At 66.6% G+C, this 57019-nt stretch carries 54 protein-coding genes and 1 tRNA gene (2 of these 55 cut by a window edge); 31 read left to right on the top strand and 24 right to left on the bottom strand.

Going from position 1 to position 57019, the window contains the following annotated elements; translation table 11 throughout:
* From HWX09_RS27235 to lpxC, 14 genes are all read left to right on the top strand, one after another.
* Positions 1 to 1552, top strand: partial view of a penicillin-binding protein 2 gene (locus tag HWX09_RS27235; protein ID WP_027783450.1) — the 3' portion only. 296 nt of this gene lie to the left of the window's left edge; only the last 1552 of its 1848 coding nucleotides appear in the window; the start codon falls outside the window, past its left edge; it ends in the stop codon at positions 1550 to 1552.
* A complete protein-coding gene (locus HWX09_RS27230) occupies positions 1549 to 3096 on the top strand; it encodes a UDP-N-acetylmuramoyl-L-alanyl-D-glutamate--2,6-diaminopimelate ligase (protein ID WP_027783451.1) in 1548 nt (515 codons plus the stop codon). Before HWX09_RS27235 ends, HWX09_RS27230 begins: the two co-directional genes overlap by 4 nt.
* Positions 3093 to 4499 (top strand): UDP-N-acetylmuramoyl-tripeptide--D-alanyl-D-alanine ligase, encoded by a 1407-nt coding sequence (murF, locus tag HWX09_RS27225; protein ID WP_027783452.1) that lies wholly within the window; start codon positions 3093 to 3095, stop codon positions 4497 to 4499. Before HWX09_RS27230 ends, murF begins: the two co-directional genes overlap by 4 nt.
* 16 nt (positions 4500 to 4515) lie before the next feature.
* The gene (gene mraY / locus HWX09_RS27220; RefSeq protein WP_006477019.1) at positions 4516 to 5685 is read left to right on the top strand and encodes a phospho-N-acetylmuramoyl-pentapeptide-transferase; all 1170 of its coding nucleotides are present in this window, start codon (positions 4516 to 4518) and stop codon (positions 5683 to 5685) included.
* A 28-nt stretch (positions 5686 to 5713) separates the two neighbouring features.
* Positions 5714 to 7225, top strand: coding sequence for a UDP-N-acetylmuramoyl-L-alanine--D-glutamate ligase (gene murD / locus HWX09_RS27215; protein ID WP_027783453.1), 1512 nt, complete (start codon positions 5714 to 5716; stop codon positions 7223 to 7225).
* Positions 7222 to 8505 carry a putative lipid II flippase FtsW gene (ftsW, locus tag HWX09_RS27210; RefSeq protein WP_027783454.1) on the top strand — a complete coding sequence of 428 codons (1284 nt, stop codon included), beginning with the start codon at positions 7222 to 7224 and terminating at the stop codon, positions 8503 to 8505. Before murD ends, ftsW begins: the two co-directional genes overlap by 4 nt.
* On the top strand, positions 8502 to 9605 hold the full coding sequence (gene murG / locus HWX09_RS27205; RefSeq protein ID WP_027783455.1) for an undecaprenyldiphospho-muramoylpentapeptide beta-N-acetylglucosaminyltransferase: 1104 nt from the start codon (positions 8502 to 8504) through the stop codon (positions 9603 to 9605). The genes ftsW and murG overlap by 4 nt, the downstream gene beginning before the upstream one ends.
* Positions 9602 to 10999: a UDP-N-acetylmuramate--L-alanine ligase gene (gene murC / locus HWX09_RS27200; RefSeq protein WP_027783456.1), complete on the top strand. Its 1398-nt coding sequence runs from the start codon at positions 9602 to 9604 to the stop codon at positions 10997 to 10999. The genes murG and murC overlap by 4 nt, the downstream gene beginning before the upstream one ends.
* An 84-nt stretch (positions 11000 to 11083) precedes the next feature.
* A complete protein-coding gene (locus HWX09_RS27195; protein WP_027783457.1) occupies positions 11084 to 12025 on the top strand; it encodes a D-alanine--D-alanine ligase in 942 nt (313 codons plus the stop codon).
* 19 nt (positions 12026 to 12044) lie between these two features.
* Positions 12045 to 12797 carry a cell division protein FtsQ/DivIB gene (locus HWX09_RS27190; protein ID WP_006477014.1) on the top strand — a complete coding sequence of 251 codons (753 nt, stop codon included), beginning with the start codon at positions 12045 to 12047 and terminating at the stop codon, positions 12795 to 12797.
* 26 nt (positions 12798 to 12823) lie between these two features.
* Positions 12824 to 14056 (top strand): cell division protein FtsA, encoded by a 1233-nt coding sequence (ftsA, locus tag HWX09_RS27185; RefSeq protein WP_006487138.1) that lies wholly within the window; start codon positions 12824 to 12826, stop codon positions 14054 to 14056.
* A gap of 192 nt (positions 14057 to 14248) precedes the next feature.
* Positions 14249 to 15445, top strand: coding sequence for a cell division protein FtsZ (gene ftsZ, locus HWX09_RS27180; RefSeq protein ID WP_006477012.1), 1197 nt, complete (start codon positions 14249 to 14251; stop codon positions 15443 to 15445).
* A gap of 188 nt (positions 15446 to 15633) precedes the next feature.
* A complete protein-coding gene (locus tag HWX09_RS27175) occupies positions 15634 to 16140 on the top strand; it encodes a peroxiredoxin (RefSeq protein ID WP_027783458.1) in 507 nt (168 codons plus the stop codon).
* Between the two features lie 241 nt (positions 16141 to 16381).
* Complete coding sequence (gene lpxC, locus HWX09_RS27170; RefSeq protein WP_006487145.1) at positions 16382 to 17299, top strand: UDP-3-O-acyl-N-acetylglucosamine deacetylase; 918 nt, start codon at positions 16382 to 16384, stop codon at positions 17297 to 17299.
* Between the two features lie 79 nt (positions 17300 to 17378).
* Here the strand turns inward: lpxC and HWX09_RS27165 are convergent, their stop codons facing one another.
* Positions 17379 to 17855: a DUF721 domain-containing protein gene (locus HWX09_RS27165; protein WP_027783459.1), complete on the bottom strand. Its 477-nt coding sequence runs from the start codon at positions 17853 to 17855 to the stop codon at positions 17379 to 17381.
* A gap of 256 nt (positions 17856 to 18111) precedes the next feature.
* On the opposite strand from HWX09_RS27165, the gene secA reads away from it, so the two are divergent.
* The 4 genes from secA to HWX09_RS27145 all read left to right on the top strand — a co-directional run bounded on the left by secA (position 18112) and on the right by HWX09_RS27145 (position 23625).
* Positions 18112 to 20910, top strand: coding sequence for a preprotein translocase subunit SecA (gene secA / locus HWX09_RS27160; protein WP_027783460.1), 2799 nt, complete (start codon positions 18112 to 18114; stop codon positions 20908 to 20910).
* Between the two features lie 144 nt (positions 20911 to 21054).
* Positions 21055 to 22296 (top strand): bifunctional glutamate N-acetyltransferase/amino-acid acetyltransferase ArgJ, encoded by a 1242-nt coding sequence (gene argJ / locus HWX09_RS27155; protein ID WP_027783461.1) that lies wholly within the window; start codon positions 21055 to 21057, stop codon positions 22294 to 22296.
* A 19-nt stretch (positions 22297 to 22315) separates the two neighbouring features.
* Complete coding sequence (locus tag HWX09_RS27150) at positions 22316 to 23185, top strand: ATP-binding protein (protein WP_027783462.1); 870 nt, start codon at positions 22316 to 22318, stop codon at positions 23183 to 23185.
* A complete protein-coding gene (locus HWX09_RS27145; protein ID WP_027783463.1) occupies positions 23182 to 23625 on the top strand; it encodes an NUDIX domain-containing protein in 444 nt (147 codons plus the stop codon). Before HWX09_RS27150 ends, HWX09_RS27145 begins: the two co-directional genes overlap by 4 nt.
* Before the next feature lie 57 nt (positions 23626 to 23682).
* Here HWX09_RS27145 and HWX09_RS27140 read toward each other — a convergent pair whose 3' ends face one another.
* The 9 genes from HWX09_RS27140 to HWX09_RS27100 all read right to left on the bottom strand — a co-directional run bounded on the left by HWX09_RS27140 (position 23683) and on the right by HWX09_RS27100 (position 31604).
* On the bottom strand, positions 23683 to 23883 hold the full coding sequence (locus HWX09_RS27140; RefSeq protein WP_027783464.1) for a DNA gyrase inhibitor YacG: 201 nt from the start codon (positions 23881 to 23883) through the stop codon (positions 23683 to 23685).
* Between the two features lie 28 nt (positions 23884 to 23911).
* Positions 23912 to 24667, bottom strand: coding sequence for a cell division protein ZapD (zapD, locus tag HWX09_RS27135; protein WP_027783465.1), 756 nt, complete (start codon positions 24665 to 24667; stop codon positions 23912 to 23914).
* 109 nt (positions 24668 to 24776) lie between these two features.
* Positions 24777 to 25385 carry a dephospho-CoA kinase gene (coaE, locus tag HWX09_RS27130; protein ID WP_027783466.1) on the bottom strand — a complete coding sequence of 203 codons (609 nt, stop codon included), beginning with the start codon at positions 25383 to 25385 and terminating at the stop codon, positions 24777 to 24779.
* Position 25386: 1 nt separating this feature from the next.
* Positions 25387 to 26298 carry an A24 family peptidase gene (locus HWX09_RS27125; protein ID WP_027783467.1) on the bottom strand — a complete coding sequence of 304 codons (912 nt, stop codon included), beginning with the start codon at positions 26296 to 26298 and terminating at the stop codon, positions 25387 to 25389.
* 45 nt (positions 26299 to 26343) lie between these two features.
* Positions 26344 to 27549, bottom strand: a complete 1206-nt coding sequence (locus HWX09_RS27120; protein ID WP_034185393.1) for a type II secretion system F family protein — start codon at positions 27547 to 27549, stop codon at positions 26344 to 26346.
* 2 nt (positions 27550 to 27551) lie between these two features.
* Positions 27552 to 28829: an ATPase, T2SS/T4P/T4SS family gene (locus tag HWX09_RS27115; RefSeq protein WP_034185394.1), complete on the bottom strand. Its 1278-nt coding sequence runs from the start codon at positions 28827 to 28829 to the stop codon at positions 27552 to 27554.
* 122 nt (positions 28830 to 28951) lie between these two features.
* Positions 28952 to 30244, bottom strand: a complete 1293-nt coding sequence (locus HWX09_RS27110) for an HlyC/CorC family transporter (RefSeq protein ID WP_027783470.1) — start codon at positions 30242 to 30244, stop codon at positions 28952 to 28954.
* Between the two features lie 139 nt (positions 30245 to 30383).
* Positions 30384 to 30460 (bottom strand) — tRNA-Pro (locus tag HWX09_RS27105).
* A gap of 148 nt (positions 30461 to 30608) precedes the next feature.
* Positions 30609 to 31604, bottom strand: a complete 996-nt coding sequence (locus tag HWX09_RS27100; RefSeq protein ID WP_027783471.1) for a polyprenyl synthetase family protein — start codon at positions 31602 to 31604, stop codon at positions 30609 to 30611.
* 210 nt (positions 31605 to 31814) lie between these two features.
* On the opposite strand from HWX09_RS27100, the gene rplU reads away from it, so the two are divergent.
* The 4 genes from rplU to proB all read left to right on the top strand — a co-directional run bounded on the left by rplU (position 31815) and on the right by proB (position 34922).
* On the top strand, positions 31815 to 32126 hold the full coding sequence (gene rplU, locus HWX09_RS27095; protein WP_027783472.1) for a 50S ribosomal protein L21: 312 nt from the start codon (positions 31815 to 31817) through the stop codon (positions 32124 to 32126).
* Between the two features lie 24 nt (positions 32127 to 32150).
* Complete coding sequence (gene rpmA, locus HWX09_RS27090; protein WP_027783473.1) at positions 32151 to 32414, top strand: 50S ribosomal protein L27; 264 nt, start codon at positions 32151 to 32153, stop codon at positions 32412 to 32414.
* A 187-nt stretch (positions 32415 to 32601) separates the two neighbouring features.
* A complete protein-coding gene (gene obgE, locus HWX09_RS27085; protein ID WP_027783474.1) occupies positions 32602 to 33714 on the top strand; it encodes a GTPase ObgE in 1113 nt (370 codons plus the stop codon).
* Positions 33715 to 33803: 89 nt separating this feature from the next.
* Positions 33804 to 34922, top strand: a complete 1119-nt coding sequence (gene proB / locus HWX09_RS27080) for a glutamate 5-kinase (RefSeq protein WP_027783475.1) — start codon at positions 33804 to 33806, stop codon at positions 34920 to 34922.
* Positions 34923 to 35017: 95 nt separating this feature from the next.
* Here proB and HWX09_RS27075 read toward each other — a convergent pair whose 3' ends face one another.
* Positions 35018 to 35626, bottom strand: coding sequence for a CNP1-like family protein (locus HWX09_RS27075; protein WP_034185395.1), 609 nt, complete (start codon positions 35624 to 35626; stop codon positions 35018 to 35020).
* 13 nt (positions 35627 to 35639) lie between these two features.
* Complete coding sequence (locus tag HWX09_RS27070) at positions 35640 to 36284, bottom strand: RNA pyrophosphohydrolase (RefSeq protein ID WP_027783477.1); 645 nt, start codon at positions 36282 to 36284, stop codon at positions 35640 to 35642.
* A 218-nt stretch (positions 36285 to 36502) separates the two neighbouring features.
* Here HWX09_RS27070 and HWX09_RS27065 point away from each other — a divergent pair, with 218 nt between their 5' ends.
* Both HWX09_RS27065 and HWX09_RS27060 read left to right on the top strand, forming a co-directional pair.
* Complete coding sequence (locus tag HWX09_RS27065; RefSeq protein ID WP_027783478.1) at positions 36503 to 38239, top strand: proline--tRNA ligase; 1737 nt, start codon at positions 36503 to 36505, stop codon at positions 38237 to 38239.
* 21 nt (positions 38240 to 38260) lie between these two features.
* Positions 38261 to 38863: a MarC family protein gene (locus HWX09_RS27060; protein WP_027783479.1), complete on the top strand. Its 603-nt coding sequence runs from the start codon at positions 38261 to 38263 to the stop codon at positions 38861 to 38863.
* A gap of 81 nt (positions 38864 to 38944) precedes the next feature.
* Here HWX09_RS27060 and HWX09_RS27055 read toward each other — a convergent pair whose 3' ends face one another.
* Both HWX09_RS27055 and ffh read right to left on the bottom strand, forming a co-directional pair.
* Entirely contained in the window at positions 38945 to 39496 is a 552-nt protein-coding gene (locus tag HWX09_RS27055; protein WP_006489240.1) for a hypoxanthine-guanine phosphoribosyltransferase, read from the bottom strand.
* Positions 39497 to 39590: 94 nt separating this feature from the next.
* Positions 39591 to 40958 (bottom strand): signal recognition particle protein, encoded by a 1368-nt coding sequence (ffh, locus tag HWX09_RS27050; RefSeq protein ID WP_027783480.1) that lies wholly within the window; start codon positions 40956 to 40958, stop codon positions 39591 to 39593.
* A gap of 89 nt (positions 40959 to 41047) precedes the next feature.
* Here ffh and ccsA point away from each other — a divergent pair, with 89 nt between their 5' ends.
* The 7 genes from ccsA (at position 41048) to HWX09_RS27015 (ending at position 48982) form a co-directional block, all read left to right on the top strand.
* Positions 41048 to 41941 (top strand): cytochrome c biogenesis protein CcsA, encoded by an 894-nt coding sequence (gene ccsA / locus HWX09_RS27045; RefSeq protein ID WP_027783481.1) that lies wholly within the window; start codon positions 41048 to 41050, stop codon positions 41939 to 41941.
* Positions 41942 to 41954: 13 nt separating this feature from the next.
* The gene (locus HWX09_RS27040; protein ID WP_027783482.1) at positions 41955 to 42275 is read left to right on the top strand and encodes a PP0621 family protein; all 321 of its coding nucleotides are present in this window, start codon (positions 41955 to 41957) and stop codon (positions 42273 to 42275) included.
* Positions 42272 to 42862 carry a 1,6-anhydro-N-acetylmuramyl-L-alanine amidase AmpD gene (ampD, locus tag HWX09_RS27035; protein WP_027783483.1) on the top strand — a complete coding sequence of 197 codons (591 nt, stop codon included), beginning with the start codon at positions 42272 to 42274 and terminating at the stop codon, positions 42860 to 42862. Before HWX09_RS27040 ends, ampD begins: the two co-directional genes overlap by 4 nt.
* Positions 42863 to 43314: 452 nt before the next feature.
* Positions 43315 to 46320, top strand: a complete 3006-nt coding sequence (locus HWX09_RS27030; RefSeq protein WP_027783484.1) for a ribonucleoside-diphosphate reductase subunit alpha — start codon at positions 43315 to 43317, stop codon at positions 46318 to 46320.
* Between the two features lie 365 nt (positions 46321 to 46685).
* Entirely contained in the window at positions 46686 to 47897 is a 1212-nt protein-coding gene (locus HWX09_RS27025; RefSeq protein ID WP_027783485.1) for a ribonucleotide-diphosphate reductase subunit beta, read from the top strand.
* An 82-nt stretch (positions 47898 to 47979) separates the two neighbouring features.
* Positions 47980 to 48306, top strand: a complete 327-nt coding sequence (locus HWX09_RS27020; protein ID WP_011544525.1) for a hypothetical protein — start codon at positions 47980 to 47982, stop codon at positions 48304 to 48306.
* Between the two features lie 28 nt (positions 48307 to 48334).
* On the top strand, positions 48335 to 48982 hold the full coding sequence (locus HWX09_RS27015) for a histone H1-like DNA-binding protein (protein ID WP_027783486.1): 648 nt from the start codon (positions 48335 to 48337) through the stop codon (positions 48980 to 48982).
* A 241-nt stretch (positions 48983 to 49223) separates the two neighbouring features.
* On the opposite strand, the gene HWX09_RS27010 is transcribed toward HWX09_RS27015, so the two are convergent.
* The 10 genes from HWX09_RS27010 to HWX09_RS26965 form a co-directional block, all read right to left on the bottom strand.
* On the bottom strand, positions 49224 to 49697 hold the full coding sequence (locus tag HWX09_RS27010) for a glycine zipper 2TM domain-containing protein (RefSeq protein ID WP_027783487.1): 474 nt from the start codon (positions 49695 to 49697) through the stop codon (positions 49224 to 49226).
* 19 nt (positions 49698 to 49716) lie between these two features.
* Positions 49717 to 50655, bottom strand: a complete 939-nt coding sequence (locus HWX09_RS27005) for a carbohydrate kinase family protein (RefSeq protein WP_006490717.1) — start codon at positions 50653 to 50655, stop codon at positions 49717 to 49719.
* An 85-nt stretch (positions 50656 to 50740) separates the two neighbouring features.
* Positions 50741 to 51244, bottom strand: a complete 504-nt coding sequence (tpx, locus tag HWX09_RS27000; protein WP_027783488.1) for a thiol peroxidase — start codon at positions 51242 to 51244, stop codon at positions 50741 to 50743.
* Between the two features lie 69 nt (positions 51245 to 51313).
* Entirely contained in the window at positions 51314 to 52753 is a 1440-nt protein-coding gene (locus HWX09_RS26995; protein ID WP_027783489.1) for a zinc-ribbon and DUF3426 domain-containing protein, read from the bottom strand.
* A gap of 45 nt (positions 52754 to 52798) precedes the next feature.
* On the bottom strand, positions 52799 to 53701 hold the full coding sequence (gene prmA / locus HWX09_RS26990; RefSeq protein ID WP_027783490.1) for a 50S ribosomal protein L11 methyltransferase: 903 nt from the start codon (positions 53699 to 53701) through the stop codon (positions 52799 to 52801).
* Between the two features lie 2 nt (positions 53702 to 53703).
* Positions 53704 to 55071, bottom strand: a complete 1368-nt coding sequence (gene accC, locus HWX09_RS26985) for an acetyl-CoA carboxylase biotin carboxylase subunit (protein WP_027783491.1) — start codon at positions 55069 to 55071, stop codon at positions 53704 to 53706.
* 85 nt (positions 55072 to 55156) lie between these two features.
* On the bottom strand, positions 55157 to 55627 hold the full coding sequence (gene accB, locus HWX09_RS26980; RefSeq protein ID WP_027783492.1) for an acetyl-CoA carboxylase biotin carboxyl carrier protein: 471 nt from the start codon (positions 55625 to 55627) through the stop codon (positions 55157 to 55159).
* Between the two features lie 66 nt (positions 55628 to 55693).
* On the bottom strand, positions 55694 to 56146 hold the full coding sequence (aroQ, locus tag HWX09_RS26975) for a type II 3-dehydroquinate dehydratase (protein WP_027783493.1): 453 nt from the start codon (positions 56144 to 56146) through the stop codon (positions 55694 to 55696).
* A 194-nt stretch (positions 56147 to 56340) separates the two neighbouring features.
* Positions 56341 to 56892: a TlpA disulfide reductase family protein gene (locus HWX09_RS26970; protein WP_027783494.1), complete on the bottom strand. Its 552-nt coding sequence runs from the start codon at positions 56890 to 56892 to the stop codon at positions 56341 to 56343.
* Between the two features lie 7 nt (positions 56893 to 56899).
* Positions 56900 to 57019, bottom strand: the final stretch of a protein-coding gene (locus HWX09_RS26965; RefSeq protein WP_027783495.1) for a UDP-N-acetylmuramate--alanine ligase. It continues 525 nt past the right edge of the window; only the last 120 of its 645 coding nucleotides appear in the window; the start codon falls outside the window, past its right edge; its stop codon occupies positions 56900 to 56902.

Genomic DNA, 57019 nt, shown 5'->3' with positions numbered 1-57019 from the left:
CGCGGTGCCGGACGATCTCGACGCCGACAAGATCAACCAGCTCGGCAAGCTCCTCGGCATGACGCCGAAGGAACTGCGCGTGAAGCTGTCGGAAGACAAGGGTTTCGTCTACGTGAAGCGTCAGGTGCCGATCGACGTCGCCGACAAGGTCGCCGCGCTCGACATTCCCGGCATCTATCAGCGCAACGAATACAAGCGCTTCTATCCGGAAGGCGAGATCACCGCTCACCTGATCGGCTTCACGAACGTCGAGGACGAAGGGCAGGAAGGCGTCGAACTGGGCGACCAGAAGATGCTGTCCGGCACGTCGGGCATGCGCCGCGTGATCAAGGACCGGATGGGGCACATCATCGAGGACGTCGCCGAGCAGATTCCGCCGCACAACGGCACCGACGTCGACCTGTCGATCGACAGCAAGATCCAGTACATCGCGTACGCGAACCTGAAGGCCGCCGTCGAGAAGTTCAAGGCGAAGGCCGGCGCGGCGATGGTCGTCGACGTGCGTACCGGCGAAGTGCTCGCGCTCGTCAACTACCCGACGTACAACCCGAACGACCGCTCGCGCATGACCGGCGAGCAGTTGCGCAACCGGATCATGACCGACGTGTTCGAGCCGGGCTCGATCATGAAGCCGTTCACCGTGTCGCTCGCGCTCGATCTGCACCGCGTGACGCCGAACACGCTCGTCGAGACGGGCAACGGGCACTTCGTGCTCGACGGCGCGCCGATCACCGACGACGCGGGTTTCGGCACGCTGACGGTCGGCGGCGTGATCCAGAAGTCGAGCAACATCGGCGCGACGAAGATCGCGATGACGATGCGGCCCGAGGAAATGTGGAATATGTATACGAGCATCGGCCTCGGCCAGGCGCCGAAGGTCGGGTTCCCGGGCGCGGTGGCCGGCCGGCTGCGTCCGTGGAAGAGCTGGCGCCGCATCGAGCAGGCGACGATGTCGTACGGCTACGGCCTGTCGGTGTCGCTGTTCCAGCTCGCACGGGCGTACACGGCGATCGCGCACGACGGCGAACTGATGCCCGTGACCATTTTCAAGACCGACCCCAATCAGCCGATCGCGGGCACGCAAGTGTTCAACCCGACCACCGCGCGCGAAGTGCGTGCGATGCTCGAGACGGTGGTCGCGCCGGGCGGCACGTCGCCGGATGCGGCCGTGCCGGGCTACCGCGTCGGCGGCAAGAGCGGTACCGCGTACAAGCACGAAGGTCACGGCTACACGCGCAAGTACCGCGCGTCGTTCGTCGGGATGGCGCCGATGCCGAATCCGCGCATCGTCGTCGCGGTGTCGGTCGACGAGCCGACCGCCGGCAGCCACTTCGGCGGCCAGGTGTCCGGCCCCGTATTCTCGGCGATCGCCGGCGACACGATGCGTGCGCTGAACGTCCCGCCGAACATGCCGATCAAGCAGCTCGTCGTGTCCGACGATTCGCCGGAATCGGCTGCCGCAAAGGGCCCGCAAAAGCTGGCCGCGGGGAGCGGCGCGAAGCATATGATCGTGTCCAGCACGACGCGTAATTCACCAGGAGTTGTTCGATGAGCGCCGCCCGCAGTTCCCATCCGGCGCATCAGCAGATCGCAGCCGCGCTCGCGTGGCTGCGCCAGCATGTGGCCCCCGCGGCGCAACTGCATGCCGACACGCGCAGCCTCAAGGCCGGCGACGTGTTCGTCGCGTATGCGGTCGACGGGGCGGATAACCGTGCTTTCATGGCCGACGCCGTCGCGCGCGGTGCGGCCGCCGTGCTGTATCAGCCGGAAGGGCTGACCGACGCACCGGCCGCGCCGGCCGTGCCCGTCGCGCTCGCGGTGCCGGCGCTCGACCAGCTCGCCGGCGAGATCGCCAGCGGCTGGTGCGGCGATCCGAGCGACAGCCTGCTCGCGATCGGTGTCACGGGCACGAACGGCAAGACGTCGTGCACGCAGTGGATCGCCACCGCGCTGACGGCGCTGCACCAACCGTGCGCGGTGATCGGCACGCTCGGCAGCGGGATGCCCGGCCAGCTCGTGCCGACCGGCTTCACGACGCCCGACGCGCCGCAACTTCAGCGCAGCCTCGCGCAATTGCGCGACGCGGGCGCGCAGGCCGTGGCGATGGAAGTGTCGTCGCACGCGCTGCACCAGGGGCGCGTGAACGGGACGGCGTTCGACATCGCGGTGTTTACGAATCTCACGCAGGATCACCTCGACTATCACGGCACGTTCGATGCGTACGAGGCCGCGAAGGCGAAGCTGTTCGCGTGGCGCGGCCTGCGCGCGGCGGTGATCAACCGCGACGACGCAGCAGGCCGCCGTCTGCTGGAGAAGCTGGCCGGCCGCGTGCGCACGATCGCGTACGGGATCGGCGACGCACCGGCGCCCGACGCCGATCGCGAGCTGGTCGCGCTCGACGTGCGCGCGACCGCGACGGCTACCGCATTCCGTCTGCGTTCGTCGTGGGGCGACGCGGATGTCGAGGTCGGCACGCTCGGCACGTTCAACGTCAGCAACCTGCTCGCCGTGCTCGGCTCGCTGCTCGCGGCCGACGTGCCGTTTGCGGCGGCCCTCGCCGAGATCGAGCGGCTCGAGTCGGTCAACGGCCGGATGCAGCGGCTCGGCGGCAGGCTACAGAACGACGAGCCGCTCGTCGTGATCGACTACGCGCATACGCCCGACGCGCTCGAAAAGACGCTCGACGCGCTGCGCCCGATCGCCGCGGCGCGCGGCGGCCGGCTCGTCTGCATGTTCGGCTGCGGCGGCGATCGCGATGCGACGAAGCGTCCGCTGATGGGCGCGATCGCGGAGCGGCTCGCCGACGAAGTCGTCGTCACGAGCGACAACCCGCGCAGCGAGGATCCGCAGCACATCATCGACCAGATCGTCGCGGGCATGACCGCATCCGATCGCGCACGTCGTATCGAGGATCGCGCGAGCGCGATCCTGCAGGCGGTGCGCGGCGCCGCGCGCGAGGACGTCGTCGTGCTGGCCGGCAAGGGCCACGAGGCCACGCAGGAAATCATGGGCAAGAAGCGGGCGTTCTCCGACCAGGATCACGCGCGGCTCGCGCTCGCAGCGCGCGCGACGCACGGCAAGGGAGGCGCGGAATGACGATGCTCAGTCTCGGCGAAGCCGCCCGCCTGATTCCCGGGGCCACCGTCCGCGGCGACGCGGGCATCACCTTCGACCGCGTGTCGACCGACAGCCGCACGGCCGGCCCGGGCGACCTGTTCGTCGCGCTGAAGGGCGAGCGCTTCGACGCGCACGACTTCCTCGGCGACGTCGCCGCGCGCGGGGCTGCCGCGGCGCTCGTCGCGCATGCGCCGGCAGGCGTCGCGATGCCGATGATCGAAGGCGGCGAAACGCGCGCCGCGCTCGGCGCGCTCGCGCACGGCTGGCGGATGCGATTCCCGCTGCCGCTCGTCGCGGTGACGGGCAGCAACGGCAAGACGACCGTCAAGGAAATGATCGCGTCCATCTTCGCGGCGGCGGTCGGTGCCGACGCGCGGCTCGCGACGGCCGGTAACCTGAACAACGATGTCGGCCTGCCGCTGACGCTGCTGCGCCTGTCGGCCGCGCATCGTCTGGCGGTGATCGAGATCGGCATGAACCACCCGGGCGAAACCGAAGTCCTCGCGCGCCTCACCGCGCCGACGGTCGCGCTCGTCAACAACGCGCAGCGCGAGCACCAGGAATTCATGGCGACGGTCGAGGCCGTCGCGCTCGAACACGCGGCGGTGATCCACGCGCTGCCGCCGGACGGCGTCGCGGTGTTCCCGGCCGACGACGCGTACGCGGGCATCTGGCGGGTCGCGTCGACCGGCAACCGGATCCTCGATTTCGCGCTGCACGACGCCGAACGTCAGAACGACGCGCAGGTCGTCGGGCGCGTGCACGGCGGCGAACTCGCGATCGACACGCCGGTCGGCGCCGTCACGGTGCGGCTGCGTGCACTCGGCGAGCACAACGCGCGTAACGCGCTGGCCGCGACGGCTGCGGCGCTCGGCGCCGGCGTCGCGCTGTCCGCGATCCGGCAGGGTCTCGAATCGTTCGAGCCGGTCAAGGGCCGGTTGCAGGTGAAGCAGGCGAGCGTCGGCAGCCTCGCGGGCGCGACGGTCGTCGACGATACGTACAACGCGAACCCCGATTCGATGCGTGCCGCGATCGACGTGCTCGCCGCGCATCCGGCGCCGCGCGTGCTGGTGATCGGCGACATGGGCGAAGTGGGCGACGAAGGGCCGGCCTTCCACCGCGAAATCGGTGCGTACGCGCGCGAACGCGGAATCGACGCGCTGTTCGCGCTCGGCGACGCGTCGCGCGACGCGTGCACCGCATACGGCGACACGGCGCGCCATTTCGACGACGTCGGCGCGCTCGTGTCGGCGCTGCTCGCGGCCGGTTACGGCGCGCAGGCGACGGTGCTCGTGAAGGGCTCGCGGTACATGAAGATGGAGCGCGTGATCGACGCGCTGACGAACCAACCCGCGGCGGGCACCGTGCCCGCCGCACACTGAGTAGAAGGAAGGAAGCATGCTGCTGGCGCTGGCGCAATGGCTGCAAGGTGACGCAAGCTTTTTGCGCTTGTTCACGTACCTCACGTTCCGTGCGGTGATGGCCACCATCACCGCGCTCGGGATCGGGCTCGTGTGCGGACCGTGGGTGATCCGCAAGCTGACGCAAATGAAGGTCGGGCAGGCCGTGCGCAAGGACGGCCCGCAGACCCACCTCGTCAAGTCCGGCACGCCGACGATGGGCGGCGTGCTGATCCTGATCGGCATCGCGGTCGCGACGCTGCTGTGGGGCGACCTGACGAACCGTTTCATCTGGATCGTGATGCTCGTCACGTTCGGTTTCGGCGTGATCGGCTGGGTCGACGATTACCGCAAGGTCGTCCACAAGGACCCGCGCGGGATGTCGTCGCGCGAGAAGTATTTCTGGCAGTCGGTGATCGGGCTGTTCGCGGCCGTCTATCTCGCGTTCAGCGTGTCCGAGGCGAACAACGTGCGCGTGTTCGACCTGTTCATGGCGTGGGTGAGGAGCGGCCTGTCGATGGGGCTGCCGGCGCGCGCCGACCTGATGCTGCCGTTCCTGAAGTCGATCAGCTACCCGCTCGGCGTCTGGGGCTTCATCGTGCTGACCTACTTCGTGATCGTCGGGGCGAGCAACGCGGTGAACCTGACCGACGGCCTCGACGGCCTCGTGATCATGCCGGTCGTGCTGGTCGGCGCGTCGCTCGGTGTGTTCGCGTACGTGATGGGCAGCGCGGTCTATTCGAAATATCTGCTGTTCCCGCACATCCCGGGCGCCGGCGAGCTGCTGATCTTCTGTTCCGCGATGGGCGGGGCAGGGCTCGCGTTCCTCTGGTACAACACGCACCCCGCGCAGGTATTCATGGGCGACGTCGGCGCGCTGGCGCTCGGCGGCGCGCTCGGCACGGTCGCGGTGATCGTGCGCCAGGAAATCGTGCTGTTCATCATGGGCGGCATCTTCGTCGCGGAAACGCTGTCGGTGATGCTGCAGGTTTCGTGGTTCAAGTACACGAAAAAGCGTTACGGCGAAGGGCGGCGGCTGCTGAAGATGGCGCCGCTGCATCACCATTTCGAATTGTCCGGCTGGAAGGAAACGCAGGTGGTGGTGCGTTTCTGGATCATCACGCTGATGCTGTGCCTGTTCGGTCTGACCACCCTCAAGCTGCGGTAAAGGAAAGGTAACAAGGATGTCTGGCGAGATGTTTGGAGATCGGCAACGGCCGATGGTGCTCGTACTGGGGCTCGGGGAATCGGGTCTCGCGATCGCGCGATGGTGCGCGAGGCACGGGTGCCGGCTGCGCATTGCCGATACCCGCGAGGCGCCGCCGAACCTTGCCGCGCTGCAGGCCGAAGGCATCGACGCGGAATTCGTCGGCGGCGCGTTCACGCCCGCGCTGCTCGACGGCGGCATCGAGATCGTCGGGCTGAGCCCCGGGCTGTCGCCGCTGGAGCCGGCACTCGCGGCGCTGGTCGCGGCCGCGAACGAGCGCGGCGTCGCGGTGTGGGGCGAGCTGGAATTCTTCGCGCAGGCGCTGCGCGCGCTCGGCACGAGCGGCTACCAGCCGAAGGTGCTCGCGATTACCGGCACCAACGGCAAGACCACGACGACGAGCCTCGCGGGCCTGCTGTGCCAGCGCTCGGGCAAGAAGGTCGCCGTCGCGGGCAACATCAGCCCGGCGATGCTCGACCGGCTCGCGAGCGCGATCGACGAAACCGCGCTGCCCGACGTATGGGTGCTCGAACTGTCGAGCTTCCAGCTCGAGACCGCGCGCACGTTTGCGCCCGATGCCGCGGCGATCCTCAACATCACGCAGGACCACCTCGACTGGCACGGCAGCTTCGACGCATACGCGCAGGCAAAGGGCCGGATCTTCGGCGCGACGACGACGCGCGTGCTGAACCGCGACGACGCGGCCGTGATGAAGTTCGCGCCGGCAGCCGGCGCGGCCGACGCGCCGCGCACGGTCACGTTCGGCCTAAACGAACCGACGCAGGACGGCGACTACGGGCTGTCGCGCGACAACGGTATCGCATGGCTGGTGGAAGCCGTCGATCGCGACGCGCCGGATGAAGCGATGCCGACTCGCCGGCGTAAGCGCGACGCCGCGCATACGCCCGATATCGCGCAGAAGCGCCTGATGCCGGCCGACGCGCTGCGCATCCGCGGGCTGCACAACGCGGCGAACGCGCTGGCCGCGTTCGCGCTCGCGCGTGCGATCGACTTGGCCGCAGCGCCGCTGCTGCACGCGCTGCGCGAATACCGCGGCGAAGCGCATCGCGTCGAAGTGATCGCGACGATCGACGACGTGGATTACGTCGACGACAGCAAGGGCACGAACGTCGGCGCGACGGTGGCCGCGCTCGACGGGCTCGCTCAGAAGATCGTGCTGATCGCCGGCGGCGACGGCAAGGGGCAGGATTTCGCGCCGCTGGTCGCGCCGGTCGCGCGCTGGTGCCGCGCGGTGATGCTGATCGGCCGCGACGCGCCGGCGATCCGCGACACGCTCGCCGAAACGGGCGTGCCGCTCGCCGACCACGCGACGCTCGAAAGCGCGGTGCACGCGGCGGCCGAGCTGGCCGAGCCGGGCGATGCGGTGCTGCTGTCGCCCGCGTGCGCGAGCCTCGACATGTTCCGGAACTACGCCCATCGCGCGGATGTGTTCCGCGCGGCGGTCGACGAAATCGCCATCGACAAAGGAGCGACGCCATGAGCTGGTCCGATCGCCTCGTCTCCCGTTTCAACGACCGGCGCGATGCCGGCGGCAACGCCGCGGGCGGCCGCGTCGCTTCGGCCACGCGCGCCGCGACGGGCGGCCTCGCGAGCGTCGTCAACGGCGTGCGCCCGAGCCGTTCGCGGATGCTCGATTTCGACTATTCGCTGCTGTGGGTCGCGATCGCGCTGCTCGGGCTCGGCGTCGTGATGGTGTATTCGGCGTCGATCGCGATGCCCGATTCGCCGAAATACGCGTCGTATCACGATTACGCGTTCCTGATGCGCCACTGCGTGTCGCTCGCCGTCGCATTCGTCGCGGCGGTGATCGCGTTCCGCGTGCCCGTGTCGACCTGGGACAAATACGCGCCGCATCTTTTCCTGATCGCGCTGGTCGGCCTCGTGATCGTGCTGATCCCGCACGTCGGCAAGGGCGTGAACGGTGCGCGCCGCTGGATTCCGCTCGGCATCACGAACATGCAGCCGTCGGAAATCATGAAGCTCGCGGTGACGATCTACGCCGCGAACTACACGGTGCGCAAGCAGGAATACATGCAGAGCTTCGCGAAGGGCTTCCTGCCGATGGCGTTCGCGGTCGGCCTGGTCGGCGCGTTGCTGCTGCTCGAGCCCGACATGGGCGCGTTCATGGTGGTCGCCGCGATCGCGATGGGCGTGCTGTTCCTCGGCGGCGTGAACGGCAAGCTGTTCGGCGGCCTCGTCGCGACGGCGGTCGGCACCTTCACGATGCTCGTGTGGCTGTCGCCGTGGCGTCGCGAGCGGATCTTCGCGTATCTCGATCCGTGGGACGAGCGCTACGCGCAGGGCAAGGCTTACCAGCTCACGCACTCGCTGATCGCGTTCGGCCGCGGCGAGTGGTTCGGCGTCGGCCTCGGCGGCAGCGTCGAGAAGCTGAACTACCTGCCGGAAGCGCATACCGACTTCATCCTCGCGGTGATCGGCGAGGAACTCGGCTTCGTCGGCGTGCTGGTCGTGATCCTGCTGTTCTACTGGATCGTGCGCCGCGCGTTCGAGATCGGCCGCCAGGCGCTCGCGCTCGATCGCACGTTCGCGGGCCTGATGGCGAAGGGCATCGGCATCTGGTTCGGCGCGCAGACGTTCATCAACATGGGCGTGAACCTCGGGCTGCTGCCGACCAAGGGCTTGACGCTGCCGCTCGTGAGCTACGGCGGCTCCGGCATCCTGCTGAACTGCGTCGCGCTCGCGGTGCTGCTGCGGGTCGATTACGAAAACCGGGTGCTGATGCGCGGAGGGAAGGTATGACCGCGTCGCAACGCACGCTGATGGTGATGGCAGGCGGCACCGGGGGCCACGTGTTCCCCGGGCTCGCGGTCGCGCACCGGATGGAAGCGGCGGGCTGGCGTGTCGTATGGCTCGGCAATCCGGCCGGGATGGAAGCGACGCTCGTGCCGAAGCACGGCATTCCGATGGAGTACGTGCGGTTCGGCGGCCTGCGCGGCAAGGGCCTGAAGACCAAGCTGACGCTGCCGGTCAACCTGCTGCGTGCATGCTGGCAGAGCCTCGGCGCGCTGCGCCGCGTGCGACCGGACGTCGTGCTCGGGATGGGTGGCTACATCACGTTCCCGGCGGGCGTGATGACCGCGTTGTCGGGGCGCCCGCTCGTGCTGCATGAACAGAATTCGATCGCGGGCCTGACGAACAAGGTGCTCGCGAAACTCGCGAAGCGCGTGCTCGTCGCGTTCCCCGGCGCGCTGCCGCATGCGGAATGGACGGGTAACCCGATTCGCGCGGAACTTGCGCACACCGAACCGCCCCAAGCACGCTATGCGTCGCGCAGCGGCGCGCTGAACGTACTGGTCGTCGGCGGCAGCCTCGGGGCGGCCGCGCTGAACGAAGTCGTGCCGCGCGCGCTGGCGCTGCTGACGCCGGGCGAGCGCCCGCGCGTCGTGCACCAGGCCGGCGTGAAGCACATCGAGGCACTGAAGGCGAATTACGAAGCGGCCGGTTTCGCGGCCGGCGAAGACGTGCGGCTCGTGCCGTTCATCGACGACATGGCGGCCGCGTATGCGGCGGCGGATCTGGTGATCTGCCGGTCGGGCGCGATGACGGTGTCGGAGATCGCGGCGGTGGGCGTGGCGGCGCTGTTCGTGCCGTTCCCGTACGCGGTCGACGATCACCAGACGACCAACGCCGCGTTCCTCGCCGATGCGGGCGCGGCCGTGCTGGTGCAACAACGCGACCTGTCGGCGGAACTGCTCGCCGACTGGCTGCGCGGCCAGTCGCGGGCATCGCTCGCGGCCATGGCGGAACGTTCGCGCTCGCTCGCGAAGCCCGAGGCCACCGACGAAGTCGCGCGCGTCTGCGCGAAGGCGGCCGGCGCGAACCTGGAACAACTGCAATGAAACACATCGTCAAACACATTCATTTCGTCGGGATCGGCGGCGCGGGCATGAGCGGCATCGCCGAAGTGCTCGTCAACCTCGGCTACACGGTCAGCGGCTCGGACCTGTCGCGCAATGCGGTGACCGATCGCCTCGCGGCGCTGGGTGCGCGGATCGCGATCGGCCACGACGCGGCGAACATCGAGGGCGCGAACGCGGTCGTCGTGTCGACGGCCGTGCGTTCGGACAACCCGGAAGTGCTGGCCGCGCGTCACGGCGGCGTGCCGATCGTGCAGCGCGCGGTGATGCTGGCGGAACTGATGCGGCTGAAGCAGGGCATCGCGATCGCCGGCACGCACGGCAAGACCACGACGACGAGCCTCGTCGCGAGCGTGCTCGCGGCGGGCGGCCTGGACCCGACCTTCGTGATCGGCGGCCGGCTGATCAGCGCCGGTGCGAACGCACGGCTCGGCACGGGCGATTTCATCGTCGCCGAGGCCGACGAGTCGGATGCGTCGTTCCTGAACCTGTATCCGGTGATCGAAGTCATCACGAACATCGACGCCGACCACATGGACACCTACGGCCACGATTTCGCGCGGCTCAAGCAGGCGTTCATCGAATTCACGCAGCGCCTGCCGTTCTACGGCAGCGCGGTCGTGTGCGTCGACGATCCGAACGTGCGGCAGATCATCCCGTTCATCTCGAAGCCGGTCGTGCGCTACGGCCTGTCGCCGGACGCGCAGGTGCGCGCGGAAGACATCGACGCGCGCGACGGCCGGATGCATTTCACGGTGATCCGCGAAGGGCGTGCGCCGCTCGCGGTCGTGCTGAACATGCCGGGCCTGCACAACGTGCAGAACGCGCTCGCGGCGATCGCGATCGCGACCGACCTCGGCGTGTCGGACGACGCGATCCAGCAGGCGCTGGCGGAATTCAACGGCGTCGGCCGACGCTTCCAGCGTTACGGCGAAGTGCCGAGCGCGGACGGCGGCCAGTACACGCTGATCGACGATTACGGTCATCACCCGGTCGAGATGGCGGCGACGATCGCGGCCGCGCGCGGCGCGTTCCCGGGCCGCCGCCTCGTGCTGGCGTTCCAGCCGCACCGCTACACGCGCACGCGCGACTGCTTCGACGATTTCGTCAACGTGCTGTCGACGGTCGATGCGCTGGTGCTGACGGAAGTCTATGCGGCCGGCGAGGCCGCGATCCCGACGGCCAGCGGCGATGCGCTGTCGCGTGCGCTGCGCGCGGCGGGCAAGGTCGACCCGGTGTTCGTCGCGACGGTCGACGACGTGCCGGATGCATTGGCGAAGGTCGCGCAGAGCGGCGACGTGGTGATCACGATGGGCGCGGGTTCGATCGGCGGCGTGCCGGCGAAGCTCGTGCAACACATTCAACAGAAGGCATGACATGAAACTACCCTCACGCTCACTTCGTTCGCTGCCCCCCGCGGGGGCGGTCAGCCTCCTTGGGGCGGCCCGGCGGAGGCTGACATGAGCGGGATCGATCCGAAACGTTTCGGCAAGGTGGCGGTGTTGTTCGGCGGCGAATCCGCCGAGCGCGAGGTGTCGCTCACCTCGGGCCGCCTCGTGCTGCAGGGCCTGCGTGACGCGGGCATCGACGCGCATCCGTTCGACCCGGCCGAGCGGCCGCTGTCGGCGCTGAAGGACGAAGGCTTCGTGCGCGCGTTCAATGCGCTGCACGGCGGCTACGGCGAGAACGGCCAGATTCAGGGCGCGCTCGATTTCTACGGCATTCGCTACACGGGCAGCGGCGTGCTCGGCTCGGCGCTCGGCCTCGACAAGTTCCGCACGAAGCTCGTGTGGCAGCAGACGGGCGTGCCGACGCCGCCGTTCGAGACGGTGATGCGCGGCGACGACCTGGCCGCGCGCGCGACCGACATTGTCGCGAAGCTCGGCCTGCCGCTGTTCGTGAAGCCGGCGAGCGAAGGCTCGAGCGTCGCGGTGCTGAAGGTGAAGACGGCCGACGCGCTGCCGGCCGCGCTCGAGGAAGCCGCGACGCACGACAAGATCGTGATCGTCGAGAAGAGCATCGAAGGCGGCGGCGAATACACCGCGTGCATCGCCGGCGATCTCGACCTGCCGCTGATCAAGATCGTGCCGGCCGGCGAGTTCTACGACTACCACGCGAAGTACGTCGCCGACGATACGCAGTACCTGATCCCGTGCGGCTTGCCGGCGCAACAGGAAGCGGAACTGAAGCGCATCGCGCGCCGCGCGTTCGACGTGCTCGGCTGCACCGACTGGGGCCGCGCGGATTTCATGCTCGACGCGGCCGGCAATGCGTATTTCCTGGAAGTGAACACGGCCCCCGGGATGACCGACCACTCGCTGCCGCCGAAGGCCGCGCGCGCGGTCGGCATCGGCTATTCGGAGCTGGTCGTGAAGGTGCTGTCGCTCACCCTCAACGACTGACGCAGGAACGGAACGACGTATGTGGAACAACGTTCGCCAACTCAACCTTGCCGCCAGCGCGCTGTACGCGCTGCTGCTGCTCGTGTTGGCGGCGGCCGGCTGCTATTGGCTGATCCAGCGCCCGACGTTCGCGCTGCGGGAAATCCGGATCGACGGCGACACCGAGCACATCAATTCGCCGACGGTGCGCGCGGGCGTGGTCGGCCGGCTGAAGGGCAATTTCTTCACGGTCGATCTCGATACGGCGCGCGCGGCGTTCGAGCAGATGCCGTGGGTGCGTCACGCGAGCGTGCGCCGGGTGTGGCCGAATGCGCTGGCTGTCACGCTCGAGGAGTACAAACCGCTCGGGACCTGGGGCAGCGATCAGCTCGTGAGCGTGGACGGCGAACTGTTCACCGCGAACCAGGGCGAGCTGGAGCAGGAGCTGCCGGCGTTCGACGGCCCGGAGGGCAGTGCGAAGGAAGTCGTCACGCGGTATCGCGACTTCGGGAAATGGTTTGCGCCGCTGAAGGCGGCGCCGGAAGAAGTGACGCTGTCGGCGCGGTACGCGTGGACGGTGAAGCTGTCGAATGGCATGCAGGTGGAGCTGGGCAAGGAGCGCAACAGCGACACGCTGCATGACCGGAGCCAGCGCCTGGTCGCCGCGTGGCCGGCCGTCACGGAGCGTTGGGGCAACGACATCGAGTACGCGGATCTGCGTTATCCGAACGGATTCGCGATTCGCGCGGCAGGCATGCGGTTCCTGACCGATACCGACAAGCGCAAGAAGTAACGAGAGATCACACGCAAGAGCACTTTATGAGCAAAGACTACAAGGATCTGCTGGTTTCCCTCGACATCGGCACGTCGAAGGTGGTGGCCATCGTCGCCGAGCTGAAGGGCGAGGGTCACTACGAGGTGATCGGTCTCGGCCAGAGCGAGTCGAAGGGTCTGAAGAAAGGCGTGGTGGTGAACATCGAGGCCACCGTGCAGTCGATCCAGCGCGCGCTCGAGGAAGCCGAGCTGATGGCCGACTGCAAGATCACCAACGTGTTCACGGGGATCGCGGGCAGCCACATCCGCAGCTTCAATTCGAGCGGGATGGTCGCGATCAAGGACAAGGAAGTCACGCAGACGGACGTCGCGCGCGTGATCGAGACCGCGAAGGCGATCAACATCCCGACCGACCAGCAGGTGCTGCACATCCTCACGCAGGAATTCATCATCGACGGCCAGGAAGACGTGCGCGAGCCGATCGGGATGAGCGGCATCCGGCTGGAAGTGAAGGTGCACATCGTAACGGGCGCGGTGAGCGCCGCACAGAACATCGTCAAGTGCGTGCGCCGCTGCGGACTGGAAGTGAACGACCTGATCCTGCAGCCGCTCGCGTCGTCGCTCGCGGTGCTGACCGAAGACGAGAAGGATCTCGGCGTGGTGCTGGTCGACATCGGCGGCGGCACGACGGACATCGCGATCTTCGCCGAAGGCGCGATCCGCCACACGGCGGTGATTCCGATCGCCGGCGACCAGATCACGAGCGACATCGCGATGGCGCTGCGCACGCCGACGCCGGATGCGGAAGACATCAAGGTCGGCTACGGGATCGCGAAGCAGGCGCTCGCCGATCCGGACGAAATGGTGGAAGTGCCGGGCCTCGGCGAACGCGGCCCGCGCACGCTGTCGCGTCAGGCGCTCGCGGCCGTGATCGAGCCGCGCGTCGAGGAACTGTTCTCGCTCGTGCAGCAGGTCGTGCGCGAATCGGGTTACGAAGAACTCCTGAGCTCCGGCGTGGTCATTACCGGCGGCGCGTCGATGATGCCGGGCATGGTCGAGCTCGGCGAGGACATTTTCCTGAAGCCGGTGCGCATCGGTGCGCCGGAATATGCAGGCGGTCTTTCCGACGTCGTGCGCAATCCGCGCTACTCGACGGCGATGGGGCTGCTCGTCGAAGGCAGTGCGCAGCGCATGCGCGGCCGCAAGGTCGCCGTGCAGTCCGGCAACGCGGGGCAGGTGTTCTCGCGGATGAAGGAATGGTTCCTGAGCAATTTTTAAGTATCCCCACGGCTCGGCATGCCGAGCCTGCCCCCTGAGGGGCCAGGAAAACCCGGGGCGGCCCGGCGTTTTCTTGGGGACAAACCGAATCGAAATTCGCGCTGGTGCCGGCGGCTGGCGCGCGACAGGGGGTTGCCCGATCTCCTGCCGAATAACGGCCGAGTAGCAGTCATTCTCTTGACGGAGGCAACAATGGAATTCGAAATGCTGGAAACCGAAACCAACGGCACCATCATTAAGGTGGTCGGCGTTGGCGGCGCTGGCGGCAATGCCGTCCAGCACATGATCAACCGCGGCGTGCAGGGCGTCGACTTCATCGTGATGAACACGGACGCCCAGGCGCTGTCGCGTTCGCGCGCATCGTCGGTGATCCAGCTCGGCAACACGGGTCTTGGCGCCGGTGCGAAGCCGGAAATGGGGCGTGCGGCAGCGGAAGAAGCGCGTGAGCGCATCGCCGACGCACTGCGCGGCGCGCACATGGTGTTCATCACGGCCGGCATGGGTGGCGGCACGGGCACGGGCGCGGCACCGGTGGTCGCGCAGATCGCGAAGGAGATGGGCATTCTGACGGTCGGTGTCGTCAGCAAGCCGTTCGAGTTCGAAGGCGGCAAGCGCATGCGCGTCGCCGAAGCAGGCTCGCAGCAACTGGAGGATCACGTCGACTCGCTGATCGTCGTGCTGAACGACAAGCTGTTCGACGTGATGGGCGACGACGCCGAGATGGACAAGTGCTTCCAGTGCGCGGACGACGTGTTGAACAACGCGGTGGCAGGTATCGCGGAAATCATCAACGTCGACGGCCTCGTGAACGTCGACTTCGAAGACGTGAAGACGGTGATGGGCGAGCAGGGCAAGGCGATGATGGGCACGGCGACGGTCGCCGGCGTCGATCGCGCGCGCCTCGCGGCGGAACAGGCCGTGGCGAGCCCGCTGCTCGAAGGCGTCGATCTGTCGGGTGCGCGCGGCGTGCTGGTCAACATCACGTCGAGCCGTTCGCTGCGCCTGTCGGAAACGCGCGAAGTGATGAATACGATCAAGAGCTACGCGGCGGAAGATGCGACGGTGATCTTCGGTGCGGTGTACGACGACGCGATGGGCGATGCACTGCGCGTGACGGTCGTGGCGACGGGTCTGGGCCGTGCGGCGAAGAAGCAGCAGTCGGCTCCGATGACGCTGCTGCGCACGGGTACGGACAACCAGCCGGTCAGCGCGGTGTCGCACGGCTATGCGCAGCCGCATCACGTCAGCACGGCCGACTACGGCGCGCTCGATACGCCGGCGGTGTGGCGCAATTCGCGCGAAACCGCGGCATCGCACGTGCAGGCGCTGCAGGAGAAGGGTGTCGACACGTACGACATCCCGGCTTTCCTGCGCAAGCAGGCTGACTGACGCAAACACAGGCGAAGCCGCGGCGAAACTGCCGCGGTATCGCCGGCGTGACGGATGCTACGGACCACGACAGGCCGCGTCGGATGCGACGCCGGGCCGGGAAAGGTGCCCTCTTCGCTCGAGCGAGGCGGGATGGGCCGTGCTGTCCGCAACACGCTGAAAAACCGTATCGCTATGAGGGACCAGCCATGATTCAAGTGGGCGACGCGCTGCCCGACGCGCAATTGTTCGAGTTCATCGACGATGCGCGCGAAGGGTGCACGCTGGGGCCGAACGCCTGCAGCGTGCGCGACCAGGTTGCGGGAAAGCGGGTGGTGATCTTCGGATTGCCGGGCGCTTTCACGCCGACCTGCTCGGCGCAGCATGTACCGGGCTACGTCGAGCACGCCGAGCGACTGCGCGCGGCGGGGATCGACGAGATCTGGTGCGTGTCCGTCAACGACGCATTCGTGATGGGCGCATGGGGACGTGATCTGCACACCGCGGGCAAGGTGCGCATGATGGCGGACGGTAGCGCGGCTTTCACTCATGCGCTGGGGCTGACGCAGGATTTGTCCGCGCGTGGCATGGGAATTCGTTCCCTGCGCTACGCGATGGTGGTTGACGGCGGTGTGGTCAAGACGCTGGCCGTCGAAGCACCGGGCAAATTCGAAGTGAGTGGTGCGGCGAGTGTTCTCGCGACGTTGACGTCCTGATCGTGCGGTGCGCCGTTGCCTTCCGGCAACGCTGCTCGCCAAGCCTCAGGGCAGTTGTAACACGGGCCGATGACCGGAAACGCCTCCGTTCCGGGCATCGGCCCGTCCCGTATCGGCGCGGGTAAACTGTCGAAACAGATTGATACGCAGTTTCAGACAGCGTTGAATAGGGAATTACGCTATAATCCCGTCTATCGAATATAACTCCTGATTGATATCTTCAATCAAGACGAAGAAGACCATGTTGAAGCAGCGCACCATCAAATCCATCGTGAAGACCGTGGGTATCGGTGTCCACTCGGGCCGCAAGATCGAGTTGACGCTCCGTCCCGCCGCCCCCGGCACGGGCATCGTTTTTTCACGCGTCGACCTGCCCACGCCGGTCGACATTCCCGCATCGGCGATGTCGATCGGCGACACGCGGCTCGCGTCGGTGCTGCAGAAGGATGGCGTGCGCGTGTCGACGGTCGAACACCTGATGTCCGCGTGTGCGGGTCTCGGCATCGACAACCTGTATGTCGACGTGACGGCCGAGGAAATCCCGATCATGGACGGCAGCGCCGCCACGTTCGTGTTCCTGATCCAGTCCGCGGGCATCGAGGAGCAGAACGCGCCGAAGCGCTTCATCAAGGTGAAGAAGCCGGTCGAAATCCGCGATGGCGACAAGTTCGCGCGTCTCGATCCGTATTTCGGCTTCAAGCTGAAGTTCTCGATCGACTTCCGCCACCCGGCCGTCGACAAGACGGGCCAGGAGCTCGAAGTCGATTTCGCGACCACGTCGTACGTGCGCGAGATCGCGCGCGCGCGCACGTTCGGCTTCGCGCACGAGGCCGAGATGCTGCGCGAGATCGGCCTGGCGCGCGGCGGCAGCATGGACAACGCGATCGTGCTCGACGAGTACCGGATCCTGAACAACGACGGGCTGCGCTACGACGACGAGTTCGTGAAGCACAAGATGCTCGACGCGATCGGCGACCTGTACGTGATCGGCCACCCGCTGCTGGCGTCGTACACCGCGTACAAGTCGGGCCACGGCCTGAACAACGCGTTGCTGCGCGAGTTGCTCGCACACGAGGACGCGTACGAGATCGTGACGTTCGACGATCCCCAGGCTGCGCCGAAAGGGTTTGCGTTCGACGCGCAGACGGCCTTCGCGTGACCGGCGTTCAGCGCAAGCGATAAAAAAGCGACCCTCGGGTCGCTTTTTTGTTGGCTGGGGCCGCCCGCGGCCCGTGCGGTCAACGCGGCTTCGCGCCGTGCCGTGCCGCCATCCGCGCGAGCGCGGCCTGCAGCGGCGACGGTTCGAGGTGGTCGGCGAGGTCGCGCAGCGCGGCGGCGCCGGTCGAGGTCATCCGTGCCTGCTTCACCTGCGGCGGCTCCGGCGCGTCCTTCGGCCGCACGCGCACGCGCAGCGTCGTCACGGGCCAGCCGCGCTTCTGGAGATCGCCGAGCAGCCGCACTTCGACCTGTCGCAATCGGGCGGCCAGCGCATTGTGCGCGGCAAAGAGGGTCAGGGTGCCATCCTTGATGAAGCCCGGTTCGACATGATTCGCGAGATAGTCGGGCAGGCACGCGCCCAGGTCGCGCTGCAGCGATGCGATCTGCTCGACGCCGGCGCGCAGCGCCGCGAATGCGTCGGTACGACCGAGCACTTCGGACACGGGTTGCGGGCGATAGGCGGCGAGCGGGCCGAAACGCTTGGAAAATCGGTTCATCGAGGCTTTCTTCGAGCGCGCACGCGCGCGGACGTTGCAGCCGATTGTACCCGCGCCGGCCCGCGCACGGGCGGCTTTCGCCCCCGTGCGCCCGGCTTGGGCGCGCAATGCCCGTCTGGCCGGGACGCAGGCGCACGCGTCCCCGCGTGCTAAAATTCGACGTTTGAGTCCACTAATTCGCTAAGCCGCCGAGGCTCGGGCGCCGGGGCGCGCAACACGCGCCGGGCGCCGGTGCTGCGACGCAGGATCCGATCCGATGACAACCGGTTTTCTCCAGAAAATTTTTGGCAGCCGCAACCAGCGGCTCGTCAAGCAATACCAAAAGACCGTCACGACGATCAATGCGCTCGAAACGCAGATCGAGAAGCTGACGGACGACCAGTTGCGCGGCAAGACGGACGAATTCCGCCAGCGGGTCGCGGCCGGCGAGTCGCTCGACAAGCTGCTGCCCGAGGCCTTCGCGGTCTGTCGCGAGGCGAGCCGCCGGGTGCTGAAGATGCGGCACTTCGACGTGCAGATGATCGGCGGCATGGTGCTCCACTACGGCAAGATCGCGGAAATGCGCACCGGCGAAGGCAAGACGCTCGTCGCGACGCTGCCCGTGTACCTGAATGCGCTGGCCGGCCGCGGCGTGCACGTCGTGACCGTCAACGATTACCTCGCGCAGCGCGACGCCGAATGGATGGCGCGCCTCTACAACTTCCTCGGTCTGTCGGTCGGCATCAACCTGTCCGGCATGGAGCACGACCAGAAGCAGCAGGCGTACGCGGCAGACATCACGTACGGCACGAACAACGAATTCGGCTTCGACTACCTGCGCGACAACATGGTCTACGAGACCGACGCGCGCGTGCAGCGGGCCCTGAACTTCGCGGTCGTCGACGAAGTGGACTCGATCCTGATCGACGAAGCGCGTACGCCGCTGATCATTTCGGGCCAGGCCGAGGATCACACCGAGCTGTACGTGCGGATGAACGCGCTGCCGCCGCTGCTCGAGCGCCAGATCGGCGAAGAGAAGGCCGACGGCACGGGCGTGGAGAAGCCGGGCGACTACACGCTCGACGAGAAGGCGCGCCAGGTGTTCCTGACGGAATCGGGCCACGAGAAGGCCGAGCGCCTGCTCGCCGAATGGGGCCTGATCGGCGAGGGCGAGAGCCTCTACGCGCCGCAGAACATCACGCTGATGCACCACGTGTACGCGGCGCTGCGCGCCCACACGCTGTTCCACAAGGATCAGCACTACGTCGTGCAGAACGGCGAAGTGGTCATCGTCGACGAATTCACGGGCCGCCTGATGGCCGGCCGCCGCTGGTCCGACGGGCTGCACCAGGCCGTCGAGGCGAAGGAACACGTGAAGATCCAGAGCGAGAACCAGACGCTCGCGTCGATCACGTTCCAGAACTACTTCCGGATGTACGCGAAGCTGGCCGGCATGACCGGTACCGCGGACACCGAAGCGTACGAATTCAACGAGATCTACGGCCTCGAGACGGTCGTGATCCCGACCAACCGCCCGCCGAAACGGATCGACAAGCAGGACCAGATCTACAAGACGGCCAAGGAGCGCTACGACGCGGTGATCCGCGACATCCGCGACTGCTACGAGCGCGGCCAGCCGGTGCTGGTCGGCACGACGTCGATCGAGAACTCCGAACTGCTGTCGCACCTGCTGAAGCAGGCCGGGTTGCCGCACGAAGTGCTGAACGCGAAGCAGCACGAGCGCGAAGCGGCGATCGTCGCGGAAGCCGGTCGTCCGAACCGCGTGACGATCGCGACCAACATGGCCGGTCGCGGCACCGACATCGTGCTCGGCGGCAATGCCGAGAAGCAGGCTGCGTTCATCGAGGCCGACGATGCGATCCCGGCCGACGAAAAGGCGCGCCGCATCCAGAAGCTGCACGACGAGTGGGAAACGCTGCACGAGCAGGTGAAGGCCGCGGGCGGCCTGCACATCATCGGCACCGAGCGCCACGAATCGCGCCGCATCGACAACCAGCTGCGCGGCCGTGCGGGCCGTCAGGGCGATCCGGGCTCGTCGCGCTTCTACCTGTCGCTCGACGATCCGCTGCTGCGCATCTTCGCGGGCGACCGCGTGCGCTCGATCATGGATCGCCTGAAGATGCCGGAAGGCGAGGCGATCGAGGCGGGCATCGTCACGCGGTCGATCGAATCGGCGCAGCGCAAGGTCGAAGCGCGCAACTTCGACATCCGCAAGCAGCTGCTCGAATACGACGACGTGTCGAACGACCAGCGCAAGGTGATTTACCAGCAGCGCAACGAACTGCTCGAAGCGCACGACATCACCGAGACGATCACCGCGATGCGTCACGGCGTGGTTACCGAAGTCGTCCGCCAGTTCGTGCCGGAAGGCAGCATCGAAGAGCAGTGGGACGTGCCCGAGCTCGAGGAAGCGCTGCGCAACGACTGGCAGCTCGACCTCGCGATCCAGGAAATGGTGAACGAGTCGTCGTCGATCACGGCCGAGGAGATCCTCGACGCGGTGATGACGGCCGCCGACGAGCAGTACGAGTCGAAGGTCGCGATGGTCGGCCGCGAATCGTTCAGCGCGTTCGAGCGTTCGGTGATGCTGCAGACGGTCGACCGCCTGTGGCGCGAGCACCTCGCGGCGCTCGACCACCTGCGCCAGGGCATCCACCTGCGCGGCTATGCGCAGAAGAACCCGAAGCAGGAATACAAGCGCGAGGCGTTCGAGCTGTTCGCCGCGATGCTCGACGCGATCAAGCAGGAAGTCACGCGCATCGTGATGAACGTGCAGATCCAGTCGCCGGAGCAGCTCGAGGAAGCGGCCGAGCAGATCGAGGAGCGCGGCGGTCATCTCGAGAACGTCGAATACCAGCACGCCGACTACGCGGACGGCGGCGCGCCGGTGGCCAACGTCACGGCGGCCGCGGCGGCCACGGCGACGGCCGACATGGTCGGCAGCGCGATGACGCACAGCGGCCCCGGCGGCGAAATGCCGAAGGTCGGCCGTAACGACCCGTGCCCGTGCGGCAGCGGCAAGAAGTACAAGCAATGTCACGGGAAGCTGTCATGATCGGCGGCGGCGCGCGTCACGCGTGCCGCGTCGTTCGCAGCTTCGAGTCAGTGATGTGAGTTGCGGCGGCCCGCGCGTGCGGCCGCCGGTTCTTCCAATCGATGCCGGCGCGTGCCGGCATTTTCCATCCGGCAGGTGTGCCCCATGGCTGTCAATTTTCCGTCGATCGATCCCGCCCAACTGCATCCCGTCGCCGGCGTCACGCTCGGCTGGGCGGAGGCGAACATCCGCAAGCCGAATCGCAAGGACGTGCTGGTCATCTCCGTCGACGAAGGCGCGACGGTCGCGGGCGTATTCACCGAAAACCGTTTCTGCGCGGCGCCGGTCACCGTCTGCCGCGAGCACCTGGCGAAGGTACGGGCCGGCGGCGCGGGCATTCGCGCGCTGGTCGTGAATACGGGCAATGCGAACGCGGGCACCGGCGAGCCGGGCCTCGTGAACACACGCGAGACCTGCACGGAACTCGCGCGTCTCGCGGGCATCGAGCCGGCGCAGGTGCTGCCGTTCTCGACCGGCGTGATCCTCGAGCCGCTGCCGATCGACCGCCTGAAGGCCGGCCTGCCGGCCGCGCTCGCGAACCGCAAGGCCGCGAACTGGTTCGACGCCGCGCAGGCGATCATGACGACCGACACGCTGCCGAAGGCGACGTCGCGCCAGGTGACGATCGACGGCCACACGGTCACGCTCACGGGCATCAGCAAGGGCGCGGGCATGATCAAGCCGAACATGGCGACGATGCTCGGCTTCCTCGCGTTCGATGCGAACGTCGCGCAGCCGGTGCTCGACACGCTCGTGAAGGAAGTGGCCGACCGCTCGTTCAACTGCATCACGATCGACGGCGACACGTCGACGAACGACTCGTTCATCCTGATCGCATCGGGCAAGAGCACGCTGCCCGCGATCACGTCGACCGATTCGCCGGCCTATGCGGCGCTGCGCGACGCGGTGACGGACGTCGCGCAGGTGCTGTCGCAGCTGATCGTGCGCGACGGCGAAGGCGCGACGAAATTCATGACGGTGCAGGTCGAAGGCGGCAAGAGCGTCGCCGAATGCCGCCAGATCGCGTACGCGATCGGCCATTCGCCCCTCGTGAAGACGGCCTTCTACGCATCCGACCCCAACCTCGGCCGGATTCTCGCGGCGATCGGCTATGCGGGCGTCGCGGATCTCGACGTCGGCAAGATCGACCTCTATCTCGACGACGTGCTCGTCGCGAAGGCAGGCGGCCGCAACCCGGCCTACCAGGAAGAGGACGGCCAGCGCGTGATGAAGCAGAGCGAGATCACGATCCGCGTGCTGCTCGGCCGTGGCGACGCGCAGGCTACCGTCTGGACGTGCGACCTGTCGCACGATTACGTGAGTATCAACGCGGATTACCGCTCCTGATCGGGAGCGCTCGAACGACATGGACAAGCTTGAACAGTTTCTGACGCGCGCGGAAGCGCTGCTCGGCCGTCTCGAAGGGATGCTGCCGCCTGCACCGGCGGCCATCGACTGGAACGCGGCCCACGCGTTCCGCTGGCGCAAGCGTCAGGGGCGCGGTTACCTGCAGCCGGTGCCGGCCGTGTCGTCGATCACGCTCGGCGACCTGCACAACATCGATCGCCAGAAAGCGCTGATCGACCAGAACACGCGGCAGTTCGTGCAGCGCAAGCCGGCCAACAACGTGCTGTTGACCGGCGCGCGCGGTACCGGCAAGTCGTCGCTGATCAAGGCGTGCCTGAATGCGTACGCGAACGACGGGCTGCGCCTGATCGAAGTCGACAAGGACGACCTGCACGATCTCGGCGATATCGTCGACCTGATTTCGCAGCGTCCGGAGCGATTCATCGTGTTTTGCGACGACCTGTCGTTCGAGGATGGCGAATCGGGCTACAAGGCGCTGAAGGTCGCGCTCGACGGGTCGATCGCCGCGCAGTCGGACAACGTGCTGATCTACGCGACGTCGAACCGCCGCCATCTGCTGCCCGAGTACATGAGCGACAACGAGTCGTACAAGCATCTCCCGGACGGCGAGATTCACCCCGGCGAAGTCGTCGAGGAGAAGATCTCGCTGTCGGAGCGCTTCGGCCTGTGGGTCAGCTTCTATCCGTTCAAGCAGGACGACTACCTCGACATCGTCGCGCACTGGCTGCGTCACTTCGGCTGCCCGGATGCGGAGATCGAGACGGCACGTGGCGACGCGCTCGTATGGGCGCTCGAGCGCGGTTCGCGCTCGGGCCGCGTCGCATGGCAGTTCGCGCGTGACTGGTCGGGCCGCAAGGAGCAGGCATGAGCGCGAACTTGGCACAGGGCGGCGTGCGGGCGCCGGACGGCCGTAAGGTGACGGAAGTCGCGGTCGGCGTGATGGTGCAGCCGGACGGCCGTTATCTGCTCGCGCAACGCCTGCAGGGCAAGCCGTATGAAGGCTACTGGGAGTTTCCGGGCGGCAAGCTGGAGGCCGGCGAAAGCGTCGAGGACGCGCTTGCGCGCGAGCTGCATGAGGAACTCGGCATCGAAGTCACGGCCAGCCACCGCTGGCACACGCTCGAGCACGATTATCCGCACGCGTACGTGCGGCTCTATTTCTGCAAGGTGACGGGCTGGACGGGAGAGCCGCACAGCAAGGAAGGGCAGGCGTTCGTGTGGCAGCGACTGCCGGTCGAAGTCGCGCCGCTGCTGCCGGCGGCGCTGCCGGTGCTGGCACTGCTCGAGAAGGAAGCGGCGTCGCACTGACGCCGCGGCGGCCTGCGGAAAGGCGGGCCATATCGCGGGTGGCCGGCGTGGTGCCGGTCAGCTGTCGCGACGGCCGTCGGTGCCGTCTTCTTCCGACGACGGACCCTCGTCGGCGGCGCCCCCGATCCGGTACTTTTCCGCGGCCCATGCGCCGAGGTCGAGCTGCTTGCAGCGGACCGAACAGAACGGGCGGAACTGATTTTCAGGCGTCCAGCGCACTTCGGCGCCGCACGACGGACATTTCACGACGGTAGTCATACGAAAGCATTGATCCGGCACGCGGCCGTTACAGATTACACAGTGTCAGATGGAACGGCACGTCGATGTCCACCGCGCGCGGCCGTACATCGCCGTCCTGCATGGTGAACCGTACCCACAACATGTATTTGTTGGCGCTCGCTTCGGGAATGACGCGCAGCTCCGGCGGCACCCGTACCTGCATCAGCTGGTAGGTACGGCCGGACAGCATCTGCTGGTAGCTGCCCTGCATCGCCATGACCTTCGACGCCTGACCCGATTCGCGCGCGAGCCGCAGCACGATCGCCGCGGCGTCACGCAACGGCAGCATCGGCAGGATCCACTTCGCGATGTCCTGGCGCCGCTGCTCGGCGGGCCATTGCTGCCACGCGTAGTACGACGGCAGGTCGAACTTGCACGTACCGCCCGGAATTACCGCGCGGCTGCGGATGCTGGCGAGCCACTCGTTGTCGACGAGGTGCTGGCCGGTCTTGCCCTGCATCTGCGCGAGATTCGCGAGCGTCTGCTCGATTTCACCGAGCACGGCTTCGAGCGCGTTCTGCTCGATGCCCGGATTGCCGCGAAAGGGGGCGAGCGTCTGGCGTTGACGTTCGAGCTCCTTCATCAGATCCGATTTCAGGTCCGCGCGGCCCGTTACCTCGGCGATTTCGAACAGCGTCGTCAACGCGACGTGGTGTTCACGCGGGTCCTCCTGAGCCAAAAAGAACGCGAAGCGCTCGAACAGATCTTCGAGACGCAACAGCGTGCGAATTCGCTCGTTGAACGGATACTCGTAAAGAATCAAGCGCGCTCGCCTCTTCGGTAGGGATTGAAACAATGAAGGACATTCTAATGCCCCCTCTCTACCCTAGCAACGCGCCAATTTCGTACACCATCACGATTGCACGCGACGCTCAGTGCCCGGCGGCCGCGAATCCGACGTAGCGTTGGTGCAGTGCATCGACCTGCGCGGCGAGCGCGGCGGGCGTGACCGTGTCGTTGACGATCACGTCGTCGGCCGCCGCGAGGCGTGCTTCGCGCGTCGCCTGCCGCGCGATGATCGCTTCGACCTGTTCGCGCGTGAAACCGTTGCGCCGCATCACGCGCGCAATCTGCGTTTCGACCGGGCAGTCGACGACGAGCACGCGATCGCTGCGCGCCTTCCAGGTACCCGACTCGACGAGCAGCGGCACGACGAACATCACGTACGGGCCCCGTGCTTCGCGTGCCTCGCGATCGGTTTCCGCGCGGATCAACGGGTGCGTGATCGCTTCGAGGCGCCGCCGCGCGTCGTCGTCGCTGAAGATCAGCGTGCGCATCTTCGCGCGATCGAGCGAGCCGTCGGCGGCCACGAAGCCGCGACCGAAAGCTTGCTCGATCGCCGGCATCGCGAGGCCGCCCGGTGCGGTGATGCGATGGGCAATCAGATCGGTATCGACGAGCGATGCGCCACGGGCGCCGAACAGATCGGCGACGGTCGTCTTGCCGCTGCCGATGCCGCCCGTGAGTCCTACGGAAAACATGTCAGCCTCCGAGCGCCGCATAGAAAGGGGTGCCGAAAAACAACGTGGCGACGCCGCCGGCCGCGAGGAACGGACCGAACGGAATCGGCTCCTCGAAGCGCATGCGGCCGCGCCAGGTCGCGACGAGCCCGACGATCGCGCCGGTCACCGCCGCGAACAGCACGACCTGCGGCAGTGCGGCCCAGCCCATCCACGCGCCGAGCGCGGCAAGCAGCTTCAGGTCGCCGAAACCGATGCCCTCGATGCCGCGCAGCCATTTGAACAGCCAGTAGATCGACCACAGGAACAGGTAGCCGGCCATCGCGCCGATCACGGCCGAGCGCAGCGACGTGAAGGTGCCGCCGAGGTTCAGTACGAGCCCGGCCCACAGCAGCGGCAGCGTCATCGAGTCGGGCAGGTAGCCGGTCCGGATATCGATCGCGCTCATCGCGAGCAGCGCCGCGCACAGCGCGAACGCGGCAAGCGCGGCGACGTTCGGGCCGAACGCCGCGAGCGAGACGGCGGCGAGCAGTGCGCACGCGAGTTCGACGAGCACGTAACGGACGCCGATCGCATGGCCGCAGCGCCGGCAGCGCCCGCGCAGCATCAGGTAGCTGACGAGCGGGATATTCTCCCAGGCGCGCAATACGTGGCCGCAATGCGGGCAGGCGCTGCGCGGGCGCCACAGATCGTAGCGCGGCGGATAGCCGTCGTCGGGCGGGGCGCTCGCGGCGCCCGTCGCCTCGGCGATCTCGGCCTGCCATGCGCGCTGCATCATCACGGGCAGCCGGTGCACGACCACGTTCAGGAAGCTGCCGATGCAAAGGCCGATGGCGACCGCGAACGCATACTGCAGCGCGGGCGGCAGCATCGCCAGCGCGAGCAGCGTGCCCTCGGGCGAATCGGAAACGGCGGACAGGTGCGCTGGCGTCATGAGGCTCAAGGTTCGGACTAAAAGGCGACAGAATCGGTTGCGATGCTACACCACGTTGCCGAGTTGAAGGATCGGCAGGTACATCGCGATCACGAGGCCGCCGACGAGGGCGCCCAGGACGATCACGATCAACGGTTCGCCGAGCGCCGCGAGCGCATCGAGGCGCGCGTCGAGCTGGCGTTCGCACGACGCGGCGATGTCGGCGAGCATCGTGTCGAGCGCACCGGATTCCTCGGCGACGGCGATCGGTTGCACGACGTCGTCCGGAAAGCAGCCGGCTGAATGCATCGCATCGGCCAGACGCGCGCCGCGCAACACGCGTGCGGCGATGTGTACGGTGGCGTGCGCGAACACCGGATGGCCGGCCGTGCGCTCGAGCGTGGCGAATGCATCGGCGAGCGGCACGCCGGCGCCGAGCAGCGTCGCCAGCGAACGGCACCAGCGTGCGGCCGCGAACCGCTCCAGCGCGCTGCCCGCGAGCGGGGCGCGCAGCAGGCGCCGCGCGAGCGCGTGACGCAGTGCGACCGAGCGCCGAAGCGCGTGCCGTGCGGCAAGCCCCGCGGCGGCCGCACCGGCCAGCAGTACGCCACCCCATGCCGACAGCGCGGAGGACAGCGCGAGCAATGCGCGGGTCGGGGCGGGCAGGGCGGCGCCGAAACCGTCGAAGGTCTGCCGGAAGGTCGGCACGACCCACACCATCAATGCCACCGAGATCGCGAGCGCGAACAGGATGACGGCGACCGGATACGCGAGTGCCGCGCGCAGCTTGCGCCATTGCGCATCGGCGCGCTCGCGGTGTTCCGCGATCCGCGTCAGCACGATGCCGAGCGAACCGGACGCCTCACCGACCTCGATCAACTGGCGATACAGCGTGCCGAACTGCGATGGATAGCGTGCGAGCGCATCGGCGAAGCGCCGGCCGCCGACGATCTCGCGCGCGAGCCCCGCGGCGATGCGCGGCACGCCGTCGCGCGTGCGGGTGCGCGCGAGCATCTCGAGCGACGGCGCAAGCGGCAGGCCGGCTTGCAGCAGGCTCGCGAGCTGGCGCGTGAAGCGCGTGATGTCGCGTGCGGCCGCCACGGGCGGACGGGCCGGCCCGCGGACGTCGAGCGACAGTACCGCGATGCCGTCGCGCGCGAGCGTGGCGCGCGCGGCCGCGGCGTCGAAGGCGATGACGATCCCGCGGCGCGGCGAGCCGTCGCGATGGCGGCCGCGCCATGCAAAGCGGGTTTCGCGCGGCGGCGTGCGCATGTTCACGCCGCGGGTGTGGCGGCGACGGCTTCCGCGATGCTCGTCGTGCCGTCCATGACGCGCGCGAATGCCGCGTCGCGCAGGGTGCGCACGCCCTCGGCCGCCACGCATCGCGCGAGTTCGCCGACGCTCGCCCGCGCGACGATGCGCTCGGCCACCCCGGGCGATACCGGCATCGTCTGGTGTAGACCGATGCGGCCGCGATAGCCGATCCCGTGACAGGCGGAGCAGCCGCGCGCGACGAACGGCCGCCATCCGGCCGCCAGCGCCGCCGGGTCGCAGCCGGCTTCCCGCAGCGCGCGCGCCGATGCGTCCGAATGCACGCGGCAGGCGACGCACAGGCGCCGGACGAGACGCTGCGCGGTGACGAGGTGCAACGCGGCGGCGAGGTTGTACGGCGCGACGCCGATGTCGAGCAGCCGCGCGATGGCGGCCGGTGCGTCGTTCGTGTGCAGCGTCGACAGCACGAGATGACCGGTCTGCGCGGCCTTGATCGCGACATCGGCCGTCTCCGCATCGCGAATCTCGCCGACCATGATGACGTCCGGATCCTGCCGCAACAGCGCGCGCAGCGCCGTCGCGAACGTGAGCCCCGCCTTGTCGGCGACCCCGACCTGATTGATCCCGTCGAGCTGGATCTCGGCGGGATCCTCGACCGTGCAGACGTTGTGCGCGTCGCGATCGAGCATCTGCAGCGCGCAGTAGAGCGACAGCGTCTTGCCGCTGCCGGTCGGGCCCGTGACGAGCACGAGGCCATGCGGCGCGCGGATCGCGGCCTCCATCGCCGCCGCCTGCCGCGCGTCGAAGCCGAGGCTGGCAAGCGTGAGATCGGGCGGCAGCGTTTCGAGCCGCCGCAGCACGAGCTTTTCGCCGAACAGCGTGGGCAGCGAACTGACGCGGTAGTCGCCGCGCGTGCCGCCGTCGATCGCGATGCGCAGCCGGCCGTCCTGCGGAAGCCGCCGCTCGGCGATGTCCATGCGCGAGAGCACCTTGATCCGCGTGACGAGCGCATCGCGCAGGTGCAGCGGCGGTCGCGCCTGTTCATGCAGCACGCCGTCGACGCGCAGACGGATGCGCCAGCCGGCTTCGAACGGCTCGACGTGGATGTCCGACGCGTCGCGCACGCGCGCCGCATGGAGCGTGTCCGTCAGCAGGCGTACGGCGGGGGCATCGTCGAGCTGGGCCGCATCGAGTGCAGGGGGCGCGGCGGCGGGCGGCGCGTCGGAATGCGCGGGCGACGACTGCGTGCGCAGCGGCGCCCCGGAGGAAGGGAAATGCATGTGAGCCGGCACGCTGGCCGCCTGTTGACCGTGATGCGCAGATGATCGCGCGTCGCGGGCGGCGCCGGCAGTCGGCCGTTCGGTTAGGGCCAGCGCAAGCCCGTTATCAGCGTGAACAGGCCCTACTGCGAGGCCGCGCGTCCGGTGCGTGTGCCGCGCGGCTTGAAGAGCTTGACGGTGCGTACTGCCTGATCGTCGCTGCGCATCACTTCGAGCATCACGTCGCCGATTTTCACGCACACGTCGTCTTCCGGAATTTCCTCGAGGATCTCGAGTACCAGTCCGTTCAGCGTCTTCGGCCCGTCGGTCGGCAGTTTCAGGTGCAGCCAGCGGTTCAGTTCGCGCAGCGGCATGCTGGCCGAGACGATGCATTCGCCGTTCTCGTCCCAGCCGCCCGCGCGTTCGCTGCGCGGCATCGACGTCGTGAATTCGCCGATCAGTTCCTCGATGATGTCCTCGGGCGTGACGAGCCCTTCGAGTTCGCCGTACTCGTTGACGACGAGCGCGGTGCGCTGCCGGATTTCCTGGAAGAACTGGAGCTGCTGGACCACCGGCGTGCCCGACGGCACGTAGTACGGTTCGGCGAGCAGCGCGCGCAGCGTCTCGCGATCGAAATCCTGGTTGTGCAGCGCGGTGAGCGTCTTGCGCACGTGCAGCACCCCGAGCACCTTGTCGATGTCGCCTTCGTAGACGACCAGCCGGTTGTGATAGCAGGTTTCGAGCTGATGCAGGATGTCGTCGAGCGGCGCGTAGAAGTTGAGCGACTCGATCTGGCGGCGCGGCACCATCACGTCGTCGACCGTGATGTTCTCGAGGTCGAACAGGTTGAGCAGGATGCTGCGGTGCTTGGTCGGCATGAAACTGCTCGACTCGAGCACGATGGCCCGCAGCTCGTCGGCCGACATCCGCTGGTCGCGACCCTTCTTCGTGTTGATGCGCAGCACCCACAGCACGCCGTTCGCGAGCGCATTGACGAACCAGACGACGGGCTTGAACACGCGCATCAGCGGGGCGATCACGAGGCTCGCGGGCAGCGCGATACGTTCGGGGAACGTCGCGCCGACGATCTTCGGCGCGATTTCCGCGAACACGATGATCAGGAACGCGACGATGCCGGTCGCGATCGACAGCGCGAGGTTGTTGCGGCCGAACGTGTGGAGCGCGAGCGACGTCGTGAGGACCGGGATGATCGTGTTGAACAGGTTGTTGCCGATCAGGATCACGCTGAGCAGCAAGTCAGTGCGCGTGAGCAGCCCCTGCGTGGTTTTCGCGCCGAGCGCGCCCTGGCCGGCGAGATGCTTCAGCCGATGGCGATTGAGCGCCATCATCGCGGTCTCGGAAATGGAAAAGAAGCTGGAGCAGAGGAGAAGCAGGAAGACGGCGCCGATTTGCGCCCATAAGGGAATTTGGTCCACGCGTTGGAAAGGGCAGTGAAGGACAGGGATGGGGGAAATATAGCAGAGGCCGGCGACCGCGATGTGTCGCGCGCGACACGGGGCTCGCGGCGGCCGGACGAAAAAAAACCGTGCACGTGGTGCACGGTTTTTTTAAATCTGGTCGGGGTGAGAGGATTCGAACCTCCGGCCTCTACGTCCCGAACGTAGCGCTCTACCAGGCTAAGCTACACCCCGATTTTTGCTCCTCGGACTTCGCCGTCTTCGTGAAGATTTCTGCGTCGTCTCAAGCAAGAACGTAACTATAACGATGTTTTTTCTAAAAGGGAATACTTGGACGAAGAAAATTTTCGAGACAAGACATCGCTTCCCGTTCGCGGCGTGTTTACGATTGACGCGACGTCGAATACGAGCACAACCCGAGCAGGCTTTCCTTGTAGATCGAATCGGGAAACGCGGCAATCGCCGCGGCCGCCGCCTGCGCTTCCTGGCGTGCGCATTCGAGCGTGTGATCGAGTGCGCCCGAGCGCGTGATCGCTTCGAAAATCGTGTCGAAGCGATCGGTGCCGCCCTGTTCGATCGCCTCGCGTGCGAGCGCCGACTGTTCGGGCGTGCCGCGCTCGATCAGATAGATGAGCGGCAGCGTCGGCTTGCCTTCGCGGAGATCGTCGCCGGCATTCTTGCCCATCGCCTCGGCGGTACCTGCATAGTCGAGCCAGTCGTCCATGATCTGGAACGCGGTGCCGATCCGGCGGCCGTATTCAGCGGCGGCGGCCTCGGTCGGCGCATCGGCGCCCGCGAGCACCGCGCCCAGGCGCGCCGACGCCTCGAACAGCTTCGCGGTCTTGTAGCGGATCACCTGCATGTAGCGCGCTTCGTCGACGTCCGCGTCGTGCATGTTGAGGAGCTGCAGCACCTCGCCTTCCGAAATGATCGTCGTCGCTTCGGACAGGATTTCCATCACGCGCATCTTGCCGACGCCGACCATCATCTCGAACGAGCGCGAGTAGAGGTAATCGCCCACCAGCACGCTCGCCGCGTTGCCGAACAGCGCATTGGCGGTCTGGCGGCCGCGGCGCAGCTCGGATTCGTCGACGACGTCGTCATGCAGCAGCGTGGCCGTGTGGATGAACTCGACGACGGCGGCCAGCACGTGCCGCTGGTGCGACGTTTCGTCGAGCGCGCCGGCGACGAGCAGCAGCAGCGCCGGACGCAGCCGCTTGCCGCCCGCACCGATGATGTACTCGGCGATCTGGTTGATCAGCAGCACGTCGGACGCGAGGCTTTGCCGGATAACGCGATTCACCTGCTCCATGTCGCTGGCGATCGGGGCGAGCAGGTGGGCGGCGCTGAGGGTGGGGGAGGCGGTGGACGACGACATGATGATGGAATTGGGTGATGCCGCGGATTATAAGTCGAATCCGCGATATGCCGGTCTGTCAGACGCGCCGCGGCGCGATTTTTGGCCGTCCGGCCGAGGCCCGCGCGCGGCAATCGTCGATCGGCTTTGACTTGGGTGCTAAGCCCATGTATAATCACGTGTTTTCCGCGCGTGGTGTGCGGAAAAATTGGATCCAGAGTGAGGTTCTCAATGTACGCGGTCATAAAAACCGGCGGCAAGCAGTACAAGGTTGCCGTTGGCGAAAAACTCAAAGTAGAACAGATACCGGCTGACATTGACGCTGAAATCACGCTCGACCAGGTTCTCGCAGTGGGCGAAGGCGAATCGATTAAGTTCGGTGCGCCGCTGGTCAGTGGGGCTTCCGTCAAGGCCACCGTTGTGTCGCACGGTCGTCATGCCAAGGTCACCATCTTCAAGATGCGTCGCCGGAAGCACTACCAAAAGCATGGCGGCCACCGCCAGAACTACACTGAGCTGCGCATCGACGCGATCAACGCGTAAGCGCCTCGGTTAAGGAGCAATCAGATGGCACACAAAAAGGCAGGCGGCTCTTCCCGGAACGGCCGCGACTCCGAGTCGAAACGTCTCGGCGTGAAAGTGTACGGCGGCCAGGCGATCAATGCCGGCGGCATCATCGTGCGTCAGCGCGGTACGCGCATGCACGCTGGCGAGAACGTCGGCATGGGCAAGGATCACACCCTGTTCGCGCTGATCGACGGTCACGTCAAGTTCGCGACGAAGGGCGCGGACAAGAAGCATCTGGTCATCGTCGTCCCGGCGGCTGCCTAAGTTTAGGCACTCACGGGCTTCGTAGCCGAAAGGCCCCGCAGTCTTCGCGGGGCCTTTTTTATTGGGTCGCCGGGCGCATTTGCGTGCCGGCGACCCTCGCGCAACCGGCATGCGATCGGCCGAACGGCAGATTGTTCAAGCGTGCCGGCGCGCGGCACAATAGCGGAAATACTGGGCGGAGTGACGAATGAAGTTCATTGACGAAGCACGAATCGAAGTCATCGCCGGCGACGGAGGCGATGGCAGCGCGTCGATGCGCCGCGAGAAATTCGTCCCGTTCGGCGGGCCGGACGGTGGCGACGGCGGCCGGGGCGGCAGCGTTTACGCGATCGCCGACCGCAACATCAACACGCTGATCGACTACCGTTACGCGAAGAAGCACCTCGCGCGCAACGGCGAAAACGGTCGCGGCTCGGATTGCTACGGCAAGGGCGGCGACGATGTCACGCTGCGCATGCCGGTCGGCACGGTCATCAGCGACATGGATACGGGCGAGCTGATCGCCGATCTGACCGAGCACGACCAGCAGGTGATGCTCGCGCAGGGCGGCGCCGGCGGTCTCGGCAACCTGCATTTCAAGTCGAGTACGAACCGCGCGCCGCGCCAGAAGACGGACGGCAAGCCGGGCGAGCGGCGCATGCTGAAGCTCGAGCTGAAGGTACTCGCCGACGTCGGCCTGCTCGGCATGCCGAACGCGGGCAAGTCGACCTTCATCTCGTCGGTGTCGAACGCGAAGCCGAAGATCGCCGACTACCCGTTCACGACGCTCGCGCCGAATCTCGGCGTGGTGCGTGTCGGCCCGAGCAAGAGCTTCGTGATCGCCGATATCCCGGGGCTGATCGAAGGTGCGGCCGAAGGCGCGGGCCTCGGGCACCAATTCCTGCGTCACCTGCAGCGTACCGGCGTGCTGCTGCATCTGGTCGATCTCGCGCCGTTCGACGAAAACGTCGATCCGGTCGCGGAAGCGACGGCGATCGTCGGCGAGCTGCGCAAGTACGACGAGGCGCTCTACGAGAAGCCGCGCTGGCTCGTGCTCAACAAGCTTGACATGGTGCCGGAAGACGAGCGCGAGGCGCGCGTCGCCGATTTCCTCGACCGCTTTGGTTGGGACGGCCCCGTGTTCGAGATCTCGGCGCTGACGGGCCAGGGCTGCGAAGCGCTGTGCTACGCGATCTACGACTATCTCTCCGAACATTCGGACGCGCATCGCGCGGCGGAAGAGGAGGATCTCGCGGCGGACGTGCGTTTCCGCGATGCGCCGCCGGCGAAGGGCGGTGCGGCGCCGGACGACGACGCCTGAACGGTGCGTAACGCGCCGGGCGTGCCGCCCGGCGTTGGCGTTCAATCGCGCCCGGCCGGGCAGGCATCAGATACAGGAGACAGTGCAGGATGCGTTCGATCATCGCGGATTCGAAGCGATTGGTGGTGAAGGTGGGCTCCAGCCTCGTGACCAACGACGGCAAGGGGCTCGATCATGCTGCAATCGGCCGCTGGGCCGCTCAGATCGCTGCGCTGCGTGCGCAGGGTAAGGAAGTCGTGCTGGTCAGTTCGGGCGCGATTGCCGAAGGCATGCAACGGCTCGGCTGGAGCAAGCGCCCGCGGGAAATCGATGAACTGCAGGCTGCGGCCGCGGTCGGCCAGATGGGGCTCGCGCAAGTCTACGAAAGCCGCTTCACCGAGCACGGCATCCGCACCGCGCAGATCCTGCTCACGCACGCCGATCTGGCCGATCGCGAGCGCTACCTGAATGCGCGATCGACGCTGCTCACGCTGCTGCGGCTCGGCGTCGTGCCGATCATCAACGAGAACGACACGGTCGTCACCGACGAAATCAAGTTCGGCGACAACGACACGCTCGGCGCACTCGTCGCGAACCTGATCGAAGGCGATGCACTGATCATCCTCACGGACCAGACGGGGCTGTTCACGGCCGATCCGCGCAAGGACCCGAACGCGACGCTCGTCGGCGAGGCCAATGCGGGCGCACCCGAGCTCGAGGCGATGGCGGGCGGGGCCGGTTCGAGTCTCGGTCGCGGCGGGATGCTGACGAAGATCCTCGCGGCGAAGCGTGCGGCGCACAGCGGCGCGAATACCGTGATCGCGAGCGGCCGGGAGGCCGACGTGCTCGTGCGTCTGGCGGCCGGCGAGGCGATCGGCACGCAACTGATCGCACGTACCGCGCGGATGGCGGCACGCAAGCAATGGATGGCCGACCATCTGCAGGTACGCGGCCACGTTGTGATCGACGCGGGCGCGGTCGAGAAGCTGACGGCCGGCGGCAAGAGCCTGCTGCCGATCGGCGTGATCGACGTGCAGGGCGCGTTCGCGCGCGGCGAGGTCATCGCGTGTGTCGGCCCGGACGGGCGCGAGGTCGCGCGCGGGCTCACGAACTACAGCAGCGCGGAAACGAAGCTGATTCACCGCAAGCCGAGCGGCGAGATCGAGACCGTGCTCGGCTACATGCTGGAGCCCGAACTGATTCATCGCGACAACCTCGTGCTGGTGTGATCGCCGGCCGAATGCCATCGTTCAAATGAAAAAGCCCGCGCGATGCGGGCTTTTTTGTGCGACGGGACGATGCGGGCGGCCCGCATCGCGTGCCGTCAGCGCAACTGCGTCATCGCGGTGCGGTGGAACCGGATGTTTTCGAGAATCTGCCGGGTCGAGCCCTGCGGCATCTTGTTCGAGCAGAAATAGTCCTGGTAGAGCGCGGAGTGGTACGCGTTCAGCTCGCCGTTCTCGATGCGCCGCCAGTCGTTCTCGACCGTGCGATCCCAGCCGTTGTGGTCGGAGTTCAGGCCGGCGTACTGGCGCCATTCGTAGGTGTCGCAGCGGATGCCTTCGTAGTTCACGTTGCGCGCACCGGCCGGGCTCGTGATGACGACTGCGTAGCGCACGACGCCGTCGGTGCCGACTTCGAGCGACTTCGCATCGACGAAGAACTTGAGCGGCGTGTTCTGCGACACGTTGAACGGCAGCAGATCGCCCGTTTGCGGCAGCGGGGGCAGCGTGTCGACGGCGTTTTCCTTCCAGGTTCCCTGACGGTCGAGCAGGTACACGAACTCGCTGTCATCCTTGTTGGACGGCGCTTTCGAGTTCGCGCAGCCGGCCAGGGTGGCCACTGCGGCGATCGATGCGAGCGCGAGAGCAATCGCTTTCAATATGCATTCCTCGTAAAAAAAGGGCGCGACACCAAGGTCGCGCCCGGTCATGCAGTCCGACTCGTCATTTGCCGACGATCACCTGGGGCGGCATCTCGTCGAGCGTGCTCGCCTCCATTTCGATCTCCGAACAGACCACCGATGTGTCGACAATCGTCAGCGTCTGGGCCTGTGCGCCAATGACGCGCGGATAGCGCGACACACGCGGCCCGCGCGGCTTCTCGGCTCGCTGCGCCGGGCGGCGCAGGAAGCGCGACAGTTCCGTCAGCGCCAACTGATAGACATCCCGCTTGAACTCGATCACCGCATCGAGCGGCACCCAGTACTCGTTCCAGCGCCACGCATCGAACTCCGGGTGGTCGGTCGCGCGCAAGCAAATGTCGCAATCGCGTCCAACCATCCGCAGCAGGAACCAGATCTGCTTCTGGCCGCGGTAATGACCGCGTACTTCGCGTTTGATGAACTTGTCAGGCACCTCGTAACGCAACCAGTCGCGGGTGCGGCCGATTATCTTGACGTGTTCCGGATGCAGGCCCGTTTCCTCGTGCAGCTCCCGGTACATCGCCTGCATGGGGGTCTCGCCGTACTTGATCCCACCTTGAGGAAACTGCCAGGAATGCTCGCGGAGCCGCTTGCCCCAAAACACCTCGTTGCGCGCGTTCAAGAGGATGATGCCGACGTTCGGGCGAAAGCCTTCACGATCCAGCATACAACCACCTTCGAATCCTTTAAAATTGCTTTGATTATAAACAGATAACGGGCGCTGCGCACCGTGACGGAGCGAATCCGCACGGGGTACACCGGCTGAATTGTCCCTGATTAGTCTGTTACGTCATCTGCGCCATCGTTGTTCGCGGCGCGCAGCTTTTTCACCTTGAAACTTTTTCGGGCGCCCCGCGTTGGGGCGCCGTTTTTGGAACCGTCCGCATGAAAGCTTCCCGTTTCTTTATCGGCACCCTGAAAGAGGCACCCGCCGACGCAGAGATCGTCAGCCACAAGCTGATGGTCCGCGCCGGCATGATCCGTCGCGTCGCCGGCGGCATCTACAACTACCTGCCGGTCGGCCTGCGTTCGATTCGCAAGGTCGAGGCGATCGTGCGCGAGGAAATGAACCGGGCGGGCGCCATCGAGCTGCTGATGCCGGCCGTGCAGCCGGCCGAGCTGTGGCAGGAGTCGGGCCGCTGGGAGCAGTACGGCCCCGAGCTGCTGCGCTTCAAGGACCGCAAGGACAACGATTTCGTGATCGGGCCGACGCACGAGGAAGTCGTCACCGACATCGCGCGCAACCAGATCAAGAGCTACCGGCAGATGCCGGTGAACTTCTACCAGATCCAGACGAAGTTCCGCGACGAGATCCGTCCGCGCTTCGGCGTGATGCGCGGCCGCGAATTCATCATGAAGGACGCGTATTCGTTCGACAAGGATGCGGCGGGCCTGAACGAGTCGTACCGCAAGATGTACGACGCGTACGTGCGCATCTTCACGCGCCTCGGCCTCGAGTTCCGGGCGGTCGCGGCCGACAGCGGCTCGATCGGCGGCAACTTCTCGCACGAGTTCCACGTGATCGCCGATACCGGCGAGGACGCGATCGCGTACTGCCCGACCTCCGAATTCGCGGCGAACGTCGAGGCGGCCGAAGCGCTGCCGCTGATTGCCGAGCGCGCGGCGCCGGCCGAAGCGATGGAAAAGGTCGCGACGCCCGGCAAGGCGAAGTGCGAGGCCGTCGCCGAACTGCTGGCCATCCCGCTCGAGCGCACGATCAAGTCGATCGTGCTCGCGACCGACAACGAAGGCGCCGAGCCGACCATCTGGCTCGTGATGCTGCGCGGCGATCACGATCTGAACGAGATCAAGGTATCGAAGCTGCCGGGCCTGCAGAACCACCGCTTCGCGACCGAGCAGGAAATCGTCGAGTGGTTCGGCACGCCGCCGGGCTACCTTGGCCCGGTGGGCACGAAGAAGCCCGTGAAGGTGATCGCGGACCGCACGGTCGCGAACATGAGCGACTTCGTCGTCGGTGCGAACGAGGTCGACTATCACATCGCCGGCGTGAACTGGGGCCGCGACCTGCCGGAGCCGGAAGTCGCCGACGTGCGCAACGTGAAGAAGGGCGACCCGTCGCCGGACGGCAAGGGCGCGATCGACATCTGCCGCGGCATCGAAGTCGGCCACGTGTTCCAGCTCGGCACCAAGTACTCGGAAGCGATGGGCGCGACGTTCCTCGACGAGTCGGGCAAGCCGCAGCCGATGCTGATGGGCTGCTACGGCGTCGGCATCACGCGTATTCTCGGCGCGGCGATCGAACAGAACTTCGACGATCGCGGCATCATCTGGCCCGAGTCGATCGCGCCGTTCGAGGTCGTGCTGTGCCCGATGGGCTATGACCGCAGCGACATGGTGCGCGAGACGGCCGACAAGCTGTACGCGGAACTCGTCGCGGCCGGCATCGACGTGATCCTCGACGATCGCGGCGAACGCCCGGGCGTGATGTTTGCCGACTGGGAACTGATCGGCGTGCCGCATCGTCTCGTGATCGGCGAGCGCGGCCTGAAGGAAGGCAAGATCGAGTACCAGGGCCGCCGCGACGCCGAAGCGACGCTGCTGCCGGCCGACACGGCCGCGGCGACGGTCGCGGAGAAGATCCGCGCCGCGCTCGCGCACTAAGCGCGGCGACCGGCGGACACGATGGAATACACGTTCCTGTCGGCCACCGTGCTGCTCGTGCTGATCACGGATCCGCTCGGCAACATCCCGCTGTTCATTACGGCGATGCGGGATGTGCCGCGCGAGCGGCGCGTGAAGCTGATCCTGCGTGAAGTGGGAATCGCGTTCGTGATCCTGCTGTTCTTCATGCTGGTCGGCGACCGCTTCCTGCGGATGATGAGCCTCACCGATCTGTCGCTGCGGCTCGGCGGCGGGATCGTGCTGTTCCTGATCGCGCTGCGGATGATCTTCCCGCATCCGGACGGCGCGCTCGGCAGCGATCCGCGCGCGGGCGGCGAGCCGTTCATCGTGCCGCTCGCGATTCCGGCGCTGGCCGGGCCGTCCGCGCTCGCGACGGTGATGCTGATGACGTCGCAGGCGCCCGGCAAGATGCTCGAGTGGGTCGGCGCGCTGACGGTCACGATGATCGTCTGCGCGATCACGCTGGTGCTGGCCGAGCGGATCCAGCAGTGGCTCGGCGAACGGACGGTCGCGGCGTTCGAGCGGCTGATGGGCCTCGTGCTGGTCGCGATCTCGGTCGAGATGCTGCTGGCCGGCATCCGGGCGTTCGTGCGTCAGTTGTAAGGCAGGCGGTGCGTGCACAAAAAAGCGGCGTTCCGGGAAACCGGAGCGCCGCTTTCTTTTATATGGCGGGCAGGGCGGCTGTCAGACGTTCGCGGTCAGCGCACGGATCGTCGGCAGGTTGCGCCAGTAGCCCTTCGCGTCCATCCCGCAGCCGAACACGTAGCGGTCCGGCACCGAGAAGCCGCAGAAGTCGGGGTGCAGCGGTTTCGCCTTCGCGAGCGTCTTCTCGCACAGCACGGCCGACATGAAGCGCTGCGCGCCCATGTCGAGGATGCGGTCGCGGATCGCGGCCATCGTCTCGCCTTCGTCGAGGATGTCGTCGAGTACGAGCACGATGCGGTCCTTCACCGATTCGCGCGGCGCGACGCGCCAGTGCATCTCCGGGCTGCCCTGCGTCGTGTTGCGGTAGCGGGTCAGGTGGATGTAGTCGAATTCGAGCGGGAAATCGAGATGCGGCAGCAGCATCCCGGTAAACACCGCGGCGCCGCCCATCACCGAGAGAACGAGCGGGAACGCGTCGCCGATTTCGGCGCGGATCGCGTCGGCCATCTTCGAGATCGACGCATTGACGGCGTCGGCCGAGACGATCTCTTCGGAGTGGTCGAAAATGTGGAGGGCTTCTTCGCGGTTCATGTGTTCTGGCGGGCAGTCGGTATACAAATAAGGATGAAGCAGAACGGCAGGCGCGCGCTACGGCAAAAACCCGCGCGCCGGCCGGCGGGCGAAATCAGCGCATGCCGGGCATCATGCCCTTCAGGCCGCGCATCATCTTCTGCATGTTGCCGCCCTTCAGCTTCTTCATCATCGTACGCATCTGGTCGTACTGGTTCAGCATCCGGTTGACTTCCTGCACCGGCACGCCCGCGCCGGCTGCAATGCGGCGCTTGCGCGTCGCCTTGATGATTTCGGGTTTCGCGCGCTCGGCGGGCGTCATCGAGCTGATGATGCCTTCCATCCGGCGAATCGACTTCTCGGCCTGGCCCATGTCGGCGCCGGCCGCCGCCTGCTGGAACTGCGCGGGGAGTTTATCCATCAGCGACGACAGGCCGCCCATGTTCTTCATCTGCGAGATCTGGGCGCGGAAATCGTTCAGGTCGAAATCGCCGCCCTTCTTGACCTTGTCGGCGAGCTTCTGCGCGGCCTGGACATCGACGCCGCGCTGCGCTTCCTCGACGAGCGCGAGGATGTCGCCCATGCCGAGGATCCGGTTCGCCATCCGGTCGGGGTGGAACACCTCGAGGCCGTCGAGCTTCTCGGCGACGCCGACGAACTTGATCGGCTTGCCCGTGATGTGGCGCACCGACAGCGCGGCGCCGCCGCGCGAATCGCCGTCGAGCTTGGTCAGCACGACGCCGGTGAGCGGCAGCGTGTCGTTGAACGCCTTCGCGGTGTTGACCGCGTCCTGGCCGAGCATCGCATCGACGACGAACAGCGTTTCGGCCGGCTTCAGCGTGCCGTGCAGCGCGGCGATTTCCTGCATCATCGCTTCGTCGATGCCGAGGCGGCCGGCCGTGTCGACGATCAGCACGTCATGGTAGTGGCGTTTCGCCCAGTCGACGGCCGCGACCGCGATGTCGACGGGCTTTTGATCCGGCGTGGACGGGAAGAAGTCGGCGCCGACCTGTTCGCTCACCGTTTTCAGCTGCATGATCGCGGCCGGGCGATACACGTCGCACGACACGGTCAGCACCTTCTTCTTGTGCTTCTCGCGCAGCAGCTTCGCGAGCTTGCCGACGGTCGTGGTCTTGCCGGCGCCCTGCAGGCCGGCCATCAGGATCACGGCGGGCGGCGTGACCGCGAGGTTCAGCTCGGCGGCCTTGCCTTCGTAGTCGCCGCCGATCACGGCGGTCAGTTCCTTCTGGACCACGCCGACGAGCGCCTGGCCCGGCGACAGGCTGCTGATCACTTCTTCGCCGAGCGCCTTTTCCTTGACCTTGGCGATGAATTCGCGGACGACCGGCAGCGACACGTCGGCTTCCAGCAGCGCGAGACGCACCTCGCGGAGCATCTCCTGCGTGTTCGCCTCGGTGAGCCGGGCCTCGCCGCGCAGCGTCTTGACGACGCGGGCCATCCGTTGAGTGAGATTGTCGAGCATGGGGAGCGGTGGACAGTGGGGCCCGAAGGCGCGGCGGAACCGAACAAAGGGAGCCGTCGCGGGAAGGGGGCCTAGTGTAAACTTCGAACATGGATATTGTACTGTATGCCCTCACCGCATTCCTGTACGGCGGCCTCGCCGTCGCAGGCTGGCGCACGCATCGGCAGGGCGCGACGCCGCTCGTCGCGAGCGTGCCGGCCGTGCCGGTCCCCGCGTCCGCTGCGTCCGGGATGAGCGGGGCCGGCCGCGCGCTGCTGTTTGCCGCGCTGGTCGCGCACGGCGTGCTGCTCCACATGACGATCTTTCCGAACGACGCGATGGTGTTCGGTTTCGCATTCGCGCTGTCCGCGATGTTCTGGCTCGGCGCCGGCATCTACTGGATCGAGAGCTTCTTCTTCCCGCTCGACAGCCTGCGCCTGCTGGTGCTGCCGCTCGCGTGCGGCGCGTCGCTGCTGCCGCTCGTGTTCGGCGGCGTGCGGGTGCTTCCTTATGCCGCGGCGCCGCTGTTCAAGCTGCATTTCCTGATCGCGAACATCGCCTACGGGCTGTTCGCGATCGCCGCGCTGCACGCGGTCCTGATGCTGATGGTCGAGCGGCGCCTGCAGTCGCTGCGCAGCGGCGGGCGCGACGGCTCGACGGGCTGGATCGCGAGCTGGCTCGAAACGCTGCCGCCGCTGCTCACGCTCGAGAAGCTGCTGTTCCGCCTGATCGGCGCCGGCTTCGTGCTGCTGACGCTGACGCTCGCGTCGGGCATCCTGTTCAGCGAGCAGGTCGACGCGCGCGCGTTGCGGCTCGACCACAAGACGGTGTTCGCGATCCTGTCGTGGCTGATGTTCGGCGGGCTGCTGGTGGCCCGCAAGACGTCGGGCTGGCGCGGCCGTGGCGCCGCGCGCTGGGTGCTCGTGTCGTTCGCCGCGCTGCTGCTCGCGTATGTCGGCAGCCGGTTCGTTTTCGAGGTGCTGCTGCACCGCTCCGTGGTTTGACCGCAGGTTTCCGATGCGACAGATTCTTCTCCTGATTCTTCTCTTCTTCGCGGGTTCGTGGCTCGCGCGCAAGCTGCGCCATGCACAGGAACAGGCGCAGGCGCGCGCCGGCCGCGGCGCCGGTTACGACGGTGCGCCCGGCGCGGGTGCCGGCGGCGGTGCCGCGCGCCCGAACGGCGACGCGCGGTCGCTGCCCGAGCCGATGGTGCGCTGCGCCGAATGCGGCGTGCATGCGCCGAAGGGCGACGCCGTCGCCGCGAGCGGCGAATACTTCTGCAGCGCCGAGCATGCGCGGCGCCACGCCGCGCGCGTGGACGGCCGCGACGCGCGATGAGCGACGCGCCGGTGTTGTCGGTCGACGCGAACGGCTGGGTGCGCGAAGCGCGTCATGCGCCGTCGCCGAACTTCGAGGTGCGGCCCGCGGGTGCGGTGCCGACGCTCGTGGTCGTCCACAACATCAGCCTGCCGCCCGGCGAATTCGGCGGCGACGCGATCGAGGCGCTGTTCCTGAATCGCCTCGACTGCGATGCGCACCCCTATTACCAGAGCCACCTGCGCGGCGTGCGCGTGTCCGCCCATTTCCTGATTCGGCGCGGCGGCGAGCTCGTGCAGTTCGTGTCGTGCGACGAGCGCGCGTGGCACGCGGGCTCGTCCGAGTTCTTCGGCCGCACGCGCTGCAACGACTTCTCGATCGGCATCGAGCTCGAAGGCGCGGACGACGTACCGTTCGACGATGCGCAATACGCGGTGCTCGCCGCGCTCTCCCGCGCGCTCGCCGCGCGCTACCCGGTCGACGCGTTCGCGGGGCACTCGGACGTCGCGCCGGGCCGCAAGACCGACCCGGGCCCGCACTTCGATTGGCAACGCTTCGCGAGCGATGCCGGTTTTTCCGCCGAATACTTTCCTTTCCGTCAGCACTGATCGCGGGGTTTTTTGATCGGAGAAAGTTTTTTCTCCGATCAATGCCTTGCCGTGTCTGCGCGTGAGCGATGTCAAGACCTCTATCGCAAATTATCCGTTTGGACGTCCTCCGAATGTCCACTATACTTGGTGCCAGTTGAGCGGTTTTGTACTAGATATAGTGTGTGTCGCAGGGGAAAACCCGAGCGGCACCGGCCGGCGGGCAACGCCGGCGGACGGGGTTCTCAAGGCGGCGCGTCAGGCCGGGCGGTCAGGGCGTCGCGATCAGCGCAGCGAATATCGACGGGGCAGGGTATACATGACGAAGCACACGACCGGCTGGGTTGTCGCGCATCGACCGAACCGGCTTCCCCGGCGCATCGCTCGCCTCTTACCGCTCGCGCACCACATTGCGCGGCGTTCGTTTTAATCCGCGGTTCTCTCCGCACCATCCAACACCAGGAGCTTTGCACATGCAAACCACCGACAACGCGACGTCCCAGTACGAGAGCGCCTCGAGCCGTCCGCTCGGCGGGACCGAACAGGGCGCGAAGGCGCTCGCGCCGCAGGCCACGTTCGCCGACTACAAGGTGATCCGCCGCAACGGCAGCGTGGTGTCGTTCGAACCTTCGAAGATCGCGATCGCGGTGACCAAGGCTTTCCTGGCCGTCAATGGCGGGCAGGGCGCGGCATCGGCGCGCGTACGCGAGCAGGTCGAACAACTGACGCACAACGTCGTGCGCGCGCTCGTGCGCAGCCGCCCGAACGGCGGTACGTTCCATATCGAAGACATCCAGGACCAGGTCGAACTCGCGCTGATGCGCGGCGGCGAGCACAACGTCGCGCGTGCGTACGTGCTGTATCGCGAGAAGCGTCACCTCGAGCGCCAGCATGCGGGCGAGGAAGCGGCGGCCGCGGGCGGCGAGTCGACCACCGGCATCAACGTCGTCGACAACGGCGTGTCGCGCCCGCTCGACCTGAACGCGCTGCGCTCGCTGATCGTGTCGGCGTGCGACGGCCTCGGCGCTGCGGTTAACCCTGACCCGATCGTCGCGGAGACGGTGAAGAACCTGTACGACGGCGTACCGATGAGCCAGGTCTACGACTCGGCGATCCTCGCGGCACGCACGATGATCGAAAAGGACCCGGCATACAGCCAGGTCACGGCCCGCATCCTGCTGCATACGATCCGTCGCGAGATCCTCAGCGAGGAAGTGCTCCAGTCGGAGATGTCGGCCCGCTACGCCGAATACTTCCCGCAGTTCCTGAAGCGCGGCGTCGACGCCGGCCTGCTCGACGACAAGCTGCTGCAGTTCGACCTGAAGCGCCTCGGCGAAGCGCTCGACGCGAACCGCGACCTGCAGTTCGGCTACCTCGGCCTGCAGACGCTGTACGACCGCTACTTCCTGCACGTCGAAGGCACCCGCATCGAAATGCCGCAGGCATTCTTCATGCGCGTCGCGATGGGCCTGTCGCTGAACGAGATCGACCGCGAAACGCGCGCGATCGAGTTCTACAACGTGCTGTCGAGCTTCGACTTCATGAGCTCGACGCCGACGCTGTTCAACTCGGGCACCCACCGCTCGCAGCTGTCGTCGTGCTACCTGACGACGGTCGCGGACGACCTCGACGGCATCTATGAAGCGCTGAAGGAAAACGCGCTGCTGTCGAAGTTCGCCGGCGGCCTCGGCAACGACTGGACGCGCGTGCGCGCACTCGGCTCGCATATCAAGGGCACGAACGGCAAGTCGCAAGGCGTGGTCCCGTTCCTGAAGGTCGTGAACGACACGGCCGTCGCGGTGAACCAGGGCGGCAAGCGCAAGGGCGCGGTCTGCGCGTACCTCGAATCGTGGCACCTCGACATCGAGGAGTTCCTGGAGCTGCGCAAGAACACCGGTGACGACCGTCGCCGTACGCACGACATGAACACGGCGAACTGGATTCCCGACCTGTTCATGAAGCGCGTGATGGAAGGCGGCGACTGGACGCTGTTCTCGCCGTCGACCTGCCCGGACCTGCACGACAAGTTCGGCGCGGAATTCGAGGCGGCTTACACGGCTTACGAAGACAAGGTCGCGCGCGGCGAGATCAAGCTGTTCAAGAAGATCCCGGCGGCGCAGCTGTGGCGCAAGATGCTCGGCATGCTGTTCGAGACGGGCCACCCGTGGATCACGTTCAAGGATCCGTGCAACATCCGCTCGCCGCAGCAGCACGTCGGCGTCGTCCACTCGTCGAACCTGTGCACGGAAATCACGCTGAACACGAGCGACACCGAAATCGCGGTGTGCAACCTCGGCTCGGTGAACCTCGTCGCCCACCTGGTGAAGCAGGCGGACGGCAGCTACGCGCTCGACCACGACAAGCTGAAGCGCACGATCAGCGTCGCGATGCGCATGCTCGACAACGTGATCGACATCAACTACTACGCGGTGCCGAAGGCGCGTAACTCGAACCTGAAGCACCGCCCGGTCGGCATGGGCATCATGGGCTTCCAGGACTGCCTGCATCTGCTGCGCACGCCGTACGCGTCGGAAGCGGCGGTCGAGTTCGCCGACCGTTCGATGGAAGCCGTCTGCTACTACGCGTACTACGCGTCGACCGAGCTGGCCGAAGAACGCGGCCGCTACTCGAGCTACCGCGGCTCGCTGTGGGATCGCGGCATCCTCCCGCAGGACACGCTGAAGCTGCTGGCCGAAGCGCGCGGCGGCTACGTCGAGGTCGACACGTCGGAATCGCTCGACTGGACGACGCTGCGTTCGCGGATCGCCTCGCACGGCATGCGCAACTCGAACTGCGTCGCGATCGCGCCGACGGCGACAATCTCGAACATCATCGGCGTGTCGGCCTGTATCGAGCCGACCTTCCAGAACCTGTACGTGAAGTCGAACCTGTCGGGCGAATTCACGGTGGTAAACGAGTATCTCGTCCGCGACCTGAAGGAGCGCGGCCTGTGGGACGAAGTGATGGTCTCCGACCTGAAGTACTTCGACGGCATGCTGTCGCGCATCGACCGCATCCCGGCCGACCTGCGCGCGATCTACGCGACCGCGTTCGAAGTCGACCCGACGTGGCTGGTCGAAGCGGCCTCGCGTCGCCAGAAGTGGATCGACCAGGCGCAGTCGCTGAACATCTACATGGGCGGCGCATCGGGCAAGAAGCTCGACGAGGTCTACAAGCTCGCATGGCTGCGCGGCCTGAAGACGACCTACTACCTGCGCACGATGGCGGCGACGCACGTCGAGAAGTCGACGGTCGCGCACGGCGCGCTGAACGCGGTGCCGACGGGCGGTGCGGGTAGCGGCGGCTCGGGCAGCGGCGGCGCGCAAGGCGCAGCGGGCGGCTTCGGTGCGGCAGGCGGCAATGCATCGTCGGGCGCGATCAGCGCGGCGCCGGCACTCGCGCCGGTCGAAGCAGACGGTCCGGTGTGCACGATGCGTCCGGGCGATCCCGGCTTCGACGAATGCGAAGCGTGCCAGTAACGCAGTGCGCCTGACCTGAGAAGCAGGCGAGGGCGGCGCACACGGCGACCGATCGAGGTTGAAGTGTGCGCCGCTCTCAACTAAAAAAATGATAAGGAATCTGTAACGCGACACCTGCGTTGCAGGCAGTGACGAGCGATCGAAACATCCCCGACGGCGTCGCGTTTCGATCAGCGTTCGATGCGTCGAGCGCACCTCGCGATACAAGCGCGACTCACATCGCGCGCTGCATGAACGACGATGCGTTGCTCAAAGTGTTGTATCGAGGTCGCAACGCGAATCGAAAAAAGGATTTTTCGTGAGCGAACCCTTTTATCGCTCAGGAAAAGATGGTACAAACCGTTCTAAATTGATGGTGAGAATTTATGCTCAACTGGGATGACGAGAAGACTGCCGTAGCTCCCGCGAGCGGAGCGCAGCACAACGCGATGCGCGCCCCCGCCGGAGTGGCTGTCGGAATGCAGGCTGCGTCGCCTGCCGCCCATCAGGTCCGCGACATTTTCGAAGGCGATCTTGCGGTGCCGCCGCAAGCATCGGCTGTTCCCGCCGGCGGCACGGAAGCGCGGGTCAATGTCGCCGACAAGCGCATCATCAACGGCCAGACTGACGTCAATCAGCTGGTGCCGTTCAAATACAAGTGGGCGTGGGAAAAGTATCTGGCCGGTTGCGCGAACCACTGGATGCCGCAGGAAATCAACATGTCCCGCGACATCGCACTGTGGAAGGACCCGAACGGTCTGACCGAGGACGAGCGCCGCATCGTGAAGCGCAACCTCGGCTTCTTCGTGACGGCCGATTCGCTCGCGGCGAACAACATCGTGCTCGGCACGTACCGCCACATCACGGCGCCCGAGTGCCGGCAGTTCCTGCTGCGCCAGGCGTTCGAGGAAGCGATCCACACGCACGCGTACCAATACATCGTCGAATCGCTCGGTCTCGACGAAGGCGAGATCTTCAACGCGTATCACGAGGTCACGTCGATCCGCGCGAAGGACGAATTCCTGATCCCGTTCATTCATACGCTGACGGACCCGGCCTTCAAGACCGGCACGCTCGAAGCGGATCAGAAGCTGCTGAAGTCGCTGATCGTGTTCGCCTGCATCATGGAAGGCCTGTTCTTCTATGTCGGGTTTACGCAGATCCTCGCACTCGGCCGCCAGAACAAGATGACGGGTGCTGCAGAGCAATATCAGTACATCCTGCGCGACGAGTCGATGCACTGCAACTTCGGCATCGACCTGATCAACCAGATCAAGCTCGAGAATCCGCATCTCTGGACCGCGGAATTCCGCGCCGAGATCCGCGAGCTGTTCAAGCAGGCTGTCGAACTCGAATACCGCTACGCCGAAGACACGATGCCGCGCGGCGTGCTGGGTTTGAACGCGTCGATGTTCAAGAGCTATCTGCGCTTCATCAGCAACCGCCGTTGCCAGCAGATCGGCCTCGACCCGCTGTATCCGAACGAGGAAAACCCGTTCCCGTGGATGAGCGAGATGATCGACCTGAAGAAGGAACGCAACTTCTTCGAGACGCGTGTGATCGAGTATCAGACGGGGGGCGCGCTGTCCTGGGAATAACCCGCAGCAGCGAACCCGTTACATGACGGAGCAGCCGGTGGCCTCTCGGCCCCGGCCCAAGGTTTAGGAGCAAGAACGCCTGATGCAAAGCATGCCCGGTGCCTTAACGGCCCAACGATACGACAGGCACTTTGCGAACCCTTCAGTGGGATGGGCAAACTTCCCTCCGGAAAAAGCGGACGGCCGTGTGGCGGTCCGCTTGATCAAGCGATTAGGGGTAGCGGCGCGAGGTGCGCCGGCTACCGACTTGATTTGGCGCGCGAGGCCGAGTGGTCACGCGCGCCATACCGTATTCATTAGCGTAAGCGCGCGGTACCTGCGTACGCCGATGAATAGCCCGCTTCGAAGCGCACGTCCTGAACAGCGTCCGCGGGAAGCGGGTTTTGACGAAGGGTGTAGTTTGAACTGACTCTCATCTGAACCTGAAGGAGAACAACATGGCTACTGCCAAGAAGAAACCGGCTGCTAAGAAGGTTGCTGCCAAGAAGACCGTTGCGAAGAAGGCTGCTGCTCCGGTGAAGAAGGCCGCGGTGAAGAAGGTTGCTGCGAAGAAGGTCGCGGTGAAGAAGGTTGCCGCGAAGAAGGCAGCACCGGCGAAGAAGGCCGCTGCAAAGAAGGTCGCAGCCAAGAAGGTCGCAACGAAGAAGGTTGCAGCCAAGAAGGTCGCAGCGAAGAAAGTCGCGGTGAAGAAGGTTGCTGCGAAGAAGGCAGCACCGGCGAAGAAGGCCGCCGCGAAGAAGGTTGCAGCCAAGAAAGTCGCAGTGAAGAAGGTTGCTGCGAAGAAGGCCGCACCGGCGAAGAAGGCTGCTGCCAAGAAGGCTGCGCCGGCGAAGAAGGCTGCCGCGAAGAAGGCCGCGCCTGCGAAGAAGGCTGCCGCGAAGAAGGCTGCGCCCGCCAAGAAGGCTGCCCCTGCGAAGAAGGCTGCCGCACCGGCGAAGAAGGCTGCTGCGCCGAAGAAGGCCGTCGTGAAGAAGGCTGCGCCGGCAACGACCGCGTCGACCGCATCGGTTGCGCCGGCATCGGGCGTGAAGACCGCGCTCAACCCGGCAGCAGCATGGCCGTTCCCGACCGGCAGCCGTCCGTAATCGCGGCTGAGCAGCATCACCCGGACACTCACGTGGTGTCCGTGGGTTGAGTAGCGCTACTCAATCAGTCCCGCCATCTGGCTCAGGTGGCGGGATTTTTTTTCGTCCGTATGGGGCGCCGACGGGGCGCCGGTCGGCTGGCCGCCGCGAGCGCGGACAAGAACGGGCGGACGAAAAAAAACGCATGTGCGGCTTCGCACATGCGTTCGACCGCGGCTTGCGCCGCGTGCTGAGGTACCGGTTAGTGCGTGACGCGCGTGACGCCGCCGCTCGACAGCAGGCGTACGCGCTCGCCGGCGCGGAATGCTTCGCCGTTTGCCGCCTGCGTGATCGAACGCAGATCGCCGTTGTCGAGGCGCACGGTGATTTCGACACCGTTCGCCGTGCTGAGGTTTTCGCCGACCGCGTTACCCGCCACCGCACCGACGAGGCCGCCGGCGATCGCCGTCAGGATCGAGCCCTTGCCGCCGCCGATCGCGCTGCCCGCGACCGCGCCGAGTGCGCCGCCACCGAGCGTGCCGATCGCGCTGCCGCCGCCGTCGGACTGGATGCGCACCGCGCGGACGCTTTCGACCGTGCCCATGCGGACCGTCTGTTCGCGTTGCGCCTGGCCGACGCTATAGACATCCGCCGAGCCGGGCGCCGTGAAGCAGCCGGCGAGCGTCAGCGTGGCCGTCAGCATGGCCGCGAGCGTGAGGGTTTTTTTCGTCAACATCTTTGCTCTCCCACAATATTCATTTGAGACTGTAACCGAATGCAGTCTCGAAGCGTGCGTCGATTTCGGCGCGCGTCAGTACATAAGTCTGGGGCCCTTGATGGGCGATCTTGAGCGAGCCCATCAGGCTCGCGAGACGGCCGGTGGTGGCCCAGTCGAGGCCATGCTCGATGCCGTACAGCAGGCCGCCCCGGAAGGCGTCGCCGCAGCCCGTCGGATCGGCGATGCGCTCGGCCGGCACGACTGGAATCTGTTCCGCACCCTGCTTGTGGCGGATGGTCGCGCCATGCTCGCCACGCGTGATGACGAGGGCGTCGACCCGGCTGGCGATTTCATCTTCGGACCATCCCGTCTTGTCGCTCACCAGCTTGGCCTCGTAGTCGTTGACCGCTACGTAGGTCGCAAGTTCAATGCTGCGGCGCAGCGTCGCACCATCGAACAGCGGCAGGCCCTGGCCCGGATCGAACACGAACGGCACACCGGCCTTGGCGAGCTCTTCCACGTGCTGCACCATCCCGTCGAAGCCGTCCGGGCCGACGATCGCGAGCTTGATGTCCGGCGCGTCGCCCGCGTGGTTCAGGTGCGATTGCATCATCGCGCCCGGGTGGAACGCCGCGATCTGGTTGTTGTCGAGATCGGTCGTGATCATCGCCTGCGCGGTGTACGTATCGGGCAGCACGCGAACGTGATCGCGGCGCAGGCCGAGCTGGTCGAGCCGGTCGAGATACGGCTGCGCATCCAGCGCGCCCATCGTGCCCATGATGCGCGCGTCGCCGCCGAGCAGGTGGAGCGCGTACCCGATGTTGCCCGCGCAGCCGCCGAATTCGCGGCGCATCGTCGGCACGAGGAAGCTCAGGTTGATGAGGTGCACCTGGTCGGGCAGGATGTGCTCGCGGAACCGCCCTTCGAAGGTCATGATGGAGTCGTAGGCGATCGAGCCGCAAATCAGCGTAGCCAAGGTGTGCGTTCCTGTAGAAATGAGGGGCCCTGCGCGACAACGCCGCGCGAAGGGCGCGGCGCGGCAGGGGAAAGCGGAAGAAAGCTTACTTCAGTGCGGCGAGCGCTGCATCGTAGTTCGGCTCGTCCTTGATTTCGCCGACGAGTTCCGCATGGATCACCTTGTCCTGCGCGTCGAGCACGACCACCGCGCGTGCGGTCAAGCCGTTCAGCGGGCCGCTCGTCACGTCGACGCCGTACGCGTTCGCGAACGCGCGGCCGGTGCGGAACGTCGATGCCGTCACGACGTTCTCGAGGCCTTCGGTCGTGCAGAAGCGCGTGGCGGCGAACGGCAGGTCGGCGGACACGACGACCACCACCGTGTTGTCGAGCGACGACGCGGCTTCGTTGAACTTGCGGGTCGACGTCGCGCAGGTCGGCGTGTCGAGGCTCGGCACGATGTTCAGCACCTTGCGCTTGCCGGCGAAGCTGGCGAGCGACAGGTCGGCGAGGTCCTTGCCGACCAGCTTGAAATCGGCGGCTTGTGCACCGACGGCCGGGAACGTGCCGGCGAGATCGATCGGGTTGCCACCCAGCGTAACTTTGCTCATGTTCGTGCTCCGAAATAGCGCGCCGCACGGCGCGCGGGTTGAGACGGCGCGCAAGCGCGCCGCGGTGCGTCACGGATAGAAGATCTGGACGCGGAAATTCGAGGCGGGCGTACCGTTCGTTTCGAGGCGGACGACCATCGTCTGCGTCGTGCCGGGCGGCAGCCCGGCGTCGATCGGCGTGCCCGGGCGCACGTAGTCGCGCGGCGCGAGCACGCGGCGCACGGTGACGTGATTGGTGTCGTCGAGCAGCGTGAGTTCGAGCGACGGGTATGCGAGCGCGACACGGTAGCGGTTCGTCAGCGGCACCTTCAGTTCGAGTTCGCGCGGGCCGTCGAGCTGGCGCAGGTCGGTCGCGTCGAGCCGAAGGCCGTCGATCGCGCGCGGCGGCGTGACCGTGCAGCCGAGCGGCGCACAGGCCTGCCGGAACCAGCTCTGCGTGACGGGCCAGTAGATCATCAGCGTTTCGCGCTGCCACCACGCCAGTTGCACGACGAGCAGCCCGACCAGCGCGGCCGCGACGAGGCCGCCGAAAAAGCCGCCGAGCATCCCGCGGCGCTGCGGCGCGCGCGTCTCGCGCGTGACGGCGAAGGGCGGGCGATCGTCGTCGGTCAGTGCGGCGGGGAACGGGACGGCCGGTTGGACGGCCGGTTGGGCGGCCGATTCGGCGACCGGTTCGACGGCCGGTTCATCGGTTGCCGCCGCGGCCGGGGCCGTGTCGTGTCGGGCGAAGGCGTCGGATTCCGATGCGGTTTCGGCTTCGGTGACGGCCGGTGCGGGCGTGAACGCAAAGCGCGGTTCGCGCGGCGCGCGTTCGTCGTCCGGCACGGCGAAGTGCGCGTGGCCGACGGGTTCGGCCGGTTCGGCCGCGATTTCCGGTTCCGACGGAAGGTGGGCGACGAAGCGGGGCTCGCGCGGGTCGCGCTCGACGGGCGCGGGCGAGGGCGAGGGCGAGGGCGACGGCGACGGCGACGGCGACGGCGCGGCTTCTTCGATTTCGTGCGGTTCGTGCGGCGAATGCGGTTCGGCCGGTTGCTCGACGGCAGCCGATGAATCGAGCTCGGCCGGAGAGGTCGCGAACGGCGCGGGCGTACCCGACAGATGGACGACGCCGGCTTCCGTGGACGGGAGCGCGAGCGGTATCAGCGGCTCGGTGCGCACGGTTTCGACGCTGTGCTGCAGCGTCGGATCGACGCCTGCGTCGAGCCACGGCGCCCACATGTCCCAGCCTTCCGGCTTGTAATCGGTGCCGGTCGGCAGTCCGGCCGGCGCGTCGGCGGTAAACAGCCGAACCGGAGCGGCCTGCTGGTGTGCGTCGCCGCCATGCGGCGCGGCAGCCGGTTCCGTCAAGGCCGGCTCGGGCTGCTGCGCGTATTCGGGAACGAGCGATTCGGAAGCGTTGAAGACTTCGTGGCAATGCCCGCAGCGCACGAGCCCCTGATGCAGCGAGAGCTGTTCCTGCTGCAGCCGGAAGACGGTTTCGCAATGAGGGCAGCGCGTCGCAAGAAGCATGTCGAGGCGGGCGGCCTGCTGGCCAGAGTGAAGGACAGCGCTATTCTAATGGCTTTCGCGGCGGGTTCCGGCGAGGCATACCCAACCTTCGTGTTCGCGCCAGACCGAGATGTCGACGTAGCGCGCATAAACGGCCGCGACCTCGTCCGCCTGGCGCGCGAGCACGCCCGACAGCGCGATGCGCCCGCCCGGCTTGACCTTCGATGCGAGCATCGATGCCATCAGCTTCAGCGGGTTCGACAGGATGTTCGCGACGACGATGTCGAATTCGCCGTCCGGGCATGCATCGGGCAGCCCGTACGTGACTTCGGCCCGGTTGCGTTCGCTGTTCTGGCGTGCCGATTCGACCGCCTGCGGATCGATGTCGATGCCGATCACGGGGTTCGCCCCGCATTTCTTCGCGAGGATCGCGAGGATGCCCGAGCCGCAGCCGTAGTCGAGCACCGACTGGCCGGGCTTCACCGACTGTTCGAGCCACTCCATGCACAGACGGGTGGTGGGGTGGCTGCCGGTGCCGAACGCGAGGCCGGGGTCGAGCTCGAGGACGAGTGCATCGGGATCGGGCGCATCGTGCCACGACGGCACGACCCAGATCCGCTCGCCGATCGGGATCGGCTCGAACTGCGACTGCGTGAGCCGCACCCAGTCCTGCTCCTCGACTTCACGCACGACGAACGTCGGCGTCTCGGCGATGCCGATTTCGTTCGCGGCCGCCGCGAGCAGCACGGCCGGCTCATGGTCGGCCGACAGCAGCGCGACCACGCGCGAGTGCTGCCACGCGGTGCGATCGGGCACGAGGCCCGGCTCGCCGAAGAGCGGCTGTTCGTCGGGCGTGTCGGCGTCGGCGTCCTCGACGGACACCGACAGCGCGCCGAGATCGAGCAGTGCGTCGGACAGGGCCTCCGCATGCTCGCGGGCCAGTTCGACGACGAGTTCGCGATAACTCATGCTTACGCTTCTTCCGGTGCGACCTGCAGCTTCTGCGCGAGCCGGTTTTCGAGGTAATGGATGCTGGTGCCGCCTTCGACGAACTTCGAGTCGATCATCAGCTCGCGGTGCAGCGGGATGTTGGTCTGGATGCCTTCGACGACCATTTCCGACAGCGCGATGCGCATCCGGCTGATCGCCTGCTCGCGCGTCGCGCCGTAGGTGATCAGCTTGCCGATCATCGAATCATAGTTCGGCGGCACGAAATAGCCATTGTAGGCGTGCGAATCGACGCGCACGCCGGGGCCGCCCGGCGTATGCCACGACGTGATCCGGCCCGGCGAAGGCGTGAACTTGAACGGATCCTCGGCGTTGATCCGGCACTCGATCGCATGTCCGCGGAACTGGATGTCGCGCTGGCGCAGCGCGAGCTTCTCGCCGGCTGCGATGCGGATCTGTTCCTGCACGATGTCGACGCCGGTGATCAGTTCCGATACCGGGTGCTCGACCTGCACGCGCGTGTTCATCTCGATGAAGTAGAACTCGCCGTTTTCGTACAGGAATTCGAAGGTACCTGCGCCGAGGTAGCCCATTTTCTTGCACGCGTCCGCGCAGCGGTCGCCGATGCGGTCGATCAGGCGGCGCGGAATGCCGGGCGCCGGCGCTTCCTCGATCACCTTCTGGTGGCGGCGCTGCATCGAGCAGTCGCGCTCGCCGAGCCAGATGGCGTTCTTGTACGCGTCCGACAGCACCTGGATCTCGATGTGGCGCGGGTTCTCGAGGAACTTCTCCATGTACACCTGCGGGTTGCCGAACGCGCGGCCGGCTTCCTCGCGGGTCATGTTGACCGCGTTGACGAGCGCGGCCTCGGTGTGCACGACGCGCATCCCGCGCCCGCCGCCGCCGCCCGCCGCCTTGATGATGACCGGATAGCCGATCGCGCGCGCAATCTTGACGATCTCCTTCGGATCGTCCGGCAACGCGCCTTCCGAACCCGGCACGCATGGCACGCCGGTCTTGATCATCGTCTGCTTCGCGGTGACCTTGTCACCCATCATGCGGATCGTTTCCGGGCGCGGGCCGATGAACGTGAAGCCCGACTGCTCGACGCGCTCCGCGAAATCGGCGTTCTCCGACAGGAAGCCGTAGCCGGGGTGGATCGCCTCGGCATCGGTGACTTCCGCGGCGCTGATCAGCGCAGGCATGTTCAGGTAGCTGAGGTTCGACGGGGCCGGGCCGATACAGACGGCTTCGTCCGCGAGGCGCACGTACTTGGCTTCCTTGTCGGCTTCCGAGTAGACGACCACCGTCTTGACGCCGAGTTCGCGGCACGCGCGCTGGATGCGCAGCGCGATTTCACCGCGGTTGGCAATGAGGATTTTTTCAAACATAGCGAGTATTCGTCTCTTCGAGGGGCGCGCGAACGGCGCCTGGCGAGCATCGGCGGCGCGCGGCCGACAGGGCCGCGCGGCGGGCTTAGCCGATCACGAAAAGCGGCTGGCCGTATTCGACGGCCTGGCCGTTCTCGACGAGGACTTCCTTGATCACGCCGGCCTTGTCCGACTCGATCTCGTTGAGCAGCTTCATCGCTTCGATGATGCAGATCGTCTGGCCTTCCTTGACCGTGTCGCCGGCCTGCACGAACGGGTCGGCGCCCGGCGACGGCGCGCGGTAGAACGTGCCGACCATCGGCGACGTCACGACGTGGCCTTGCGGGACGGCCGGTGCGGCTGCGGCGCCGGCTGCCGGCGCGGCGCCGTCGGTCGGCAGCGCGGCCGACGGAGGCGGCGCGCTGACTTGCGGGGCATACCCAGCCGTCGGCTGCACGTAGACCGGCGGCGCGTTCTTGACGATGCGCACCTTGCCTTCGCCTTCCGTCACTTCCAGCTCGGAGATGCCGGATTCGGAAACGAGGTCGATCAGAGTTTTCAGCTTACGAAGATCCATCGGGAATTCCCCTTTCAATACGTGAAAGCGCCGGTTAGGGGCCGGCGCTGAATCTAGATCGCGAAATCAGCCGCGCGACGCGCCTTGCAGCTTGTCCAGCGCGTACTCGAGCGCGTACAGATAACCTTTCCAGCCGAGCCCGCAGATCACGCCTTCGGCCTGGTCGGAAAAGTAGGAGTGGTGCCTGAACGCTTCGCGGCGATGCACGTTCGACAAGTGAACCTCGACGAACGGGATGCCAACGCCGGCGATCGCGTCCCGGATCGCAACGCTCGTATGCGTGTACGCGGCCGGATTGATCAGGATGAAATCGGTCTGTTCCTCCCGCGCGGCCTGGATGCGGTCGACCAGCGCGCCTTCATGGTTGCTCTGGAACGACGACAGTTCGGCGCCGGCTTCCCGGGCGCGCGCGGCAAGCGCCTGATCGATCTGCGCGAGCGTGACGCGGCCATACACCTCCGGTTCCCGGGTGCCGAGAAGGTTCAGGTTGGGGCCGTGCAACACCAGCAATCGTGTCATGGTCGCTTCTATTTCTGCGGAATTGCGCGAACTTTAGCGCTATTTAGAGAAATTTGTCTAGTTTTGCCGAACGGCCAGGTTCGTCGGACCTGCAAGAATTACCGGTGCGGATGCAAAGTATCGGCGAATTCACGCGAAATCGCGGCGATCGACGGACAAATTGCTGCGAACGTGCGGGCCGGCGTTCGGGGAGCTTACAGCGCGTCGAGCGTCTTTTTCAGCTCGGTCGGCTGGATTTGTCCCAATTTTGTCTCGCGAATCTTGCCGGTTTCGTCGATGACGACCGTAAACGGCAGCGCGCCAGCGGTATTTCCGAAATTACGGGCCAGATCCGCGCCCGCATAACCGCTGACGAAAACCGGATAGTCGACCTTCACTTTTTGGAGGAAGTTCTTCACGTTCTGCCCGGAATCGACGCCGATCCCGATGAATCGGATGCCTTTCTGTTTGTATTGATGCGACAACGCGACGAGCTCGGGCATCTCCTCGACGCACGGGCCGCACCACGACGCCCAGAAATTGACGACGACCTTCTGGCCCTTGAAGGCGGCCAGCGTGGCCGGCTTGCCGTCGACGCCAGTGAGCGACGACGCCCATAGCTGGTCGACCGGGTTGCCGTGGGTGGCCGGCGCGGCAACGGCGACGCCGTCGCCGTCCGTGCCGCGGAACCAGTGACCGGCGGCGACTCCGCCGGCGACGGCGGCGGCCGCGACCACCGCGAGCGCCAACATGCGTTTCATCATCATCGTTGAATCATTTGGGTTCGGAAGGGGCCTGGCTTGCGTCGACGAGCGCGCGCAGCGCGGCGGCGTCCGCGCGGGCGACGCGACCGCGCGCGTCGGCCTTCACCGCGCCGCGCAGGTCGTCGCTCGC

It is taken from the genome of Burkholderia sp. BCC1208 (genome assembly GCF_902833095.1).
Classification (GTDB): Bacteria; Pseudomonadota; Gammaproteobacteria; order Burkholderiales; family Burkholderiaceae; genus Burkholderia.
Note: the sequence above shows the minus strand (reverse complement) of the source record. Positions and strands in the feature narration are given on the sequence as shown.

Coding starts and splice junctions, on each gene's coding strand:
- argJ (WP_027783461.1), top strand. CDS start 21,055: ATGGCTGTCAATTTTCCGTCGATCGATCCCGCCCAACTGCATCCCGTC.
- coaE (WP_027783466.1), bottom strand. CDS start 25,385: ATGTTTTCCGTAGGACTCACGGGCGGCATCGGCAGCGGCAAGACGACC.
- HWX09_RS27070 (WP_027783477.1), bottom strand. CDS start 36,284: ATGCTGGATCGTGAAGGCTTTCGCCCGAACGTCGGCATCATCCTCTTG.
- ampD (WP_027783483.1), top strand. CDS start 42,272: ATGAGCGACGCGCCGGTGTTGTCGGTCGACGCGAACGGCTGGGTGCGC.
- aroQ (WP_027783493.1), bottom strand. CDS start 56,146: ATGACACGATTGCTGGTGTTGCACGGCCCCAACCTGAACCTTCTCGGC.
- HWX09_RS27055 (WP_006489240.1), bottom strand. CDS start 39,496: ATGAACCGCGAAGAAGCCCTCCACATTTTCGACCACTCCGAAGAGATC.
- tpx (WP_027783488.1), bottom strand. CDS start 51,244: ATGAGCAAAGTTACGCTGGGTGGCAACCCGATCGATCTCGCCGGCACG.
- obgE (WP_027783474.1), top strand. CDS start 32,602: ATGAAGTTCATTGACGAAGCACGAATCGAAGTCATCGCCGGCGACGGA.
- murG (WP_027783455.1), top strand. CDS start 8,502: ATGACCGCGTCGCAACGCACGCTGATGGTGATGGCAGGCGGCACCGGG.
- HWX09_RS27175 (WP_027783458.1), top strand. CDS start 15,634: ATGATTCAAGTGGGCGACGCGCTGCCCGACGCGCAATTGTTCGAGTTC.
- HWX09_RS27195 (WP_027783457.1), top strand. CDS start 11,084: ATGAGCGGGATCGATCCGAAACGTTTCGGCAAGGTGGCGGTGTTGTTC.
- rpmA (WP_027783473.1), top strand. CDS start 32,151: ATGGCACACAAAAAGGCAGGCGGCTCTTCCCGGAACGGCCGCGACTCC.
- HWX09_RS27120 (WP_034185393.1), bottom strand. CDS start 27,549: ATGCGCACGCCGCCGCGCGAAACCCGCTTTGCATGGCGCGGCCGCCAT.
- rplU (WP_027783472.1), top strand. CDS start 31,815: ATGTACGCGGTCATAAAAACCGGCGGCAAGCAGTACAAGGTTGCCGTT.
- HWX09_RS27145 (WP_027783463.1), top strand. CDS start 23,182: ATGAGCGCGAACTTGGCACAGGGCGGCGTGCGGGCGCCGGACGGCCGT.
- HWX09_RS26970 (WP_027783494.1), bottom strand. CDS start 56,892: ATGATGATGAAACGCATGTTGGCGCTCGCGGTGGTCGCGGCCGCCGCC.
- mraY (WP_006477019.1), top strand. CDS start 4,516: ATGCTGCTGGCGCTGGCGCAATGGCTGCAAGGTGACGCAAGCTTTTTG.
- HWX09_RS27010 (WP_027783487.1), bottom strand. CDS start 49,697: ATGTTGACGAAAAAAACCCTCACGCTCGCGGCCATGCTGACGGCCACG.
- HWX09_RS26995 (WP_027783489.1), bottom strand. CDS start 52,753: ATGCTTCTTGCGACGCGCTGCCCTCATTGCGAAACCGTCTTCCGGCTG.
- HWX09_RS27060 (WP_027783479.1), top strand. CDS start 38,261: ATGGAATACACGTTCCTGTCGGCCACCGTGCTGCTCGTGCTGATCACG.
- ftsW (WP_027783454.1), top strand. CDS start 7,222: ATGAGCTGGTCCGATCGCCTCGTCTCCCGTTTCAACGACCGGCGCGAT.
- HWX09_RS27125 (WP_027783467.1), bottom strand. CDS start 26,298: ATGACGCCAGCGCACCTGTCCGCCGTTTCCGATTCGCCCGAGGGCACG.
- HWX09_RS27030 (WP_027783484.1), top strand. CDS start 43,315: ATGCAAACCACCGACAACGCGACGTCCCAGTACGAGAGCGCCTCGAGC.
- HWX09_RS27100 (WP_027783471.1), bottom strand. CDS start 31,604: ATGTCGTCGTCCACCGCCTCCCCCACCCTCAGCGCCGCCCACCTGCTC.
- ftsZ (WP_006477012.1), top strand. CDS start 14,249: ATGGAATTCGAAATGCTGGAAACCGAAACCAACGGCACCATCATTAAG.
- murD (WP_027783453.1), top strand. CDS start 5,714: ATGTTTGGAGATCGGCAACGGCCGATGGTGCTCGTACTGGGGCTCGGG.
- lpxC (WP_006487145.1), top strand. CDS start 16,382: ATGTTGAAGCAGCGCACCATCAAATCCATCGTGAAGACCGTGGGTATC.
- murF (WP_027783452.1), top strand. CDS start 3,093: ATGACGATGCTCAGTCTCGGCGAAGCCGCCCGCCTGATTCCCGGGGCC.
- HWX09_RS27230 (WP_027783451.1), top strand. CDS start 1,549: ATGAGCGCCGCCCGCAGTTCCCATCCGGCGCATCAGCAGATCGCAGCC.
- prmA (WP_027783490.1), bottom strand. CDS start 53,701: ATGAGTTATCGCGAACTCGTCGTCGAACTGGCCCGCGAGCATGCGGAG.
- HWX09_RS27025 (WP_027783485.1), top strand. CDS start 46,686: ATGCTCAACTGGGATGACGAGAAGACTGCCGTAGCTCCCGCGAGCGGA.
- HWX09_RS27015 (WP_027783486.1), top strand. CDS start 48,335: ATGGCTACTGCCAAGAAGAAACCGGCTGCTAAGAAGGTTGCTGCCAAG.
- HWX09_RS27115 (WP_034185394.1), bottom strand. CDS start 28,829: ATGCATTTCCCTTCCTCCGGGGCGCCGCTGCGCACGCAGTCGTCGCCC.
- HWX09_RS27020 (WP_011544525.1), top strand. CDS start 47,980: ATGCAAAGCATGCCCGGTGCCTTAACGGCCCAACGATACGACAGGCAC.
- HWX09_RS27150 (WP_027783462.1), top strand. CDS start 22,316: ATGGACAAGCTTGAACAGTTTCTGACGCGCGCGGAAGCGCTGCTCGGC.
- accC (WP_027783491.1), bottom strand. CDS start 55,071: ATGTTTGAAAAAATCCTCATTGCCAACCGCGGTGAAATCGCGCTGCGC.
- proB (WP_027783475.1), top strand. CDS start 33,804: ATGCGTTCGATCATCGCGGATTCGAAGCGATTGGTGGTGAAGGTGGGC.
- HWX09_RS27165 (WP_027783459.1), bottom strand. CDS start 17,855: ATGAACCGATTTTCCAAGCGTTTCGGCCCGCTCGCCGCCTATCGCCCG.
- HWX09_RS27040 (WP_027783482.1), top strand. CDS start 41,955: ATGCGACAGATTCTTCTCCTGATTCTTCTCTTCTTCGCGGGTTCGTGG.
- HWX09_RS27075 (WP_034185395.1), bottom strand. CDS start 35,626: ATGACCGGGCGCGACCTTGGTGTCGCGCCCTTTTTTTACGAGGAATGC.
- murC (WP_027783456.1), top strand. CDS start 9,602: ATGAAACACATCGTCAAACACATTCATTTCGTCGGGATCGGCGGCGCG.
- secA (WP_027783460.1), top strand. CDS start 18,112: ATGACAACCGGTTTTCTCCAGAAAATTTTTGGCAGCCGCAACCAGCGG.
- HWX09_RS27140 (WP_027783464.1), bottom strand. CDS start 23,883: ATGACTACCGTCGTGAAATGTCCGTCGTGCGGCGCCGAAGTGCGCTGG.
- ccsA (WP_027783481.1), top strand. CDS start 41,048: ATGGATATTGTACTGTATGCCCTCACCGCATTCCTGTACGGCGGCCTC.
- HWX09_RS27065 (WP_027783478.1), top strand. CDS start 36,503: ATGAAAGCTTCCCGTTTCTTTATCGGCACCCTGAAAGAGGCACCCGCC.
- HWX09_RS27190 (WP_006477014.1), top strand. CDS start 12,045: ATGTGGAACAACGTTCGCCAACTCAACCTTGCCGCCAGCGCGCTGTAC.
- ftsA (WP_006487138.1), top strand. CDS start 12,824: ATGAGCAAAGACTACAAGGATCTGCTGGTTTCCCTCGACATCGGCACG.
- accB (WP_027783492.1), bottom strand. CDS start 55,627: ATGGATCTTCGTAAGCTGAAAACTCTGATCGACCTCGTTTCCGAATCC.
- ffh (WP_027783480.1), bottom strand. CDS start 40,958: ATGCTCGACAATCTCACTCAACGGATGGCCCGCGTCGTCAAGACGCTG.